Raw genomic sequence first — 57,671 nt, 5'->3', positions numbered from 1 at the left:
GCTCTATGGTCTGCTTCTTTTAGCATAATATCTATTTTGAGGTCATCTTTGATTAATATTTCCTGTTTTTCGTAACCGAGCATGGCAAAGACCAGCCATTGGTACTTGGATGCTTTGATGGTATAGTTTCCTTTGTTGTCGGTTGCTGTTCCGAGTCCGGGTTGGTCTTTTATGGTTACCGTAACGCCGCTAAGCGGTTCCTTCGCCTTGTTGCTGACAGTTCCGGTGATGGTGACCGGAATGCGCGAGCCGTTTTGCGCATGGTTGAGCTTAACGGCGATCAGAGCCAGTAGGAGCAGTAGAATTCTTTTTTTCATCGGTTTATTATTGGTCAATACGCCTTTCTGACGCTATCTTTAGATTATAGCGTACGGAATGGATCTGTTTGTATGCTTTTAAATTTCTTTATTCGATCGATATGGTGCGGATACGTTTATTATTGCGCTCGGCAATGTAAAATATCTTACGTTCTTCATCGTAGGCGATTCCTGTGGGATCGGCAAACCGGGCTTCCTTGCGCGGGTCGCCATCAATATAGCCGCTTTTACTACCATCGGGGGTGGGGCTACCCTTGCCTGCGAAAGTGCTGACCACACCTGTAGGGGCTAACGTGCGGATACTTTGATTGTACTGGTCGCAGAAGTAAAAATCATATTCATCGGCCTGTCCTGTATAGTCGGGATTCTTTACAAATACACCTTGATAGGCACGCTCGATACGGGCGGAGGTGCCAATGGCATCCACATCGCCTTTGGCGGTAGGACTACCGGCAAAGATAATAGGAGGTTGTAATTCTCGGGTCGTCCAGTCGTACACGCTTTTATAGATACAGCCGTAGGAAACGATGTATGCGTAGTTGCCTGTTGGATGAAAAAAGATCAGGGAACTGTTATTGGTATTTCCGCCTATTTTAAAGAGTTCCTTGGGAGCGAGTTCATTCAGAAAGGAATCAAACACTGCCTTTTTGATAGCGATACCGGCATATCCATTGTAGAACATGTTATTGTGAATGGGGTGTGGGGCACAGGAATAGGCGGCAGGATCATAGAGATAAGGATGTACGCGGCGGTAGTTTTCGGAGCGGAGGGAATAGGCAATGGCGACCTTGGTTCTGGCCGTCAGATTTTGGTTGTCGTCGGTGAGGAATAGGGTATCTGTATTTGCACTTAATGTGGTGGTCTGCATTTTTGTGAAGCCGGCCTGTCCATTGGTAATCAGTGTAGAGACTGTTTTCGTTTGTAGGTCTACGCGCCGGACGGCTCTGTCCAATTCGGTTACGAAGAGCGCATTGCTTTCGGGCTCGTAGGTGATATAGGCTGGATAGGCAAATCTAGCTTCTTCAAAATTACCATCTATAATGGATGAATTCCCGTTTTCATCCACATTGCCGACAAGGGTGCCGACAGCGGTACTTTTAGCATACTGGAATTCATCTGGGAAAATGTGTTCAACTGCTTCTCCTGCGCTTCGGGTGATAACCACTTTTACTTTTCCGGAGCTGGTGTACCGCGGGATCATGCAATAAATCTGGCTGCCATTTGACCCAACAACTTTGAGTTCCTGCTCACCAATAAAGACTTTAATTTTGTTGACATCGCTGCCGAAATTACTTCCTTCAATATACAGCCTTGTGCGGACGGCTCCTTTTTTTGGGGCGAAATCGGTAAAAACGGCCTTGCCTGAGATGCCCTTGTCTGGATCTTCACTGGCGCCTTCTTTTTCCTTGCAGGAATTAAAAAGGAGGCCGAAAATCACAGCTAAGCTGAGGTGCATAAAATGCTTTTTATACTTTTTCATCATTCATTCGGTTAAATTCTGCCGATTTTCAAACTACGTGAAGTATGCGTTTGATTTTCTTATGATTCGCGTTTGTGGACAGCGAGAATTAAGAGTAATCGTGAATTTGGTTTATAAATTGGTTTATCTAATACTGCTAATTTCGGGGAATGCGCAATATCAATCCATTCAATCTTTTGTTGATTTGTCTCAGATCGCGCGTGCAGGTAACCTGTTAGGATACTGGTATATGCATTTTTTGCAGCTGTTTTTTAATTTTTCTTTGTGTACAGGAGTGTAATAATGGCATTATTTCTGTTGCGTAAATTTGTTTAGAATTCCCATATATTTATTGATACACGAACATTAAATTTTTGTTTATGCCTTTTGATGAGCACCTTTTGCTTTCGGTACTGGAGCAGTCTCCGCTAGCTACGGCTATCTATGATAGTGCGGACTTAAATATTGCCTTTGCCAATCAGGCGATGCTGAATACCTGGCATGCAGACAGCTCGATTATAGGACGTACTTTAAGCGCTTGCTTTCCCAGTTTTGAAAAAGAAGGATTTTCATCTATTTTAAAAAATGTATGGAAAACCGGAATTAGCTACCGGGCCAAGGATACACCTGCTGATATCGTATCGGGGAAAAATATTATCAGACGATACTTTGATTTCGAGTATAAAGCATTGCTGGACAAGAAGGGAAATACCTATGCTATTCTACATTCGTCGTGGGATGTTACCGAAAGAAAGCTAGCCTATGAGAAAGCGGAAAGCCAGAAGGAGCAAATCTCTTTCAATAGAAAATTGGATCTCCTGTCCAATACGCTTTCCCATGATTTAAAAAATCCATTGTCTATTTTGAAGATGGGAAATGATATGTTGCGTCAAAAGGATATCAGTTTACCGGAACATGTTCAGCAAAAGTGGTATGAAAATATGCGCGGTGCGATAGAGAATATTCAGTCTATCATTAACCAAACACTGCAGATCAATAAAATACGTGCTGTCAATCCTGTTAAAGAATGTATCGAGATGGATAAGAAACTTGTTGAATGGATTGCTGAAGCGAAGCTTATTTATCCGGCTTCCCAGCTGGCATTTAGGTTGGGGAATCTCCTTAAGCTGGAAGCAGATTGTGGTGTAGTGTATCAGATTTTTTTTAATTTGATTGTTAACGCTGTAAAATACGCCAAGCAGACAGAGCAGGATTATCTTGCTATCTATAGTGAAAATACGAGCAAAGGGACTGTCTATTATTTGGAAGATAATGGGATCGGTATTCCGGAAGAAGATTTGGAGCTTGTATTTAAAGCGCATGAGCGTGCGAGCAACACTGTTGAAGCGCAGGGATCGGGAATAGGACTTTCATTGGTAAAGGAGTTGATGGAACGTTTGGACGGTACTGTTAATCTTTCCAGTAAGCTAGGTAAGGGAACGGTTATTCGCTTGTTTTTTCCGCATCATTCATAGGAACTATGGTATACACAGGAACAACTATTTGATATAGTTTTTCGCGTTCATTCTTTAAAATAAAAACAGAGCTACCCATTTTTGGTAGCTCTGTTTTTGTAGTTTTTAATAGCTAAAAAAATTTAAATGCAAGTATATTTGGCAACTTTAGTTTGCCGTTAACGCGACAGCATTCAGTTGTCTTGATGTACCGTCAGGACCCACTGCAACAATATTATCGAATATTACACGTGTACCTGGTACAATTCCACTTAAGGCAGAAGACATGCTTGAACTCAACTGTCCTCCGGATGTCGATAATACGATGGCATCGGCCCGTGGCTTAGCAATGATCATCGTAAACTTGGTTACCCTGAAGGTGGCATCGAAGTCAAAGTTATCCAATTTTGCGAACAGTGCATTTTGCGCTTTAAGGGCCACGGTAGCCATGGAACCACCTGTTTTGCCAGCAAATTTGGCAATGGGGTCTGGAATGCGTTTTACACGAAATTCGGTCGAACTCAATGTCTGTGTTTTTCCGGGTGCTACTTCAGCAGAGACTGAAATATGTGCTGTGCCCGGAGAGCTTACCTTCACATTGTATTTGCCGCCACCAGCGTTAGAAATGCTGCCTCCGCTCATGCTGACACGGATTTTATCGGCTGGCGTTCCTGGGGCTGATACCGAAATGGGATTATTTACACCAATATAGAGTACATTCATCTTGTCGGGTGATACAACGGCCGATGGACGTGCTACTTGATAGGTCTGTACAGGGGTGCGATATTCTTTATATGATCCGTCGGTCTGTTTGACTTTGATCACGCCGGTCCAGGTATAGATTCCTTCACGGCTGGTATTGACTGCATATACCCCTTTTCCATCAACTACTTGAAGTGCTGATCCATTGACCGAGATTGCGGGTTGAGATTTGGAATCGGATGCTGTCAGAAATACTTCTGCTTTGTAGGGCTGGCCCTGTACTAAGTAGGATGTTGGGGCAACAGCAACTGCTGCAAATTTATCTAGATTGACCACCGCCTGATCCATTTTGCCCAAGATAAGTTTAACTACATCAGATTCTGCATTCTGCGCGTCTGTTTGTATTTTCGTTAAAATGGTCATCGCAGCGGTTAAAGGGGTGCCGCTACCGAAATTGATTTCCTCCCATGATTTTTTGCCATTGATGGCTTTTTCTGGATCTTTTGCCTCCAAGGAAAATGATACCATCTTTTGTTCTTCAGGTGTGAGCAGAGCGAGCAATTTTGCGCGAGTAGCATTGATTTTGTCTTTTAACACGGTGCCTTTTTTCTTATTGATCATAAGATTTGGCGAGATGTCTTGGTTTTCACGCTGGGCTAGATCGCCTTTTTCTTCGTCGTATCCACCGCCCTGTTTGACAAATTCTTCTTTTAAGGAGGCGATATACTGGTTGAGTTCGCCGATAATTGCCTGAACTTTTTTTGCCTTGTCATAGATGGGCTTCGCACGTGCGGGCTCTTCTTTCAGTTTGGTGTTTTCAAATGCATTGAACAGCTGCTGTACTGCTGTGCTGACATTCGATTTGGATGTTTCGAGACTGTTGTTTATATTTTTGAATGCATCCAAGATGGAATCCGGTACATTGAGCGCCAATAAGGCGAGCAGGACCAGATAGAGGATGCCTATCATCCTTTGTCTTGGAGTTTCTCTTCCTAATGCCATTGTTTTTGATTTAAGTAATACAAGAATTAATTACACACGCGGCTGATTCATCGCGCTCAACATATTTCCATAGATGGCATTCAAGGCATTGAGGTTTTTCGCAAGTTTGCCTACTTCATCTTTAAATGCTTTGGAGTCATCCAGTGATTCATTGAAGTTTTGCATGGTAAAGCTTAGATTTTCATAAAACTTGTTCATCGATTGTAAATGGGATGCCGAATCGCGCAATTCGCGTTCGTACATCTCATTCAGCTGGCTTAGGTTTGTTGTCAAACTTTTTACCTGCTGGTGGTAGTTGGACGTATCGCCTGAAGTATTTGACATCGCGACGAGGTTTTCGGACGCTTTTTCGAAGGCGATGCTTAGGTTGTCAAACTTAGAAGTTGCTGTTCGTAGCTTATTGGTGAATTCTTCTGTTGCTAATGAGACATCAGAAAGCTTGTTTATGGCAGATACTTTTTCACTAAAGTCACGTAGGCCACGGCCTAGGTTTTCAATGCTTGCTGGTTCTATATTGGCATCGGCAAACATTTTATCTAAAGCAGCAGTTGCTGAGGCGCCGGCCGGCTGGGCAACAACAGTTGTTGCTCTTTGTGGCAGTTCACCATTAAATTTTTCGTCCAATTCTGGATAGACACGGGTCCAGTCGGGTTCGGGTGGTGGCGGATTGAACCCCATTAAAAAGAAAAGGAAAGCCTCTACGACCAAACCAATTCCGATCACATAATCGGCTGTGGCGCCACCGATATGCAGGATCTTAAACAGTACTCCAATGATGACGATACTTGCTCCCCAGGATATGGCCACATTTAGCCATCTTGAATTGTCTTTTTTCTTGCTCATTTTTTTATTAGTGTTTGGTTTAATTTTCTTGGAAAGTTTCTTGTGCTAACCTATTTCCATCATCAATAAACGGTAAATGTGTTTTCTGTAGTATATCGTCTTGCTGATGTACATATTTTGTTAGTTGCCTTGCAATAGGCTTTTTAGACTCAAAAAACATACCAAAAAGAGTTTCCGAACTGCAGCAAATTTAGACATAACGATGGTGTTCAAAACCGACAGGAGAAGTCTGAATTGATCTTTCTCAAATTAAAGCAAACGTTAGCCCTTCTTAACAGTTATTCTTTCATAAGAATAAAATATAAACACAAAGATAGTACAGCATGATGAACGAAACATTAATTCAACTTTCACAGCAATGGCCTGCCTGGCTCTGGAATATTGCATTAATTCTATTTTCATTTTTAATAGGTTTTTTGATTAAACTGATTTTTATACCGCTTTTGCGACGACAGGCCATTCAGCAGGAGTCTTACAGTGTGTTCCGTTCTTTTGTTAGACGATTTAACCGTGTGCTGAGTGTTTTTATACCTTTGATTTTATTTAACAGTTTGTTGCCTTTTGCTCAATTTAACGACCGGACGCTGCGTGTGGTAAGTAAAACAAACGAACTTTTGCTGGTGAGTTTCTTTGCACTAGTACTGATACAGGGGATTAAGGTTTTTGAAGACTATCTTTACCATCGTTTTGATATCAACAAAGAGAATAACCTGCGCGAAAGAAAGATCAGAACTCAGATTGTCTTTATCCGAAAAGTGGTTGTTACGCTGATTATTGTGATTTCTCTGGCGATTATTCTGCTAAGTTTTGATAGTATGCAAAAAATTGGTGCTGGTCTGTTGACGGGCGTGGGAGTGGGCGGTATCATCATTGGGTTTGCAGCACAGAAATCTCTAGGGAATCTACTGGCAGGCTTTCAGATTGCTTTTACACAGCCCATTCGCATGGATGACGTACTGGTTGTTGAAGGTGAGTGGGGCCGTGTGGAGGAAATTAACCTCACTTATGTGGTTGTTAATATCTGGGACAAGCGCCGCTTGGTATTGCCGATTACTTATTTTATTGAAAAGCCTTTTCAGAATTGGACGCGGACTACTTCTGAGATATTGGGGACTGTATTTATCTATACAGATTTTACGGTACCTGTACAGCTATTACGTGAGAAACTCACAAGTCTACTTAGCGGCCACCCGCTTTGGGATGGTCAGGTCAATGTACTACAGGTGACCGACTTCAAAGAGCGTACCATGGAAATCCGGTGTCTGATGAGCTGCCGCAATTCGGGCCAGGCTTTTGACCTACGCTGTTACATCCGGGAAGAAATGATTGCGTATATCCATACGAACTTCCCTCATACGTTAGCCAAAACGCGGGTGGATTATCAGGAGGGTTTGCACAAAGATTCCTAATTTCTGCGGAGCAGTCGAAGATGATGGTCTCTTGAAAAAATATGCATAATTTGTTTAAGTTTGTTTAAAATGTTAGTGCTAGCGATATGCTGATTTTCTATATTGTAGTCTCGAGTATATTGATTATACTGAGTGTATTGCCCTTTATCCAAAGCCAACACTGGATCTTTCGGGTAGCTGAGTTTGTGAAGTTGCAGCTGTTGGTCTTTCAGGTGCCCGCCCTTGCGTTGGGCTTTTATTTGGTAGGCGATGATCCTTGGATTTGGTGGCTTCAGGGTATACAGATCACTTTGGTTGTATACCATAGCTATATATTGATACGCTATACCAAATTTTGGCGGAGGGAAACGTATCAAAAGGGCGAGGATGCATCGGATAGCATTAAGGTGATCTCTTGTAATGTATTGCAATTCAATACAGCGTATAATCGCTTTATCGAGCTGATTCAGAAGGAGAGGCCACATATTTTTTTGACCATGGAAAGTGATGCTGGATGGGAAAGAGCCCTGCGTGTGTTGGAAAAGGATTACCCTAATTATGAGAAGGTAACATTAGACAATACCTATGGCATGCATTTTTATACTAATCTGAAAATCAATAAAAGTCAGGTACATTATTTTGTAGCTGATGATATTCCTAGTATTGAGGCCGAACTGGAAACTCCTGATGGGTATCGGTTTGTTTTTTTTGCTGTTCATCCACCGCCACCAAGTCCTACAGAAGAAGAAAATAGCAAAGAGCGTGATGGCGATCTGCTCAGTGTGGCGAAACGGGTAAGAGATTATAAAATGCCGGTGGTTGTGACCGGAGATTTTAACAATGTAGCCTGGGCTAAAACTTCACTGTTATTTAAGAAAACCAGCAAATTGATTGACGCACGTATTGGTAGGGGCATTCTATCTACTTTCCATGCCAATTATTGGTTTTTCAGAGTGCCATTGGATCTTTTATTTCACAGTCCAACGGTATTTATCGATAAACTGTTTATTTATCCGTCTGTAGGCTCGGATCATTTTCCAATGGGCTGTTCATTCTTTATCGACCGCTATTCTGAGGAACAAGCTGAGGCGATCGAGCATCTGGAAGCTGGGGATATGGCCGATGTTAAAGAAATGATTGCTGCTGGAAAAGAGGAGGAGAGCGATAATCGAGTTCCTGATGAGGGATAATGAAGTTGCATTTGGAACGGGTTTCTTTTAATGAAAAAAAGGATGGAAGTTGCCGGAAAATGTTTAATTTAACGGTAATAATCAAAATAACCGAATCCAATTTATGGAAAGAGAACATTCTCCCCCTTCGACTTTAGGTTATTTGACTTCAGAGCAGCTGTTGTCGAAAACAATCGATTTTTTGCGTTTTCCGTTGATTGTTGGGGTTGTCTTTATTCATACAGATTTTTCAAACATTATCATTCAAGGCTCGAAGCAGGTTGATTTGCGTCAATTTGCTGTTTTTGCGCAGGTTTTTCTTCTCTTTTCGAAGCTCGTGTTTGAGGTGTGTGTACCTCTTTTCTTTTTTATCTCCGGTTTTCTTTTTTTTTATGGTACAGCGTCTTTCACGTTTTCGGTTTATTTTAATAAGTTACGGAGGCGGGTACATAGTTTGCTGATTCCATATATTTTTTGGAATTTGGCGGTACTACTTTTTTTCTTTTTGGCACAGACTTTTTTTGGAGGCCTTTTGTCGGGTGTCAATAAACCTATAATCCATTATAATTTGACCGATTGGCTTTGGTCTTTGTGGGACACGTCACATGTGCATGTGAAGGCAGCAAAAAATTTACCTATCAATTCGCCTTTTTGGTTTATCCGTGACCTTATGGTGGTTTTACTGCTATCTCCGATCATTTACTTTTTAATTAGGAAAGTGGGTGTATTTGCCGTACTGATACTTGGGGTAGTCTGGCTTTTCAAACCCTATTTTTATCTGCCTGGATGGAGTACTGTATCCTTTTTTTTCTTTTCGGCAGGGGCTTATTTTAGTTTACATAATAAGAACTTTGTGCTCGTTATGCAGTCATTTTTACCCTGGTCTGTTTTATGTTATGTGCTGCTGATCATAGCAGCATTTTATGGTTTTGGAAAAGGTGGGTGGAGTTATCTGTATTGTGCCAATGTATTATTGGGATTGCTATCTGCGGTTGCAGTGACAGGCTACTTTATTGAAAAGGGTAGCTGGCGGCCAAATCACTTTTTGGTTAGTGCGAGTTTTTTCATATTTGCTTACCACCGTTTGCCGCTGGTCTTTATTATCAAATTTTTGTTTATTCAGGTTAGACCGCAAACGGATGTCGCTCTGCTGTTTTTGTATTTCGTTTGTCCAGTCTGTGTTATTCTTTTGGGCTTATTATTTTTTTGGGTTATAAGCATGCTATTTCCCCGCTTTACTGCTGTTATCTGTGGAGGTAGATTATGAGAAAAAAACTAAGAAAACGGATCGTATTAGCCATCGCAGCTACTATTTTGGTAGGTATTGGACTTTTTTATAGATTTTATTATCTGCAAAGTTCACCATTATTGCGGTCAGAATTTGTCTTTACTGATTTGATCCGGTTGAAAAGTACAGCAGTAAAGAACCAGGGTGCCTCCAATACCTGTTGGTCTTATACTGGGAATTCCTTTCTTGAATCAGAAATGATCCGAATGGGTAAAAACCCTGTGGCGATTTCGCCGCTATTTACGGTCCGGATGGCTTATCTGGAACGTGCGCGGAATTATCTTCGCCTGCATGGTGGATTAAAATTAAACGAGGGCGGGCAGCTTCATGATGTGATGGATATGTTGCGTTTACATGGGGCGATGCCGACAGCTGCCTATACTGGTATTAAAGCGGGGAAAAGCCCGGGGGATTTTAAGCGCATGCGCGCTGTTTTGAATAGCACACTATCTGGGATGGTAAAGACAAGGATATTGAAAAGCAGTTGGGAGCGAGAAATTGATGCTGTGATGGACGACCATCTGGGGAAGTTGCCTGTTCATTTTGACTATCAGGGTAAAGAGTTTACAGCGCGTAGTTTTGCTGATCAGGTTATTGGGATTGATCCAGATCAATATATCCATATTGCTTCCGTTATGACCGCACCTTACTACAAATCTTTTGTGTTTTTGATTCCCGACAATTGGTCTTTCAGTCAATTTTACAATATGCCTATGGAAGATCTATCCACTGTCGTTGATGGGGCTTTAAAAAAAGGTTTTACGGTAGCGTGTACGATCGACATCTCGGAGCCAGGTTTTTCTTGGCCTTATGGCATCGCTTATGTCCCCCAGAAATCAGTGTCAATGATGACAGCGGAAGAAAAGAGGTATCAATTTGTGCGGCCTCAACCTGAACGCAAAGTCGACGCTATGATACGTCAAAGAGCATTTGACGCGTGGGAAACAACAGATGATCATGCACTACATATTATAGGCTTAGCAAAAGATCAACATGGGAGAGCATACTATGTCGCTAAGAATTCTTGGGGCAGGGGCAATGCCTTCCGGGGGATTGTTTACCTCACGAAAGAATATTTTCGCTATAAAAGCACAGCCTTAATGGTTCATCGAGATGCCCTTGATGCGTCTCTGAAAAGCAAATTTTACAATTAGCTGCTTGGATGTCTTTGTTGCAACCTGCTTCGATCTTGATACATGTTTTCTAGGTAAGTTCCTAGGGAGCGGGTGCGTTCGGTATCCACATTGCTAATATACCGTTGAAACATTTGTTCGGTACTATGTCCTGTGGCATCCATCAGCAATGCTGTCGGAATTTTACCATAAAAGTTTGTGGCAAAGCTTCTTCTTCCGATGTGGCTGGTAATTGCATCACATTTTGGGATGAGTTGTTCTGACGCCCGGAATCCTTTGCGCTTCCTTACCTTGACGAGTGTTGTAATGCCTGCAAGGCGTGTCACCTCTTTGATTTGCTCATTATATTTTTGGGCGGTCATTTTGTGAGGGAAACTATGCCCATTATTTGACATAATGATTAATGCAGTAGGGTGAAGTGGGAGTAAGATGTTTTTCTGTGTTTTCTGCTGGGTAAAGGATAAGCAGGGTTTGCCATCAAGAATTTCCATCATATCGAGATTGAAATTCATAAAATCAGAGACACGTTGTCCTGTGTAACAGCTGATTATCAGCCAATCTTTAGCGGCCTTTAGATGGACGGGTACGTCCACATTTTTTATTGTGCTAATTTCGTCTTCATTGAGGCTGATAGCACGGTTTATTTTTCTGACTTTGGGTAGTTCCAATTCGTAAACAAATGTTCTGACGCCTCGTTTCTCCAAAAAATTAAGCACTGTTCGCACAAAATGTATCGTGCGGTGGATGGTGCTTATACTATAGTTTTCAGCTTCACCATATGCAATAAATTGTTGTACAAATAAGCTATTCACTTGCTCTAACATAAGATGTTTCTGCTGAAATCCTTCAAATCGTTTCAATAAACGGAAGAAGACCAGATAGCGTTTGTGTGTGGTTGGGGTAATCAGGTGTATTCGGCTTTTAATAAAATTGTCGACACTTTGCAAGAGCCCTCCTGCTGGCAGTGAGGGTTCGTGGTCTATACAGCATTTTTTGACGAAACGGTTGACTGCCCGTAGGGAAAATTCTTTTTTATTGGACTTTAATTCAGAAAGATACATTGCTATTGAAATCTTTAGTTCGTCCAGCTTTGTATTGAGCTTTTTGAGACTTTTTAAATAAATATTACTGGGTCTTTGTTTTTCTTGATCCCATTGAGACGGCTTAATTTTTAAAGGAGTTTTAATAAGGATTTGCTGTTGTTGCTCGTCAACGAATGCAAGGTAGATGAAAGATATTGAAGTAGGATTCAATAAGATAAAATTAAAAATCATGAGGTAAACTTTTTGCTATTGTCTGAGCATAAAGATACTAGATTATACAGATTAGTCTAATTCAGACTACAATTCTATCTATTCAAATATAACTATTTTTTTTTAACTAATTACAAGATATGCCTTTAAAATAACCATTTGGTCATTGAATGTTTTTAATTGTATAAAATACACGTTGAAAATCAAAAAGTTTTCCACGTATCTTATTTGTAATCAGATTGTAATGTTTTTTTTCTAGTCTGAATTAGACTAATAATTTACAATTAAAATAGCTCATATAAGCTTGTTGAATAAATTAATAGACCGAAATATGAACAGTAAACCGAGATATGTCGCGCCGAAAATTGAGATGCTTTTAATTGTACAGGAAAGTTTTGACAAGACGATAAACATGTATTTCAATAGTAGAGCAAAGTACAGCCAAAGTATAGATTATAAGGCGTCAAATTTATAAAGTAACAATTACCTCCATGGACAAGAAACTAAAACTTGCATTTGTAGATGATAATGTGTTGCACCTAAAAGTAATTGAACATTTGGCCAGGGAAATGGGAAATTATGAGATGTTATATTCTTGTCACAATGGGAAGGAGCTGGTTCATTTCCTTGATAAGAGTATCGATCACCCAGATGTATGCATTCTGGATTTGCATATGCCGGAGATGGATGGTATGGAAACGGCTCGTTTATTACGACGTCGATATCCGATGATTCGTTTATTTGGCTATTCTGCTAGCGAAAGTGCAGATGAAAAAAAGAGATTTCTGGATAGTGGCGTCAAGCTTGTCTTTTCAAAACAATCTCCCCGAAAAATGTTAACATCCATCTATCATTATACCATGCTCTGTGAAAATCTGGATATTATTGATTTTGAGAAAAATTTATTTAGGAAATGGAATTTTGTAAGCCAATTATAGGAAAAGAAGAGCGACAGTTTGATGTGCTTCATCTCGCTGAGTATCGTGGTGAGCAAACTAAAAGGCTACACAATGCGTCGGTATTTTCAATCATTCGAACCTGTTTGCCTGTCCGTATAAAAATTGGTCCCATGTTATATGATTTTGATGCAAACGAACTCATATTTATCGGACCACAATACGAAGTTGAGCTTGCTGAAGCTAATGCTGCTGACGGATATTTGCTGTGGTTCACCGCAGATTTTTACGAAAGGTCCAAAGCTGATACAGAAATACTACATTCGGGATTATTTTTTGGAAATTATCCTTTTCTGTCTATGCGTGAATGCAGATCGGATCTGGTTTTTAAGCGACTCATCGTGGAGCGTTTGAAGGAATGTGCTGCGGATTGTGGAGTGGATATGATGATTGCGCATCACTGCTTTGAATCGTTGTTACTGGATGGGTATCAAAAAATGTTAACGTTGAATACATCGACGTCATCTGTAGAAACTCCTTCCATTCAGTTATTTAACAGATTTTCGATTCTGCTGCATAAGCACTACCGCGAATATACCAGTGTACAATATTATGCAGACCGTCTACATCTTTCGCCACGGAAGTTGACGGAACTGTGTTTGTCAGTTACCGGCAAATCGGCTAAATGTGTGATATCTACTGTGGTGACTCAGCAGGCATTGCGCTATATACAGCATACTGATCTATCGATATCTCAGATTTCTTATGAAATGGGTTTCTCGGATGAGTCGAATTTTCGCAATTTTTTTAAAAGACAGACAGGGAACAATCCGCTTTCCTTTCGTCAGATTTAATTAGGGGAATCTATTCTTGCTTTTTCGACTCTTTTTTAAAGTAGAGGTAAGGACGTTTACTGGCGGGCATTCTTTGAGTTACTTTCGGTAAAGCCTTTTTGTCGAGCAGCCCACTGCCTAAATGTTTCAAAAGTAAGGCGTACAATCTGTCAGTCGTGAAGGTCATCTGATAATCTTTTCTGAAATCAATGATCATTGCATCAATTGTCTTTGGGCTATCAAAATAGTCTGATTCGTGGACGATCTTGGCAATTAAATCACGCTGCTTGCGATGGTATTCGCTTCGATTAACCCTTTCATCCATCGGTAATTTTAAGTGTTTTAATTCTGTACTCGCTGTGTAAGCCTGTTTAAGTCGCTTTAAATGGGACAGGTTTTCTTCTTCGATTTTTAAAGATAAAGCTGGATCAAAAAAGTCTGTAAGGCTAATAGCAAATGGCGTGCAGATTTTTGAAAGACTGTCTACGGATAGCGAGCTCGTTTTGCGGTAAGCACTCCTAATCGTGGATGTGGAAACGTTTGCAAAGCTTGCTAGGCTTTCTATCGTCAATCCAGTTAAATCAATAATTTCAAGTATTCTTTTTGAAATTAATTCTGCTAATTGCTGATCTGATATTTTTCCCATACTTAATCTTTTCTCTGCAATTTTATCTCAAGAGCGTATTATAATACTATTTAGTCAATAAGTTCAATAGGTACACTAGGGTCTAATGTGGCATGTTTTGAAAACTAATGGACAAAGCTAGTTGAATTAAATGAATAACAGCGTGTAAAAATTGGGGATTATCGTGTGTAAATTCCCTATTGTGAAAAGATTCTGGGTATTATAACCATCATTAGCTCTGATTTTGTTATTTCTACAGATTTTTAAAATCTCTTTGGAGGAAAATTTTATATCGATTATTAATATATAATTATTTTCAAAATAGCTATATTTGATTTGTCCATATTATTGAACTTAGTCTATTGTGTTTGAAAAAGCGCTCAAAATTCTATTGCTGTTAAGCACTTATTTTGCTATGCCTGTGTTTAATATGGCATGGGCATCGGGCTATCATGAAATTGAAATTATTTCAGGAGTCGATCCCTTTCACCGTAATATCGAGTCCGCGAGTCGCGATAAGCAGGGGTTTATCTGGTTTGTTGCCGGAAGTGTTCTTTATCGATATGATGGTGTTGCAATAAAGCCTTTCCATGAACTTTATATAGGGCCGTTAGCTTTTACAGAGGTGAACAAACTTACCGCTGATAATCGTGGGAGGCTGTGGTTGGAGACGCGGGATGGTCTGTTTATCTTTGATACCCAGCAATGGCAATTTATCAGGCAAAATGCGTTTTCAAAAGGATTGTGCGGGGAGCATGTTATCGCCATTTTTAACAAGGGTAATACTCTTTATGTGGCCACCCGATCGGGGGTTGTCTGGCAGATTATCGGTTTTAAGAAACGGAAAGTTCTAGAATTTAAACCTGCATTATCGGAGTTGCGGCGGCCGGTGGGGCACTGTATGCTCGCCGATGAAAATAGGCTTTGGTTTGCTTACAACAGCTCACTTTATTGTGTAGACTTAAAAAAGGGTGAAACGCAGCGTTTTCAAATGCCTAAAACGGTATATCAGGGCTTAGATGATATTTTTTTATTGCAAAATGGGCTGTTGTTGCGGAATTATGGTTTAGGTTACATGACTTTTGACGGGCAGCATTTTGCTAAAACTCATCTGAAAGGGCTCCATACAGGCGACATGCGCGATTGGGCGCACTGGTCGTTTGCAGATGGGGAAAAGATTATATTCGTTTTTGGTGACGGCCGTTATTTTGAGTTTAAAAACAACCAAGAAATGACTGCTTTGCGTCAAGATCGGCACGCTATCCGTAAGGATCTGTTTAAGTCTAAACTCAATCAGCTTGATTTCCATGATCATGAGGGCCTTTGTGCTACGGAGCATGGCTTGTATAGCCTGACAAGAATTGCTTTCGACCTGAACTATTGGAACACTGGTACGGCTAGATCAATTGTCAAACAGCAGCATGTGTATTATGTGGGTGGCTATGGGCCGTTGAAATATTTTACACTGAATGACTTCGCTATTCATGAATCGGCTCCGTTGAATAATTATTATGCTTTCCTGCCTTTGAGCCGCGATACGACGCTAGTAGGACTGGAGGGTAATTTTCTTGGTTTGTTGGTGCACGGAAAATTTAGCTCTTTATATTATAAAAAAGCCAAGGGCGTTATCGAGGACTTGTCCACCATGGTGTACAGCCTCTGTCAATATCGGGATGGCAACTATCTGGTGGGGACATCCTGTGGGATTTGGGTTTATGATCGGGATACGGGAATTGTGAGTCCGTTAAGGGATAAAATGGGAAAGCTGGTCGGCATGGGTGAGCGGATCAATTCCATTCAGCTACGGGGACAAATCATCTCCTTCACTACTGAAAATGGTTATTTTGAATATTTAGCGGGTGGACTACGTAAAATCTATCCGAATAAGCGTGAGAAAATCCAGGTATATAGCCATTCCTTTCGGCACAACAAGGTCTATCTGGCAACGAAAGGAAAAGGGCTTGTAGCGATTGATGCTATTACGGGTCAGGTTGACAACTACAACATGCGTATTGGTCTGGCACATAATGTGGTCTATAATATGGCTTGGGTAGATGACTTACTATTTTTGGGAACATTCAGGGGCTTGTCGGTTTGGGACGGTAAAAATTTTTATAATGCTTATGCCATGCACGGTCTTCCATTTGAGGAGTTCAATCAGCCTTCCATATTAGAAGATAGACCGAATGGACAGTTGTTTATCGGTGGGGTATTGGGATGCATTTCCATTAGACCTCAGCAATTTTTGTATAGTTTGAAGCAGCAAACTGTACCGCAACCGGTATTGGGTACAATTTCTATGGGTAGTGGCTCGAGCAATATCATTCGTTCATATACTCCAAATGCTGGTCAGGATACTGTGCTGTTAGACAAGCAAATTGAATTTGTCAACCTCCGGATAGCCAAAATAGATGCTTATAAGCAAAATTACAAAATTTACTTTCGCCTTCGCCCCCTCATAAAATCCTATCAGGAATTGTCGGCATCGGGGGAAATCAGTCTTTCCGATCTGAAAACAGGGGAGTATGAACTTGACGTAAAGACGGTAAGTGACAATGGGCTCAGTGTGAAAAGCAAACGATGGCTTTTTTATAAAAAGCCGAATTTTTATGAGACACAGCTTTTCTATGTGCTGATTACTTTGGGGCTTGGAGTCCTACTTTATATTCTTGCCATTATGCGATCATCCCAACTCAAGAGAGACAAAAAGCTACGGCTGGAACTTGCACGCGATTTGCATGATGAGGTTGGAGGCTTGCTTACTGGAATCGCTATGCAGACAGATCTGATGACGATGGATCAGCAGATTGGAGGTCGACATCGGTCTTTGGAAAAAATTGCAGTTTATAGCCGGGAAGCGGTTCAGACGATGGACGATGTAATCTGGGCGATAGACTCACGCAATAATAGCGCAGGAAGTTTAGAAGACCGGATGAGGTTTTTGGTCTCGCAGATTTTACCCATGCAAGATGTGGATGTACAATTTGATATCAACTTGCACAGTGCTGGACAACTGCCCCAATATGTTCGGCAGAATGTATACCTTATATTTAAAGAGGCTTTACATAATATATCTAAGCACAGTCCCGAGGGGAAAGTGGATGTATTTTTAAAAATTGATGCTCATCAGCTGATTTTAAGACTTTCCAATACCCTGCAATTTACGGGGGGAGCTGCATCGGATACGAGGTACCCTCGGCGTGGTCAGGGGATATCCAACATGAAACGCCGGTCTGAGGCTATAGGTGCTAAATTAGATGTGGAAAGGAGCGGCAGCTATTATCATCTGCAATTAGTTGCGAAGCTGAATGTGAAAAAACTTTTTTTTAACCTATTTAATTGATATGATGCAGCATAATCCTCAATTCTGGATAAGTTTAGGCTTTGCTATGCTTGGGGGATTGTTTTGTGCATCAGGCCTATTATTCCGTCTTTTTCGCTTCATCAAATACCGGGAGGTGGGGGAGTTGCTGCTCTGCGTGGGTGTGATGGCCTTGATCTGGCATGTGTTGATTTATTGCATGATCTATACCGGAGAAATTCAATATTATCCGCGAATTTATAACAAAGGTATTCCTTTTTACTACTTGGTGGGGCCTTGTTTTTATTTCTATGTTTGGCTCAAATTTACGACGAACGCAACTTTGCCGAAATTTTGGATCCTGCATTTATTGCCATTTTTCTTTGGATTGGTTGATATCATCCCTTATGCACTAGCACCTGTAGCGGAACAGAAGCAACTGCTCAAGATGCTTGTGGAGGATATCCCTTTGGGTTTTAAGCACCACTATGGTTTTGTAGATCAGCAATTACATTATATGTTACGATTTGCACTCGCGATAGCCTATGCTATCGGGCAATGGCGGATGTACTATATTTCTGATGCCGCTTCTAAAGCAGTAAAAAGAGAAGTGCTGATTTTTAATTGTGTATACAGTACCTATCTTTTGCTTCAATGTAGTATGGTATTGGCTATTATTTTTAACAGCAGTCAGGAAGCCTATATTCTTAAGAGCCTGGATAAGCTGGTGTGGGTAAGCTTTTGCTTTCTATTGTTTAGTCTGTGGTTTGTAGTGGATGGCATAAAAAAAAAGTAACTTATTCAACTCATATATACTGATATTATTCTTATGCCGAACACAAAATTTAGATTAGCTATCATTGAAGACCGTATGCCGGTACTTGAATCATTACGTTCTTATTTTGATGATAATAATACGCAATTTGATCTATTGATTGCTGCCCGTGAATTTGATGAGCTGGTGTATGCCGCCTGGAGTCCTGAATGTTTGGATGTGTTGCTTTGTGATATTGGATTACCGAATAAAAGTGGTATCGAAGTGACTTGGTATATAAAGCGTAAGTTTCCGCATATACAGGTGGTCATGTTTACTGTGTTTGATGATAAGGAACATATCTTTCAGGCACTTTGTGCGGGTGCGTCCGGTTATCTGCTTAAAAGTACGCCTTTACCTGAGATGGAACAATTGTTGGTGGAAGTGATGAAAGGAGGCTCTGTGATGAGTCCGCAGGTGGCTCGGCTTGTAATTTCCCATTTTAACCCTGCACTCGACCATAAAATTGATTATCGGCATCGGGAACAGCTTACTCCGCGTGAGATCGAAATTGTTTCTCTGTTGCAACAAGGATATACCTATAAAAAAGTTGCTGAAACTGCGTTCATAAGCGTGGATACGGTAAAATTTCACATTAGAAATATCTATGGAAAATTACAAGTCAACAGTAGGTCCGAGCTTATGCTGAAATATAATAAGCCAATTTGACGGTTATTTTTTTCTGAAAAACCACCCGAATGGGTAGGTAAATACTTTGCTTGTATTTTTAAGTTTGTGATGCCATTTTAAAGCAACTTAATCTATTTAATTAAAAGTATGCAAATTCATGATGTCAAACCTAAGCAAACCAGGGTGTTTTCGGTATTGCATGCAGATAGCGATCTGCTTATGCGAAAAATAATTTCCAATGTTTTTTCTAACGAAGCATTTCAGCTGGATTCTGCTGCGAATGGAAAGGAAGCATTCGCTCTTTTGGAAGCGCGGGATTATCAGTATGATATTATCATTACCGAAATGCATATGCAATATGCAAACGGGTATGAGATTATCAATAAGGTGATGAAAGAATCTCCTCGGACGCGGACAATTATCACATCGAACATGAGCTACCTTCATATCCGTGAAGGGCTGGAGATTGTGCGGGAAGACTGTTTTAAAAAGCCACTCGTGGTGGGCAAACTACTCGAGCGGGTGAAGCATATCATGGGGGGAGATCCGGAGGTCATTCCTGCACCTGAGATGTGCTACAAATCGACCGAGGTGAATCAAATAAGGTTGGAAACTTGTGATGAAGCGCAAGAACTAATGGATGTGCCCGTATCAGGAAATGTACAAGATATAGTAAATGTGCAAGAGTTAGCTCCTGTATTGGAGCTTCTGGCAGAGCAGGATTTCGTTCATGTACAGGAGCGGTTGGATGCGCAAGAAGCTGTCATGAGTGAGCTTTTTGTGGCTGAATTTGTGGCGAAGGAAGAAACTTTAGCTATAGATGTCGCTACAGAGCCGCATGTTCTGCTTGCTTTTGAGCCGAAAGCACAGGTGACTTCAGGTAGAAGATGGTGGTAAAATAACGCTTATATACGAAAAATTATATGTATACAATACAGTCTTTCTCAAGCCTGATGCAGGCGACCAATTCACCATTGGTAAATACGGCCAACTCGCTATTGACGGGATTAAAAATAAGGATGGGCGAGCAATGGTATATATGTGGTAAATTGGCCCTAAACGAAGGGAACAGCCCAAGGAGGCCATTAAATGCATCTCCGGACTCATTGGAATGCCAATTGCTTTTTAAAGCAGCAATTTTGTCGAGCGGTGTGAGTGCCAACACCCCGCTGATGGTTACCGTAGGCCTGCCCAATAGTACCTACCGCCTGTATCGGGAAACTGCAGAACAAACGCTTCGTGGAAAGCATATCATCCAGTCGGATCCTGGAGTGTATGGTGAGGAGGGATCTGGCACGTTGCCGATAGATGTTACACAGGTGGATGTATTGCCTGAGATTGTGAGCTGTATGGTAGCCCTGCGCAGAGGTGAAAGCTGTGAAAGGGGTGCTTTTTTTATTTTTAGCTTTGGCTTTGGGACATTGGAAACAGGGTTGAGTACAGATGAGGGCGTGGTGGAAAATGCTATGGGAAGTGCTCCGGGGATGCATTATGCTGTTAATATACTACGCGAACAACTTCAGCAGACTCATGATTTATCCTTCCAGAGCATGCAGCAACTTGATGAGGCTTTTCGAAATGGCTATCTCTATATCAACCGCAGAAAGTATGATTTGCAAGAATTGCGTAAAAAAGCTATACAGACGTATTATGCTGAAATTGTTTCACCCGCTTTAGGAGAGGTGGTCAATGATAGAAACCTCGCTAAATCAAATCGCATATTTTTATGTGGGGGCGGTGCCCACTATGGCGATCTGATCGACTGCATTTTGGAAGAGTTTGGCGATATTGCAGGGGTTAAAATTGTCGAGCATCCAGAGTCGCTGGCTGTCAAGGGTTATCTGCTGAACTCCATGCGTTACATTCAGGATCAGTCCAAACTGCCGATGGGTATTGATATTGGGAATATCCAAACACGTGTAGCCCTAGCTGAAAACTAAGGTATGACGGTAGACCAAACATTTATTGCAGTAATTCAGGGGATTGTGGTCACTTCCTTTATTGGAACTTTTGTTGCTTATGCAGTGATTATGATTCTTCGTTTTCGAACAGCAAAAGCACAGCGTCGTCAGGATAAGCTGGACCAGCTGATTGAAGATCGTATCTTGCCGCAGTTTATCCAGGAAATGGGCACAGAAAGTGTACAGGTGTCCATTGACCAGTCCGTTTTGGATGAGCTTGCGCTGATGGACAAAGGGAACCGTCAAACCCTAATTGATACCTTGATCCGGCTTCGATGGCATGTGGCCGGAACAAATGCGCTGATGCTGCATCGCATTTATGTTTTACTTGGGCTGAATCTGGATTCGCTCCAAAAGATGAAATCGCGGAAATGGTACCGCAATGTTCAGGGGTTACACGAACTGACGCTTATGGACTATGCGATTTCGGACATTGATATTCTCCGATTCAATCTGAGTGAAGTGTCTGAGCTGCGTTCTGCAGCCCGAAGCGCATTTATGCGTTTTAGTAAAAATGAACCTTTTCGCTTTTTTGATGAAGTTCGGGATCCATTGAGTATCTGGGAATTGATTGGATTTTTTCGGATTCTCGAACAATCCCGCGATACGGTAAAATCAAACTTTGCAAATTGGATCCGTTATTCGCGCAATAAAACGGTTGTTATTTGTTGTATGAAGCTTGCGGCACACGAGCAGAGTGTGGAGGCTATCGATAGTATTGAAGGTTTGCTGAATGTGAACGATCATAGCTTGCGCTCGCATGCCATCAATGCGCTGGGACATTTAAGAGCTGTGCATACACAAGAAATACTGATAAAAATGTATCCTAATCAGCCGGTAGACTGCCAGTGCGAAATCCTGTTTTCACTTGGCATGTTCCGGACGCCACGAGCGATGGAATTTCTGACGGAACAATTTCAGTCGGCCTTTGATTTTGAAATCGAAAATCATGTTGCGGCAATACTCGCCCGGTTAGTTCGCAACAATCAATTGGTATGGAATCCGCTCAATTTGCCTTCCCGCAAACAGCGTATTCTAAACTATTATCTGCACGAACAATAACTTATACGATATGATCCAAGACATAATTGACGTTTTCCAACTTTTTATATTTTCCTACAGTAGCCTGACCATGGTGATCTACGTCATCATGGCGGTGCTATCGTATAAGGGAATTATGCTGTATAGGCGTAAAAATAGAGAGCATTATACGCAAAATGTGATTTCGAGTCCACTCTCGCCCGGGATTTCGGTCATTGCCCCGGCTTACAACGAGGGTTTGACGATCATAGATAATGTTTATGCGTTAATGCATCTGAATTATCCTTTGTACGAAGTCATTATTGTTAATGACGGTAGCACGGATGATACCTTGGAGAAGTTGGTGGCGCATTTTGAACTTAGGGAGGTAGATCTGCCCTACAATGAAAAGATCAAGACGAAAACTGTGAAGCGTTTTTTTCGCTCTACTGAGCGCGCTTATGAAAAGCTGCTAGTCATTGATAAGGCGAATGGAAAAGGCAAAGCAGACGCTTCGAATGCAGGTATCAATGCCTCAAAATTTGATTATTTTCTCTGTACAGATGTGGATTGCATTCTGCATGAAGATACTCTTTCCAGGCTTATGCGCCCCATTTTAGACGAAAAGAGCCGGAGCCGCTTAAAAGACATTCAGGTAATTCCCGATACGGGGTATATCCATGTGGAGAACAATCAACGCCGTGTCATTGCAGTGGGTGCACCCTTGCGAATGATCAATTCTTCTGAAGTGGATAATGGTGTGATCACCCGTTTTAAACCGCCCCATAAGGTGCTCCCACGTTTTCAGGAGCTGGAATACATTCGGGCTTACCTGCTTTCTAAAATGGCTTGGAGTTCAATTAATTGTGTTCCAAATGTTTCGGGGGGACTTGGTCTTTTTGATAAACATATTGCGGTTAAGGTTGGTGGGTATGATCCACGTTCATTTGCGGAAGACATTGATATGGTGACCCGCATGAGTGTTTATATGATACAGAATAATCACAAATATGCAATTCGCTATATTCCGGTCTCACTTTGTTGGACTGAAGGTCCCCAAACCTTACCGGTTTTTAGCCGGCAACGTGTACGCTGGGCACGGGGACTGATCCAGATCATGCTGCTTCATCGGCATGTTTTGTTTAATTTTAAATTTAAAAGGCTCGGTCTTATCGTCTTTCCTTACAACTTTTTATTTGAATTTTTGGCGCCTATATTCGAAGTATTGGGATTATTGTTTTACATCTATCTTATTGTTATCGGTGCGATTAATTGGGAAAATACATTTACATTACTGGCTTTTCTTTATATGTTTTCTGTACTGGTAAGTTCGATTGCTGTGCTGTGGGATCAATTAATTGAAAGGCATTATCGGAATACAGGTGAGGTGATTGGACTTTGCCTCACGGCATTTGCCGAGCCGTTTATTTATCATCCGCTCATCGTTTTTTTTAGTATCAAAGGCTATATTCAGTCGATGTTCCGACAAAAGCTGGTATGGGGGAATATGCAGCGTAAAGGTTTTGCAAACCAAAAATCGACCGTCAAAAATCAAGTTTAAGCTACCATGAATTTCCGTTATCCTATTTTTATTCTTTTGCTACTGTCGACTCAGTTGTTGCGAGCACAGACCTGGAATTCTGTACGTGCCGAAAAATTGTACCAACAGGCTGTTATAGAAATTAAATCTTCCCAACAGCATAAGGCATTAAAGTCACTGGAAGATGCAATAAAGCTAAATCCGGCGCATATTGATGCGCAGGTTCAACTTGCTCGTATTTATATGGCCCAGAAACGCTATGATCAGTCCATTCGTACGGCACAGCTGGTACTGCGCGCGTCGCCTGGATATGAAGATGTATATTATTATATCATTGGTTCTTATTTATCGAAAAATAGACCTGGGGAAGCCTTGCGGTACGTCGAAATGGGATTGTCGCGTTTTGCTGCCAACAAAGATTTCGGAATCAAAAAGCTCAATATATTGGATATGCTCAAGCTCTATCAGGATGGAGACTCTTGGGCGGAGGTGCTTATGCGGCGGTTTCCGACTGATCGGAACGTAAGGCTCGCCATGGCAGGGCATTATGAAGCAAAAGCGGACTGGTATAAAGGGAATAGAATGGATAATCTGGCCAATTCTTATTATGAAAAGGCGCTCGAGCTTGCACCAAAGAATACTGATCTCATTGAAAAAATGAACAACCTTGTATCTCAGGGTGGCGACTACGACGCTCGTATTGCCAGGGTAAATGCGCTATTGAACAGCGACAGTAAATCGTACAATGCGCTATTTCAAAAGCTCAGCCTATTACAGGAATCACATCGTTATGCTGAGGCTTTAGATGTGCTTCGCGTGATCTTACGCTATTATCCTAAAGATAAAAAAGCCCTTGACCTCAACAATAGTTTACGAAAAGAAGCCGCTGGTTATTATCAGAATACGGATACTTATGCGCTTTACCAGTCGATTTTGGATCAGAATCCGGGAGATCGCGAAGCCTTGGAAAAGGTAGTTGGCATTGCTGCTTCTCGTGGGGAGACGACGCAGGCGCTGTATTGGGTAGACCGTGCCTTACAACGAAATATAGGTGATCGTGTACTGCTACGTCGAAAAATGGATTTCGAATATCAGTTGCACCGTTATCAAGCCGCGGCAGATATTGCTGTTAAGCTTTATGGAAACAATAGCGATAAAGCTTTCCGGTCGGAAGCCATACAGATGATCAACGCCTGTGGTCATTATTACCTGCAACAGCAACAAGCGGATAGCGCCATGGTTTACTATGATCGTACGCTTGGGCTGGAACCTAAGAATATGGCTGCTCTGCAAGGACGTATTTCGGCGCTCCTTGTTCAAAATAATATGGCGGAGGCCTTGCGGGAGCTGGACCAAGCGATCAGTTATTATCCCAACGATATCGATTTGCAGTTGAAAAAGGCCGGTTTTCTGGCGCAGTCCGGTAAAATACAACAAGCTGTGGCTTTAAGTGAAAAATTGTACGTCCGATATCCCGAGAATTCGAAACTTAAATCACTTTACCTGGAACAACAGTTGGCCGCAGCCAATGCCTGTATACTCGTTGAGGAGTACGGTGAAGCGGAAACGCATCTTCGCCAACTGCTGGGTGAAGATCCTGATAATAAAGAAGCCCTACACTACCTGTCTAATATTCTTGACCTTAGACGACGCTATCCGGAAGCTTTGCTCGTTGTCCAGCGGTCCCTGCAAAGTTATCCGGGTGACCGTGACTTTCTTCAGAAGAAAGCTTCTATACTCTACAACAGTGCACAGTATATGGCAGCTGCTGAGGTTGCCACCATGCTTCGGACAGAATATCCCTACAATCAAAAATATCGTGGTATGGTACAGGACGCCTGGATGGCGGCTGGATTGGTTTTTCAAAAAAAGGCATTGGTCGATAGCGCGATTTTCTGTTACAACCGCGTGCTGGAGGGGAACCGGACAGATTCGCTCGCCCACATGAATAAAATAGGTCTGTTGATGGGAAAAGGAGATTTTGCGTATGCCCTGCGTTGTGTGGATACGGCGTTACAGCGTTTTGAATATGCCGAACCTTTTCTACTAAAAAAGGTAATTGTACTTGATAGTTTAGGGCGATTTGCTGAGGCTGCTCAGTATGCCGACACCCTTTCCAAGCGCTTCGATCAGCGAAAACATAGGGAATATGCTGCTTTTTTGCGCAGTAAGACTATGCAGCACGCTTTTGGACTTTCTTTGCTGAACAGCTCCTTTTCGGGTGTTGATGATAATCCGGCGCCTCCTGCTTACCGTATTGCAACTTTATATTACACCCGTCGTTTGTCGCCAAAAATAAGTTATGGTGCACAGCTATTATTCACAGGAAGGCAATCGGGTACGGGAATTATGGGCGAGGGAGACCTGACATATACGGCGAGTAAATTGCTTTACTGGAAGGCTTCGATCGGTATTTCCAACAATGTGTTGCTTCCTAAATATAGGTTAGCCTACTCGCTTTACCGGCAGTTGGGAAAAGGTTTTGAAGGGGAGATTGGTACTCGTTTTCTCGAAGTTGTGGAGGTCAAAGCTTTATCCCTTGTGGCGGGTGTGAGTAAAAGTTTTGCCCCTTTTCTGCTAAATGCAAGAATATTTGCCATCAAGGAAGAGAAGGATTTTTACCTAGCTTTTCAGGCTGGCGCAAAATATGAGCTTACTGAGGCTGATTTATTACAGGCAAATTTTGGAATGGGAACGTCGCCTGATGACAGAAGCAGGCTTATTCTATTACCTGAATTGGGTGGTGTTATGAGCCGAAGTTTAGGGGCAGGGTATAGGCGTACGATAAACTATCGCACTTCCTTAGGTCTCAATGGTACTTATACGAGTCAAAAAATTGGTACGGCAACATTCCGTAATCAATATGATCTACTGTTGGCTTTACAGGTGAAATTTTAACTCTAGCCGATAATTGAACAATGAATGGTACAATTTTAATTTTAGGTGCCGAAGGGTACTTGGGTTGGCCGTTGGCCATGAAAGTTGCCCTGCATCATCCTGACCAAAAAATTATATTGCTAGATAATGGCTGGCGCAAAAGCACGGTTGCCCATCTGGGATTTGGTCCTTGGCTGCAGATTGGAGACCTTTCCAGTCGTATTGAAGCATTTGGCCGAAAGTACGGTTTAGGGAACATGTGCGGTGTGCATATTGATGTTTGTACGGATGAATTGACGGATCTGATTCGTCGCGAAAGACCGCATACGATCTATCACTTGGCTCAACAGTGTTCGGCCAGTTACTCGATGTTGGGGTTACAACAAGCGCTTTACACGATACGAAACAATGAAGAAGGTAATATGCGTCTGCTTTGGGCAGTACGTGAATATGTTCCGGAAGCGCATATCATTAAGCTTGGGTCTTTTGGCGAATATGCTAAGGGTGGGTTACCAATAGCTGAGGGGTACTTTAAGCCGGGTTATAAAGGACAGCTTGCTTCCACGCCATTGCCTTACCCCAGAGCGGCCAATGATATTTATCATGTTTCGAAAATCAATGATTCAAATTATGTGGCAATGGCTGCACGTACCTGGGGGCTTCGTATCACCGAGGTAATGCAAGCAACAGTTTTTGGTCTGTTAACGGCAGAAATGGATGCTTCGCCAGATCTATTTACTCGTTTTGATTATGATCCGATATTTGGGACTGTAGCCAACCGTTTTATCGCGCAGGCAGCTTCTGGGGCTCCGATGACAGTATACGGAAGTGGAAAGCAACGTACAGGGCTGATGGCTCTGACCGATGCGGTTAACTCGCTGGCCCGATTTGTGAAAGATATTCCATCGCTGGGCGAGCACCGTGTGGTGAATCATGTTACAGAAACGCACTATTCCATTCTTGAACTTGCCCAGGATATTGGTGACATCGCTGGGGCTATGGGTTTGGATCCTGCGATTTCTTTTGTAGCTGATCTTCGGGGAGAAAGTGCTGTTAAAAAGGCTGTATATACGATTGAAACAAGCTTGCAGGGAAGTAGTTTATATCATAGCAATTTTCCTACGGTAATTGAACAATCCATCTGTCTTTTGCAACAGTATAATAATAGGCTTCAATCGCATCATTTTACACCGCATAGATCCTGGAACGAACATGTTTATGGGCGAAATTGTTGTTCCGAAACGCAAGGTCTGGCAAAAAAAATAGCGGATGAAGCGTATTGGGATCAGATCAGAGTGAATATATTTCCTTCGACCAAGGTAAATCTGAATCCGGGCTGCCTGGCTACCTTGCCTCAGGATCAGCTCGAAACGATTAGTTATCAGGTCAATGGTAGTCCACTCGCTTTATATGCTTTGGGAAGGGAAGCTTTTGATTCCATACAAGATGAATGTGCGCAATTGTTTCCATCTGATGGATATCGCTGTAATGTGACTTCTAGCACATCTCAGATGATGAATTTATTGGCATTGGCGCTTTTACGAAGACTTCGAGTGGATGGGAAGGGAAGTTTTCAGGTACTGACGAGTGAGCATGAACATCCGGGGGGGATTGGCCCCTTTGAACAATTGCCAGAATATCAGCTCACTTATGTATCTGATGTTATCCTTAATGATGCTGCGGAATTTGAGCGATTTTTGCACGAGATGAAACCAGATGTCGTTTTCTTGTCGCATGTCTATTATCCTACAGGACAACTGATGCAGGATAAGCAGCGTCTGAGCAGTATAAAAAGGGTTGTCCCGAATGCAATTCTAATTCTTGATATTGCTCAGTCATTGGGTATTCAGCAACTTCCTTTTGGGGATGCTGATGTGTTGATCGGAAGTACACATAAATGGCTACACGGTCCTTTGGGAGGAGGCTTAGCTTGGTTCAAAGAGGAATTTGCACGTTGGCTGGGCGCTTTATACTGGAATAAGCAGCATCTTTTTGAACATCCGCAAACACATGGCTTCAGTATTCCAGGGGGGCAGGATTTCTTATTGTATGAAAGGTTGAGGAAAAGTCTAAAGCGTTATGGGGAAATTGGACCAAAAGCTATTTTCGATCGTAGTACCTATCTGGCGACTTATTTTAAAAGTGAGCTTGACAGTATTCTGAACGATGCAGACATTACGCATTGTTTTAAGGGTGATGATGTATCTCCGGTCGTATGTCTGTTTTTGTCCGCTTATGATCCTTATCCGCTATACGAATTTTTGAGAAAGAAAGAAATCCATATAAAATGCATTAAGCATTGTATTATAGAGGGGCAATCTGGGCATTTGCTCCGGTTTGGAATACCTTATTATGAAAACTTGCGCCGGCTGCGCATGGTGCTTGATACGATAGCTTCTTTTGTGCACTGTGTTGTTATGGACAAGCGGGCGGAAGATTTTGTTGTTTAGTTTAATGACAAATGATGAAAGATACGAATTATAGACTGAGCTTGTTCATTGTTGTTGCTGTGTTTTTAATCAGCAGCTGTATGGCACAGCAACTGGACATTGTACGGGATAGGAAAGCTGAAACTGAAATTGTTATTTCTGAGCATCCCTCAGTTTTGGAGCGTAAAGCTGCGCAGGTACTACAGGATTATGTCAAACGAATTACTGGCGCAGAGTTAGCGATATTGTCGAGCCCTTCTGGGACGAAAAAACACGTAGTATATATAGGGAATACTTTTTATCAGGAGGCGATGGGAAAGAAGGTTGTGCTTGGTCGGGAAGGTTTTGAAATTATTGTTCGGGAAGGTCAGATTTACCTAACAGGAGGTTCAGGGAAAGGTTTACTTTATGGTGTATATGAGCTTATTGAAAAACAGTTTGGTGCACGGAAATATGATCAAGGGCCAGCTTGGGTTCCTAAGCGGTCGAACCTGTCGCTTCCTCTGAATTTCCATTTTTGCTATGAGCCGCCACTACGTTATCGGGAATCCTATTATCCGGCTTCCGCCGACAGTGAATATCTAGATTGGCATCATTTGCATCGATTTGAAGATTTGTGGGGCCTTTGGGGGCATTCTTTTTTTAAAATTATACCACCAGAGAAGTATTTTCGTCAACACCCTGAATTTTTCGCTTTCACAAATGGAAAGCGTAGCGCAACGCAACTCTGCCTGACAAATCAAGGAGTGCAGAAAATTGCACTAGACTATTTTCGGCGTGCAATTGCTGATCATCCTGATGCGGTCTATTGGTCTATTGCACCAATGGATGGTAGGGGAGGCTGTACCTGTGATCGCTGTAGGAAAGTCGATCAGGAAGAGGGAGGCCCCCAAGGCACGCTGATCCGATTTGTGAATGGCGTGGCAGCCCAATTTCCGGACAAATATTTTACAACGTTAGCCTATGGCTATACTGCGGAAGCTCCCAAAATCACAAGGCCATCTTCCAATGTTTATGTGATGTTGAGTACGATAGACGCAACTCGGGAGCGGGGGTTGGGGGATAATCCAACAGCTGCATCTTTTCGGAGGCAGCTCAACGACTGGTCAAAAATTTCTTCCAATATTTTTGTGTGGGATTATACTACACAATTTACAGCATATTTAAGTCCTTTTCCGATGTACGATCATTATCAGGGCAATATTGCCTTTATGCATCAGCATGGGGTGAAAGGTGTTTTTGAGCACGGATCAGGACATACGCTGGGTGATATGTCTGCATATGCGAGTTATGTGCAGGCTAAGAGTCTGTGGAATCCTGAGGTGGATCCGATTGAGGTTGAAAATGATTTTCTGGAGGGGTATTATGGTCTAGCTGCAAAAAGTATTAAAAAGTATCTCAATCAGCTATTGAATGCACGAAATACGAGTCGCTCCACTCTCGATATATACGGTAACCCGATTCTTTCTCGCCGTGGATATCTAGGGCCGGAAAAGATGACAATGTATAAAGATCTTGTGGATGACGGGCGGAAAGCGGTAACTGGAGATCCGAAATTGTTAAGCCGTGTCAATTTGATTGCCTTAGGTCTGGAGTATGCATCGTTGGAGCAGGCAAAGGCGTATGGAGAGCATCCACTCGGCTTTTTAAGCAAGAAAGATGCTAATCAGTGGATGGTTAATCCCAATTGGATGAAACGGATTGATCTGTTTTTGGACAGTGCACTTCGCGGTGGAGCTATCGAGTTGGCTGAAGTTAACGGCAGCCTCGAGCAATATCGGAAGCAATGGTTAACACTATTAAATAAACCCTATCTGCCTTCCTTGCTGCAGGGTGTACATCCCTTTTTCAAACCGCTATTTTTGCAGGATTTCCCCGCTAACGGAAAAACAACATTGAATGATGGACTATCTGGTACGATCGATTACAGTTACAATTGGCTCTTGTTTGATGGCAAGGAGGTGGAGATTACTTTTCCCTTCTCGCGGGAAACACAGCCCGCGCAAGTTCATCTTAATTTTCTGTTGGATCCAGCACATTATCTTTTTCTGCCGGATGAAGTAAAGGTGGAGAGTTCAAACGATAATGTATCTTATGGGCGCATCGGAACGCATAAGATCGATTCCAGTTTAATCCGGGAAGGTCCAAAGTGTTACCCCGTTTCATTTGGATTGAAAACGCAACCTGCACGTTTTTTAAAGGTAAAACTTTCTTTTTCACAAGAATTTCCAGCTTGGTTTGAAGGTTCTCGGCATCGTAAGCCGCTTTTTGCTATAGATGAAATTCGTGCGAGCGATTAGATGTAGCTGGGCTAAAAATTTATTTAACCACTAAGCTAACCTAAGAAAAGCTATGATGTCATTAGGGAAAAGTTTTCTGCCGGGGTATTTTGTGTTTAGAATTTGATCAGTCGGATGTATGTAAAGGCAGGTGCTGTACAGGCGGGTGAAAAATAAATGGGGCGAACGCCTTCGCCCCATTCTATCCATTAATATTATCAAGTCGAACGCAAAAAAAATGACTTGATGGTGTAAATTTAAAAAAATATTGCGGAATTGCTCCTGTTAAAAAATGCTAAAATCATGTAATAATTTTCCGGGTAGTCTAAAGACTACATTTTCAAAAAAAAAGACGGCTAGAATTTCTAGCCGTCTACATTTGGTCGCCGAAGCTCCAAAAATTATCCTGTGCTTATTTTTTAGTTTACACGTACGCAGCGAACATTCTTAAATGATGTACTCAATACATTTGCTCCTAATGCACTCACACCATTGAGAAGTTGTCCTGTATTGTTTGCCATATGGAACCGAGTACCTAATGAAAGAGGAACTAGGCTTAATCCCCGGCCGGCATTACCATAATATCCCCAGGTACCCGCGCCTACTAAGCCGACGATATTTGTACCTTGTTCATTTGTCCAAAGTGTAGTCGCTCTGCCGTAACTACTGAGTAAGGGGAGATTTAAGTTTGCCACTTGGAAGTTTGCAATGTCAACACTAAGATCATTCAAACCAACATTTGCTAGCCCTCCGTTTCCAAGTAGGGGCAAGATATTGACATTTGAAATCTCACCATTGTAGTAGAAGCGCAATCTATTAGAAGCGCTATTTACGTCGCCAAAGGCATTAGATCCTGAAGTAGGAGCTCCATTTGCACCAGATGCTAATGTGTATTGACCGTAATTGTATGGACTAGATGGTGTTAAAGATGAATTCGGCGCTGCAGTATTTACCAGCAAAGATGTTGTATTCGTCAATAAATTTGTAATGATGTTTAAAAGTCCAGTTGTTCCTGTTGCATCAACCACCTGGCCCAGGCCTCCTAATGCACCCGTGAGTTGATTTACTTCAATATCCCCGCGAACCATATTGGTAAAGTCTGCTTTAGCCGGTTGTTTCCATAGACCTGCGGGATATACCAAGGCGCAAGGATCACCATTATTGGTGGTGGTCGTCGCAAATTGTCCGGGAACAATACTTCCAAAAGCGAAATATCCATTAGCCCTAGCCGTCAATTGATTATTTGCATAGAATGCGTAGTTGCGACCATTGCCATTGTTGCCTCTGTAAAACAGGTTAGACCGAGCCCATTTTACAGTGCGGCCCCCGTAATTTGTGACTAATGGAGATTCCACCACGTTCAACAACAAGCGATGACTGTTTCCTAGTTGCGGTGTTACCGAAAAGGGGAAGTTAGAAGCGGTAGCAAAATAGGTGCGAGCTAGGCTTCCGTCGACATGGCTAATATTTAAATTTTGGACTTGTACATTAATTGCATTTTGAGCAGCAGTAGATACTGTATACACGTAAGCAATTTTTGCATCATTAAATGCCGGATCGATGTTTGTAAAGTTGGCGTAAGTTAACGTTGGGGTGAAGCTCGCGCCTGCTGTGATAGTTCCATCAAGCAATGCAATGCTACCTGTGGCTAAGTTTAATCCGGTAACATTAACTGTAGGATTACCTGTGATATTACCAAAAACCCCTTTGGTGTTCAATTCAATTCCAATGCGTGAAAACTTATGGCTGAATTGGATATTGATGTTTGAATTTGTCGCCAGATTTACTGTTCCGGAAGCATAAAGCACATCTTTATTTTGTGCAAGGGCAATCGATCCATTTGTTGGTGTAAGTGCAGGTTGATCGTTATCTGAAGTGTTGTAAGAAAGGGCTATCCATGTGTAAGATGTGGCGGGATTAAGCCCTTCGATAGTACCTGCTGTACCTGCTACCAGCTGTTTGGCGGTAACCAGTGTTGTTCCCGAATAGATATAGACAACATATTTTGTACCTGATACCATATTTTCAGTAACGCCAGGGGCGACATCCGCGGCTAATCCGCCAGATCGCTTTACCGCTATCGCATCGTTGGTAATGGTTGGTAAATTGTTGTCAGTGGAAACAACCATGTCTACATCGGAAAATGAATGGATTTTGCTCGTCGTTGTGCTCGGTTTCGCCGAGCCAACTTTCACTGTGCCATCATTTCCGCTGGTTTTGATGCCTCCCACCGCGACAGTGAGGACATTTGTTTTGTTGTCGACATTTTCAGTCTTGTTGTCCTTGGAGCAACTCGTGATTAATGTACCGGGGATTGCTAGCATTGCCATCGCAACAACCCAGTGAGCTCTTTTAGTCAGATGAAATCTCATTTTAGTGCTTTTTCGTGTTGTTAAGTAATGTGATGATCATACGTTAAGCACCCTCTCCGGTAGTAGTACCGTCTGGACCTGCTCCCCAACCGTCGGTTTGTGGTGTTGAACCTGGTTGTGCCTGAGAACCTGCAGCAATGCCTTGCTCAAGTTCAACTACGTGCTCTTTAATGGACGGAGCTACGTACATTTTTTTTGCGTTCTTATTCATGATGATATTATTTGGATATTCCGCACTATTACTAGTGCGGGTTTAAATTTAATGGACAATTTAACCCTGATATCTTCAGAAATGCCTAGGATCTAACGGCTTGCCTTTGCGTATAGGCAATTATATTGCTATTGTAGCCTGGGTATTTCTAGTTATTTTTCTGTTTTTTTGGTTTCTAATTTAATTGTTAATACTTTAATTGCTTATATGTTAGTTGTACTTTTTTGAATCGAATTGTAATATTACGACTTAATATCAACTTGTGCAAAAAAAAATTGTAAACTTTTTATAAATCTCTGTTGATTGTACAATAAAACAACTTTCTTCATCGTTATGTATGTATCTGTTATTTATGATAAATTATTATTTTAAGGCAATATGTCTTCATTTTTAAACAGATATGGCCAGCTTTCTTTATGCTAACTTTCCATTGAACAACTTGTTTTATATTTTGTTTGGTGCTTTATTGATTTATTTTCACCTATTTTTTTTCTGTAATTAATTTGTTTTAACATTAATGCTGTTTTAAATGCTTTGAGTCTTTTTTTTCTGTAATTGTAGGCATATATTTCTCGTGTTGATATTTTTAGTGTGTTTTTTATTTTTTCTTGACAAGTATAAATACGCGTTTTCAGCACTTAACTTAACTGGGTGGGTTTTTTATTATGTAATAATTGTTATTTAGTTGTTCTTTTATAAAATAATATAATTTTTGATTTAAATTTGAATAGTCTATATTCTCTTCTGTGCTGTTTCATTTTAGGAAAAATTGTATTGACAACCAATCTGTTTTTCTTTTTTGCTTATTATTATGCGTGTTAGAACAATAGTCGTTCTGTGCCATTATACTTTTTGAAATTCACCTTAGATTCGCTGATTTTTGGAGGTTTCGTTACTTTTTTGTTCATTTTACAAGTGTTTATCTTTTAAATTATCATGCATATAGGTCTCTATATCCTGGCTAATACAAGTCGTGCAAAATAAGGATGGGGGCGGTGATAGGTTTGCTTGATAGATTAGTTGGTTAGGAAACAATTTGCGGATATATCTGCATGTCAAAACCAATTTTAACCATTACTTGTTTCTTGCTGTAGCTACACCTTTTGTAGTTTTCTAAATGTAGTTAGTGATTGCCTGCTTAGGAAGATGTTTCAGGGGGATGTTATATAGCAAATGTACTTGAAATGCGTTTCATGATTTGAAAATGCATTTTTTTGTGTTCGGGATTTATTTGCTAAATTGCTCCCTATTTCAGCATTACGAAATGGTTGTCAGGCCTTATATGCAGTAAATAATAATTATGGAATTTGGAGTTCAGCGGGTCATTGGTGTAGCGCAGGAGCCTTCGGAGGTAACGGATGCAACAGCAAAAGAAAATTATGTGGTTCTTTTTGTATCAAAGGGCGGTTGTAGTATGCGGATTAATAAACAGATTACGGAAATTGAAGAATACTGTTTGGTTTTGATTCCGAGGGGAATAAAAATTGAAGCTAACCCAGATGAGTCGCGACCTTTTCTAATTATTTATTTTTCGGAAAGCTTTTTTGCCCGTACAGCGGTTGATACTGCGTTTCTGCGGAACTTCAAATCGTTTAATACAAACGAATATAACTACCATGTGCTGCGTGTGCCTATGGAATATGCGACCTACTATGAATTTGTGGGTATGCAACTTAAGCTATCCAAGCAGAATTATAATCAGGTGATATATCGCGATTTGGCTCACAATATTGTTAAGCAAATTGTACTCTTGGCGGCAATATATGCTGAAGACAGACAGTCGGATGAACTGGTGGGACAGAGTGAAGATATTAAGCTCGTAAGGCGTTTTCAGGAGTTGGTGGAGCAGTATGTAAAAAAAGAAAAACGTGTAGCTTTCTATGCTGAAGAGCTAAATATCGCAACTAAAAAATTAACTAACTTAACGAAAGAGTTGCTGGGGGCTACGCCAAAAGAACTGATTACCGAAGAGTTGCTTCGAGTGAGTAAAAAGCTGATTACCGAATCATCACTCAGTATTAAGCAGATTGCTTGGGAACTCGGTTATGCAGACGTTAATAACTTTAGTACATTCTTTTTGAAAGAAACGGCCTTGACGCCAACTGAGTACCGTAAACGTTGGCATGGATAATATTCCTAACTTATTATCTTTCTGTTGCTATAACCTAATTTTGTAGTTTGTTATGCGACAGTGTAGTTGAACCGCTACAAGATTTGCAATTTATACTGGAGTTGCGCATTTTGTCATCTACTCACTAAAATTAGTTATATCTTTGCTTCAAGCAGTTCGGCATTAATAGTATTGTATATAAGCCAAATATTAAAGTCCTGTTTCGGTCAACCGATAGAGCTGTTTGATATTGATCTATTATTATTTAATTATGTATAACATAAAAAGCTTTAATCTCTTCTTGGTGGGTCTTGCAGGGATTACGCTCTTCGGGGCAAGTTGTTCAAAAGTGAAAGATTTGTACAACGACACTGCTGCGGCCTCCGATTCTTCATCCTTATTTCCTGGTGGCGTTAAGGTGCCAACTGATTTTATGTGGAATTCGACACGTGCTGTGGATGTGCGCGTTGCTGTTGACGATAAATTCAGCGGTAAATACTTTTATCGGGTGGAATTTTTTGATAATGATCCGACGTTGGGTAGTGGGGCGAATCTGCTGGCTGCGGGTCAGGCGAAATTAGGGCAGGATTTTGTTGGTAAGCTCATGATTCCGACGATTGCGAAATATATCTATTTGAGAGAGACATCTCCATTAGGTATTGCTGCGATCAGTATGATTGAGGTTGGACAGCAAAATGCGATCAATGTGGGTGGAGTCAGCGCGGGTTCGTCTAGTAAAGCGAGTGTTTTGCGTGGTGCTACGACAAATACTACATTGGTAAGTGGCGGATTAAGAGCGGCAGCGGTGGAAGCTACACCGGTTGTAGTTCCTTCGGATGCAATCGCGCTATCGGGTAATTCGACAATTTCTGTCGAGTCCAATAAATCGTATGTTGTTAAATCTGGTGTGACTTTTACAGGTAGAATCGATGCGAACAATGGTACGAGCAATGTGAAAATTTACGTGCAGGGATCATGGAAAAATACAAGCTTTGAGTTGAACCTTGGAGGTAATAATGGGCTCTACATTACGCAGGCGGGTTCCATTGACCTAGTTAACGTAACGCAGAATACGGTGGGAGGCTTTGTCAATTATGGCTCGGCTTCACTTTCCAAAATGGAGACAAAGAATAATACGCTGTATGTCAATTATGGTACGCTTACTGCGGATAAAGCAGATATCACCAATGGTAATTTCACAAACTATGGGGTGGCTACAATCCAAAATCTGAGCAGTACCACAAACGGTACAGTGGTGCGTAATGAGGGAACACTTACTGTACAGAACGCTACCTTGACAAATGCAACTCTGGAGGCTGTTTGTCATACAGTAATCAATTCATTGACGACTAATGGTGCGACAATTTCGGTGGCTCAAGGCGCTTTATTAAGTTTAGACAAATTAGATGCCGGTGGTACAAAAATCAATTTGGCTGCAGCTTCTATTTTGGATGTGAAAACTTTGGCTAAATTTAACAGCCAGGCGAGCACCATGACTGGGCCAACTTCGGGTCAGGCATTGGCCCGTCTTAAAAAGGTTGATGTAAGCAACCAGTGGATGGCCATTACGTATGGTGGTAACCTAGAGGTAGCTTGCTCAGATCATACAGCGAATGCACAATGGAGCACATATTATGTGATCAATAGTCCAGCTAAATTAGTTCCTTACGATAAGTCTACCGTAGTAATTGCAGGGACTTCTTGTAACGCAGGTGGTAATAATTCAACTGGCGGCAATCCGACAGACCAAACAGTTACTGAGGTTAATTTGGGTACTTATTCTTATGTGTTCGAAGATAAATGGCCCGCTAAAGGCGATTATGATATGAATGATTGCGTATTGGATATGAATATCACCAAATTTCAAAATACGGCAAATAAGGTGACAAAAGTGGCCTTAAAAGCGAAATTACGTTCGATAGGTGCGTCAATCCGTTTTTCCACTGCTGTGCAGTTGGATGGTATCGCAACAGGAAATGTAAAAAAGGTTACGTATTCCCGTACAGATTTGGTAGGGAATGCCTTACCTCTTGGAGCAAACGGAACGGAATCCGGCCAAACGTATGCTGTCCTTCCATTATGGGATGATGCGCATAAGGCTTTTGGAGTGTCAGATACACGCTTTATATCGACTCAATCGGGTCAATATGCGCCGGTGGAGGTCATCGTAACGGTTGAGTTCAATACGCCGATAGATAACTTTACTTATGGGACATTAAATACCTTCATTGTAAACTTCAATCAAAACCTTGCTGGCCGAAATGAGGTGCACTTGGTTGGTTATAAAGCAACAGACAAAATCAATAAAAGTTTGGTCTTGAAGGAGACAGGTAGCCTGTTGTCCGCTACAGATCCATTTAAAACCAAATCGAATGAACCATTTGGTTTGTTGGTGCCAGTCTCTTTTGTATACCCATCCGAAGGACAAGCGATTACCGTTGCTTATCCGCTCTTTGAGTCTTGGGCAACAAGTAGTGGTATTCAAAATACAGATTGGTATCTACATAAAAAATAATAAAAACACTAACTTCTGCATGTACCAGAGCATCCTTTTAAAAAGGTAAATGCTTTGGTATTTGTAGTATGTTTATGGTATGCAGTTCCAAAGCAAAGCTATTAAATCATAAAGATTGATGAAAAAGAAGATTCTAATAATTGATGACAAACCAGCAATTGGTCAATTGATTACACTTTACTTAAATGCAGATTATGAATTTCGTTTCTTTAGCAATGCGATGGATGCCTACAATTGGCTTAAGGAAGGGAATGTCGTTGACTTAATTTTATCAGATTATACCATGCCAGAAATGAATGGATATGATTTGCTACTTATGATCAAGCAAAATGAATTTCTGAAGACTATTCCGGTGATCTTTTTGTCAGGCGAGGATAATTCCAATACCCGTATCAGTTTGCTTGAAGCTGGGGCTGATGACTTTATCTTAAAACCGTTCAATCCGCTTGAATTAAAGCTTCGGATTAAAAAAGCATTAAAATAATGCCTCAATATAGCGATTATATATACTTTGGTGATAATCTCGAAACTTTTGATTATTTTCATCAACAAGTCCAAGAAATATTGGGCGTTGACTTGAAGTTTTTTGATTCATTCGAAGCCATGGATATGTATTTTCAAGAACATGAAGGGCAGTTTTTTTCAGTGGTCTTCTATGAAAAAAGCAAAAGCTTAAATAAAGATCTATCGAGGTTGACAAAGCTTGTTGAGCATGGAAAAGATACATTACTGATCTTGATTGGAAATGATCTTTCCCGTTTTGAGAAACAATCTTATTTTGATGCTGGTATCACAAATACCATTAGTCCACGTGCACATGCGGATGTTTTTGAATCGGTTAGAAAATATATTAAACTTTATTTCGAAGCGACAGCACAGACTGAAAAATTTGAACCCACTCATACATCTTTTCCTCAATTAGGAATTCCTTTAGGAAAAAGATTATTTGATATAGCAGTTTCTTCACTTTTAATCCTACTACTTTCACCGATATTGGTAATTGTTTATCTAGCTGTTAAGATGGAAAGTAAAGGTTCGGCAGTCTATAAGTCGAAACGCATAGGATCCGGTTATTACATGTTTGATTTTTATAAATTCAGATCCATGTACCCCGATGCTGACAAACGTTTAAAAGAGTATATGGCCCTTAATCAATATTCGGATGTATCATTAAGTATTAATCATAGCCCTTCGGCCACTATGATAAGCGATGGTGATGCACAGCTTTTTACAGCAGATGAGTTAAGAGATGTTTTGATTGATGATGAAACTGTCGTAAAAGGCTCAGATGGCACAGGAAGGCAAAAAAAAGCAGCTTTCTTTAAGCTTGAAAAAGATCCACGTGTGACTAGGGTAGGGCGCATTATCCGTAAATATAGCATTGATGAACTGCCCCAGTTGTTTAATGTACTTAAAGGAGATATGTCTATTGTAGGAAATAGGCCTTTGCCACTCTATGAAGCAGAGATGCTGACGACAGACGATAGTGTGGAGCGATTTATGGCACCAGCCGGAATAACTGGTTTATGGCAGGTGGAGAAGCGTGGCGATAATGGAAGTATGTCTGATCAGGAAAGAATAAAACTGGATATTGACTATGCGCAGCAATATTCAGTGTGGATGGATTTGAAGATATTATATAAAACGTTTTCCGCATTTATTCAAAAGGCGGATGTTTAATAACATAAATATTTATTTTGATGAACTTATTGCTTAAAAAGGCTTTCTTACTGTTAAATTTGCTAACAGTATGCCTATTGCTAAAAGCACAATCTGTAATGGATCCAACAGACATGGTCGATTTTACAAAGCTGAAATTGCCGCCATTGGAAACACTCTATCAAAATGCCAAACAAAGTCCCGGGGTGGAGATGTATGAGGCGAAAATGGAGGCCCAGGCGAATCAGTTAATAACCGAAAAGAGAAGTTGGTTAAAATATTTCAGGGTTGGTGGATCTTGGCAGTATGGTAATATCGCAATTAATTCTGCATTCACAAATGAGTATACCCCATTGTTCTATCAGTCCTCCGGTGTAACACAAAGTTCATATTATGGAACTGCAGGGGTCAATATTCCTTTGGATGACCTGTTCGATCGAGGTAATAAAATCAAACGGCAGAAGATGGAACAGCGATTTACACAGTTGGAATTGGATAAATGGCTCGATGAGCAAAGAATTCGCATCGTCAATTCTTATACTAAAGTAAAAACAGCTCTATCTACTCTCAAGAAAAAAATAGAAGATTACAATATTGCTCTAGCGAATTATAAGATGACTGAAAATGAATTCAAATCGGGCAATGCAAATATTAGCGATCTGAATACGGCTAAGAAGCTGGAGACAGAAGCGTACGAAATCCTAAAAACCAACGAATCTATTATTACGAATGAAATTCTTACTTTAGAAATCCTGAGTAAGACAAAAATTATAAGCCAATAGCATCATGAATATTTTTCATTATATTTTTCGGGCCATTTTCAGAATTAAGTGGTGGCTATTGATTTTGCCGCTGGGTTTTTCCTTATTAGCGATTTATCTGACCCGTCAAATGGACAGGCAATATAAAACCGACATTACGATCTATACAGGTGTTATTTCGAGTTACGGAAGTGATCCTGGTGAATCTAATGCATCACAAGACTGGAATGTCTTAAACAATTCGATTCAGAATATTATCAATACCATCAACTCGAAAGAAACGATCAAAAGGCTTTCCATGCAGCTATATGCTCGCCTAATGATTCATGGCGATCCCACTAAAGATAATGTATATATTACCGCAAAACATTACAAAGAACTTGTTGCAATTACGCCGAAAGATGTACAAAAGCTGATTGATAAGCGTTCAGAAGAGAATACGGTAAAAAATCTGGAAAAATATGAGAAAGCAGACCGCAACAATTTTGTCTATGGTCTTTTCAACTGGAATCATCCTTATTTTAGCTATAACGCTCTTCGCGAAAATATTAAAATCAATAGGGTCGACAATAGCGATATTTTACAGATAAACTATCAGGCAAATGATCCGGGGGTTGCTTTTCAGACACTGGAGATTTTGAGTAAAGTTTTTGCGGTAGAATATACCAACTTGCAATTTGGTAGCACCAATAATGTCATCCGGTATTTTGAAGCGGAGCTTGAACGTATAGGCCGCGAACTCCGTGGACAGGAAGACTCGCTTACCATGTATAACGTTGAAAACCGCGTGATCAATTATGACAAACAAACGGAAGCAATTGCTTTGTTGGATAAAGAGTATGAACTACGACATCAGGATGTACTGTTTGTTTATAACAGTTCACAGGCGGCGATAAAACAACTTGAATCAGGGATGGATGCTAATATGCGTGCGATCAAAAATAATACAGAGTTTTTGGCGCGTATGAACCAGATTGCAGATATCAACTATAATATTTCAAAGATACGGACGTTAAGTGTAGATTCGCTTAAGCAAAAACAGGGTGGAGCTGATTTAGATGTACTGTCCAACGAATTGGATCAAAAGGAAAAGGGCTTCCGTTCGTTTATGGATCAATACACCTCGGAAAAATATACTAAAAATGGCTATCCGAATTCAAATTATGTGAAGCAATGGGTAGAAGAACTTTTACGTTTTAAACGCTCGGAGGCGGAACTCAATGTCGCACGTGATTTTAAACAAGAGCTAGATCACAAGTACACGCAATATTCGCCGATTGGCTCTGTCTTAAAGCGTAAGGAAAGAGGTATATCTTTTACAGAACAATCTTATCTGTCGATCTTATCCAGTTTGAATGCGGCTCGTCTAAGATTAAAGAGTCTCGAGATGAATTCGGCTACGCTTAAAGTAATCAATCCAGCGAGCTTTCCGTTAAATGCTCTCCCTCATAGCAGAAAACTTATTGTTTTTGCTGTCTTTTTTGGAACCGTAGCATTTATACTCGGGATATTGCTTATTATCGAATTATTTGACCGCACTTTAAGGGATAAAACGCGAACTGAACGGATTACGAAAGGAAAAGTTATAGCAGCACTGCCTAAGCTTGGAAAAGACGGTAGTAAACAAAATAAAATTGAAGAAAGAGCAGTCCATGTTTTGGCTAATAGATTATATGGTTTTTACAACAATTCGAATCCTATAAACTTTATCAATATCGTCAAGTTCTCTTCTACACTAGATTTGGGCACACTGACAGATATTTTAAAAACCTACTGGCAGGGATTGGGTATTAATGTTCTAGCATATAAAGAAGGAACTGATTTTAGTGCCGAATCGAGGGAATATTTAGTGGATGATGCATGGGAGGAAAAATTGGGCAATTATGATATTTCATTAGTCAAGCACGGCTCTATGGCATTACGTCCTATTCCTTCTATCTTTTTAGAACGGGGCATGGCGACATTATTGGTATTGCGAGCTGACTCGGTATGGAAAACTGAAGATGAGTTGATGTTTGCAGATCTATTGCAACGTTCGTCCGGTAAACCAATTGTTATCTGTTTAATGAATGCTGAAAAATATGTTGTAGAAGAATTTACAGGCATGTTGCCTCCGTTTACCTTTTTGAGACGCCTGGAATATCAATTGGGTAATTTTGGTCTGACATCGCTGGGAAAGTAGTGGGATATGATGCAGTATGATCATACAAAATCGATGATAACCAGTCGGCATTTGCTCCTGCCGTTCCTCATACTCGGGGGATTGGCAGGAACTTGCATTTTTATTTTTGCCGGTGTGTCATTGGCTATGGTGTTTTATATGTTGCCTATATTTCTATTGGGCATTATGGTGTTGCTGTCTTCGCCAATAAGTTGTTTCTTTCTATTGTATATTGCATCCTACCTGGTGATGGGTTTTGGACGCTATATCACATTTCCACTTCCGGTAGGTGTCATACTTGATCTTTTGATCTTATTTAATTTTCTCTCACTAGCTTTGCATTTTATTAGGGGAAATTCCTTAGGCAAGGTTTACTTTAATTCTTTTCTCCTGATCTCGATCTTTTGGATGCTTTATTGCATGTTGGAGATTATAAATCCAATGTCCACTTTTGCGAACTGGATTACGACAGTCCGTAGCATTGGGATGCATATTGTCTTATTTCAATTATTGGTCTTTATTAGTTTGGATAACATTTCCAAATTGCGTTTATTTTTTAGAGTTTGGGGCATACTTGTTCTTTTGGGAGCTTTAAAGGCGATAGGCCAAAAGTATATCGGTTTAGACCGATTCGAGTCTGCTTGGCTATATACATTCGGCGCTCATACGCATGTTATTTATAGTGGGATCCGTTATTTTTCATTCTTCAGTGATGCAGCAAACTTTGGCTGTCATATGGGCTTGGCTGTGGTTGTTTTTACGATCTTAGCTATTTATGAAAGGCAGGCAAAAAGACGTTTTCTTTATATTGTTGTTGCCGCTTTTGCGACTTACGGCATGATGATATCGGGGACAAGGGCCGCTATTGCCGTGCCTTTTGTTGGCTTCGCTTTCTTCATTGTCCTTGTAAAGGAGTGGAAGTGGATAATCTTTGGTCTTTCTTTATTAATAATGGCTTTTGCTTTCTTTAATTTAACGACCATTGGCAATAGCAGTTCCGATATCCGTCGTATGCGGACGGCTTTCTCTTTTTCAAAGGATGCTTCTTTTAATGTTCGCTTGGAGAACCAGAAAAAAATGCGAACTTTTATGGGAGACCATCCTTTTGGTATAGGATTGGGCGGGTCTAAACATGCGAACGAAGGAGATGCAATACATGGTATCGCAACAGATTCTTCCTTCGTTTTTATATGGGTAGAAACGGGGATCTTCGGTCTTATTTGCTATATTATTTTATGTCTCACGATATTGGGATATGGCACATATTACGTGCTATTTCGACTGAAAGATAGGCGGATCAAGTCTATTGCAATGGCTTCTACAGCCGGACTTGCAGGAATTATGGTCGCGGGGTATGCGAATGAAGTGCTCCATCAAATGCCTACTGGGCAGACCGTATACATTCTAATGGGGGTTATTATGCTTTCGCCTTATTTGGACAAAAAACTGAGCGATGACATTAGAACCGTATAAAATATCTTTCATAACGGTCAATTATAATGGATTGGCTGATACGATTTCTCTGCTGGAAAGTATTGTGAATGCGAGATTATCTTTTGCATATGAGGTTATTGTCATTGATAATGGTTCGTTAAAAGACGAATATTGCCTGCTAAAAAATCAATTTCCTTTTATAAAGGGCTATTATACTAGCATGAACCTGGGATTTGCAGGAGGAAATAACTTGGGGCTGGAAATAGCTACTGGCGAATTTATTTATTTCTTAAATAATGATACACTGCTTCCAGAAAACGCCGATAGCGAAATTTTGGGCATGTTAGAAGTATTTGCGCTAGATTCACAAGTAGGTGGAATTTCACCTAAGATAATGTATTATCAACCCAAGGGAATGATCCAATTTGCCGGGTGTTCACCGCTGACATCAATTACCCTACGTAATAAACAGATCGGTTATCGGGAAATAGATAGAGGCCAACATGATACAAGCATTGAGATCCCCTATTTACATGGTGCAGCTATGTTGGTACCCAATAGGATTATCAAGGAAATTGGTGTGATGTCGGAGCTTTTCTTTCTTTACTATGAAGAGTTGGACTGGAGCTGTCGGATCAATAAGAAGTATAAAATAGTGTATTTTGCAGCTGCCCATATTTATCATAAAGAAAGCGCCTCCACGGGCCAGGACTCCCCATTAAAAACATTTTATCTGACACGTAACCGCTTGTTATTTGCCTATCGAAATAGGTCGGGGATAAACCGGATTTTGGCTATTTTTTATCTTATTGGGATAGCGAACAGTACAAGATTGATTAGATTTGTTTTTTCGGGTATGTGGAGGCATGTTGGTGCAGTATGTTCAGGGACATGGTCTGGGATTAAATTATTTTCTAAAGGGAGTCTATGCTGATGGGAACGGTTTTGTTTATTATTGAAACATTGATTTTTATTCCTTTCCTGGTATGGATCATGTATTTCTTTGTTTTTTCAGTCGGTTATCGCATTCCTAAGAAATTATTCTTTGAACGATCGAATATTCAACATCGATTTCTTGTCATATTTCCTGCATATAAAGAGGATGCAGTAATCGTTGATAGCATACGCTCGTTTTTAAAACAAGACTATCCAAAAGAGCTTTTCGAAATTATCGTTGTTTCTGATAGTATGAAGAGAGAAACCAATCAAGAGCTTGAAGATTTGGGCGTTCGAATACTAATTCCTACGTATGAAAAGAGATCTAAAGCCGCTGCTCTAAATCTGACAATGAACGTTATCAAAGAAGAAGATTTTGATGGCGTGGTTATATTGGATGCTGATAATTTAGTTTCTCCAAATTATCTAGCACTTGTCAACGACTGCTTTGCATCTGGCGCGGTTGCCATCCAAACACATCGCATAGCAAAAAATAGCAATACCGATACCGCATATCTCGATGGGATCAGTGAGGAAATAAATAATTCAATTTTTAGGCAGGGGCATGTGAACCTGGGGTTACCCGCCGCATTGACGGGCTCGGGCATGTTGTTTGAAATTAAGTGGTTTAAAAATACGATGGTTAAAATAAGCTCAATGGGTGAGGATAAAGAGCTGGAGTATTATTTGCTTTTAGATAAGATATTTACGGTTTATCTGGAGGATGTGTATGTACTAGACGAGAAAGTACAGAACCGTCGCGATCTATCCAATCAGCGAAAAAGATGGATTGCTGCTCAAATTGACACTTTTTTGATTACTTTGAAGCGATTTCGTACAATAATTATTACCCGTAACTGGCCTATGCTCGACAAATTGATACAATGGTCGATTCCACCCCGAATTATTTTGCTCGGAATGGTTCCTATTTTGGGCTGTATCGTCTATTTGGTAGCTCCAGCATTGGCCTATAAATGGCTTATACTCTATGGCTTGTTTATCGTGTCACTTGGTCTGGCTATACCAAATAAATTTTATACGCGGAGGACTTTGCTCTGCTTTTTAAAATTACCATTTATTTTTATGGCAATCTTACGTAGCTTTATGGGAATCAAATCGGCACGTAATACTTTTGTGCATACACCGCATGGCGAAAAAAAAGAAGACTATAATCATTGAGGCGCAGCGAATCTTCCGCCTCAATAAACACGGAATGGATTTTGTTGCTTTGGAAGTAATCCGTGCTCTTCAAAAACTGGATACCTTTAATCATTATATTATCGCCGTCGGACCAGGTGAAGATCACTGTTTGGAGGGGTCGGCAAATTTTGAGATTAGAGTTTTAGAGAGCTCCAATTATTTTATTTGGGAGCAAATCCTTTTACCTAAGCTTATTAAAAATAGCGATGCTGATCTCTTGCACTGTACCTCAAATACTGCGCCTATAGGGCTATCTATTCCACTGGTGCTTACTTTGCATGATATCATCTTTATGGAGAAAAAGATTGGCAGCAATTCGTCCATGTACCAAAATTTGGGACGTATCTATAGACGTTGGGTGGTGCCGCGTGTATTGAAAAGTGTGCATACGGTCATTACTGTCTCTAACTTTGAAAAAAGAAATATCGAAGCGGCCTTTCCGTATCTACAGAAAAATATCATCACAGTCTATAATGGTGTAAGTTCAAGATTTAAACCGATGGATATACCTTCGGAAAGCACATTTTTAAAGCTTGAGAAGGGGGCGTTTTGGCTTCTTTTAGGCAATACCGATCCCAAAAAAAATCTGAGGAATACCTTGATGGCTTATGCTTTTTATTTGGAGAGAAGCAATTACAAGAAAAGGTTGCTCCTGGCCGATTTAGATCATATATATTTGGAAAAATTATTGAAAGAACTTGATCTGTTGATAATAAAAGATTTTATTGTGGTCGAAGAATATATTGCGCATGATCAATTGGTCGAAGTTTACAATAGTGCTTTTGCTTTTTTGTATCCTTCTATTCGGGAAAGTTTTGGGCTTCCCTTGCTTGAAGCTATGGCCTGTGGTACGCCTGTGGTTACTTCCAATACCTCCGCTATTCCTGAGGTTGCCGACGACAATGTCGTATATATCGATCCGACTGATATTAAATCTATTTCTGAAGGTATGTTAAAATTGGAGAATGATCCGCATTTATATTACGAGATTTCCATAAAGGGGCTTGCACGAAGCAAAGCTTTCAATTGGGAACATACAGGAAAACAGACATTAGCTATTTATGAAAGCGTATATTTATAATCATAGCGCACTTAAGCGTTTATTGCACTGGCTTATTATGAGTCCTGTGCGTACACGTCCGCGATGGTATATCCGTCTGCTGCAATGTTTTTATGTAAAGCGTGGTCGGGGTTCTGTGATTTATGGAAGTGTTCGTCGGGATTTGGTTCCCTTTCGTAAGTGTACGATAGGATCCCGATCCGTGATCGAGTCATTCGCTGTGCTCAATAATGCTGTCGGCGACTTGTTTATCGGCAACAATAGCCGAATAGGAATTTCGAATACGATCATTGGGCCAGTGACGATTGGTAATAAAGTGAATATCGGTCAAAATGTACTTATTTCAGGATTAAACCACAGGTATGAAGATGTAACCAAAGCTATTGCAGATCAAGGAGTCAGTACCGCTCCAGTGACGATTGCTGACGACGTCTGGATCGGTGGAAATGTGGTTATTCTAGCAGGTATTAGCATAGGTGAACATGCTGTAATAGGTGCGGGCTCCGTGGTTACAAAAGATGTTCCGCCATATAGTGTTGTCGTTGGAAACCCGGCAAAAAATGTTAAAAATTACGATTTTAATCTTAATGTCTGGATCAAACCATGAATGAAAGACCGTTGATTAGCATTATAATGCCTGTTTATAATACAGCTATGTATGTTGATCAGGCTATACAGAGTATTATTCATCAGGAATATGCTGATGTTGAACTTATACTAATCAACGATGGTTCGACCGATCAAAGTCTCTCCATACTGGAAAAATGGAGTTCATGTGATAACCGTGTCAAATTATTTTCCCAGGAAAATCAAGGTCTATCTGCAGCCAGAAATAGAGGCCATTCTCTTGCGAACGGCCAGTATATTTATTTTATGGATAGCGATGACCTGCTGCGTGCAGATACACTATCCATGTGTTTGGATTATTGTGAAAAGAAAGACCTCGATTTTGTTTATTTCGATGCTTCGGTTTTTGCGGATAATTCGGATAGCTCAATACTAAAGGATTTTAATTATTCCCGACAAAAAATGCCGGCTTATACTGTTTTTAGTGGGCCGGACGCATTGCAACAGCAACTGAACTCAGACGACTTCTTCTCTTCAGCTTGTATGTATTTAATTCGTAAAGACATACTTGATCGTAACGGATTTGGATTTGAACCCGGCATTGTGCATGAGGATGAGTTATTTACAGTCTTATTGTATCTAGCGGCAGCTCGAGTTGCTTATATCCCAGAGCAATTTTTTCAGAGGCGTGTCAGGCCGGATTCCATTATGACAAGCCGATTAAAACTTTTTAATATAACATGTTACTTCACAGTTGCCCTGCGTTTGAGGGAGTATGGACGAAAGCATTCGGATAGCAGACAAATTATTGAGTTGTATCTGCATCGTATGTTGGACGCAGCGGTATGGAAAGCACATGTGCTGTCGATCGCTGACCGCTGGAAAGTATTTCTCTCGGTTTTAACGCATTGGCGAAGATATGTTTCATTTAAAACTATGGGAGTTCTACTGTTTAAGAAAGGCTTTTTGCATGGATAACATAAAAAAGGAAATCGTTTCTGGGGTATTTTTCACGGCATTGGCCAAGTACTCGAATTTGGTGATTTCGCTGGTCGTCACGGCGGTTTTAGCACGATTGCTCGCACCAGATCAGTTTGGCGTAGTGGCCATAGCCACGGTGGCCATTGCTTTCCTAAATTTAATAGCTGATTTCGGACTGTCTCCTGCAGTTATACAGCACAAAGAACTGGATCGAAAGGCATTAGGCTATTTATTTTCCCTTTCTGTATATATTGCTATCACTTTGTCAGTACTATTCTTTTTGTGTGCTGAAATTATCGAAAAATGGTATGCACAGCCTCAATTGAAACCAATATGCCAATTACTGGCGTTAAGTCTATTTTTTTCGGGAATTACCGTAGTTCCAAATGCCTTATTTTTTCGCGATAGGTTATTTAAATCGATCGCTTTACGAAGTTTGATTGTACAAATTATCGGCGGAGGATTATCTATAATTGCTGCCTTAAAAGGAATGGGGGTGTACGCGCTTATTTTAAACCCGATATTTTCATCACTATTGATTTTTATTATTTCATACCTGAAGTATCCATTAAAATTTAGCTCACGTTTTTCATTTCAACCTCTTCGGCCTTTATTTTCTTATTCTATTTTTCAGTTTTTATTTAATATTATCAACTATTTCAGCCGAAATTCGGATACCCTATTAATTGGTAAGTATCTGGGCATGGTACCGCTGGGGTTTTATGACAAATCTTATCGACTAATGTCATTGCCACTCCAAAACATTACGCAGGTGATTACACCAGTGATCCATCCGATATTAAGTCAGAAAGGAAAGGATATTGGATATCTTTATGAAGCAAATCTAAAATTAACCAGCCTATTGTCGCTTATCGGATTTCCATTATCAGTTTTCTTGTTTTATTCAGCTGAAGAACTCATTTTATTATTTTTTGGACCGCAGTGGGGATTAGCAGTTCCTTCCTTTAAAATATTGAGTCTAACAGTAGGTGTCCAATTGATCCTCTCGTCATCGGGGTCCATTTTCCAAACGGCAGGAGATACTAAAAGTCTATTTATATGCGGTTTGTTTTCGGCCGTATTAAATGTTGCTGGAATACTATTTGGTGTATTTTACGCGAAAAATATTGACACAGTGGCCTTGTGCTTATTGGTTACATTTAGTGTCAATTTTGTGCAGGCCTACTGGTTAATGTATCGCGTGATATTCAGACGGAGTATGGTTGGCTTTTTCAATAGCCTTTGGCGACCCATCTTTTTTGCACTCGTACTTGGGCTCATTTTTCATTTTGTTGTAGGTTACCATTTGCCCGATAATTTGGTTTTTCGATTAGTGTTCAAAACTGCTATCTATCTTTTTTCTATGATCTTAATCATTTGGTTAGGAGGGTATCGCAATCTGCTGTTGGCATTTTTACGTAAGTCATCAATTCAGTAAGATTAAATTATCTTATCAAACTTTTTCATTAAAGCATTTTGATCATTTTTTCTTGTATTCATAATCTTTTTGTATTTTCCAGTCTAGCAGCAAAAGTATTTAACAACAATCTAACGTGAAGGTCCCAGTGAAAGATAAATCGTATAAGGTACTTTTTTTAGTATTCCATGGTTTTAGTGAACATAATGGTATTAGTAAAAAAATATGGGGTCAAATTAATGGCTTGAAATCTGCTGATGTGGATGTTCAGCTGTGTTATTACAGCGTAGAAAGGGATGGTTCACGTGTATGGAAGATTGAAGATGATATTCTTGTGGATTTTGGTAAAGGTCCAATAGCAAAAATACGTAAACGTATAGATTATCGGGCAATTTCTGAATATGTACAGCAAAATAAGTTCGCGTTGATTTATATCCGATCCGACCATAATGCAAATCCTTTCACATTAAGCATGGTGAAGATGATGCGGCTGTCGGGCGCAAAAGTGTTAATGGAGATTCCGACTTATCCTTATGACCAGGAATATGTAACCTTGCGCATGCGCCTCGAATTGGCAATCGATCGTCTTTATCGTAAAAAGCTTGCAAAGCAATTGGACGCTTTGGTGACTTTTTCTGATGCCCGAACAATTTTTGGGCAGCGAGCGATACGTATCTCCAATGGGATAGACTTCAGTGCCATTCCAGTTCGTAAACCACAGGAAGGAGTAGAAAAACGAATTATCCATTTGCTTGGTGTTGCGGAAATACATTATTGGCACGGATTTGATCGACTGGTTCGCGGACTTGGTATTTATAAACAAAGTCACCCTGATTGCCAAGTCATTTTTCACTTGGTTGGCCGATTCAGCGGCGAACGTGAACGTTCATCTATTTTGGAGCCGATAACGCAATTCAATCTTCAGCAAGAGGTAGTCTTACATGGCCCGCTTTGGGGTGACGAATTGGATGCCATGTTTAATCTGGCAGACTTTGCAATCGGTAGTTTAGGCCGTCATCGCAGTGGTATACAGGTCATAAAAACCTTAAAAAATAGAGAATATGCAGCGCGTGGAATTCCCTTTATCTATTCGGAAACTGATGCTGATTTTGACGGCCGACCGTATGTGATTAAAGCGGGTCCTGATGAGTCCGCTATTAATATCACTAAAATACTGGAATTTTTAAAAAAGGAAAAATTTGACCCAGCCTGTATTCGCAATAGTATTTTGGACTTATCATGGGCCGAACAGATGAATAAAGTGCTGCAAGCAATTTAATGTTTTAACAAAATAATTGACGCTAGGATGGCTAAATGGTATACACAATATGCGAAGGTCTATGACCAAGAAGTGGGGTCTGTAGATAATGATGTTATCGAGAAAGTTCGGGCACAGATCGAACTTTCTTCAAGTTTTGACCCGATTATAAGTATTGTGGTCATCGCCTATAATGAAGAAAAGAAGCTTTTGGCATGTCTCTGGTCTTTAGCAGAACAGCATTGTTATTTGCCCATGGAATTAATTGTCGTTAACAATAATTCGACGGATCAAACAGAATCAATTTTGAAACGACTTGGTGTGACTTATCACAATGAACTAAAGCAGGGTCCGGGCTTTGCTAGACAGTGTGGTCTTGATCAAGCACGGGGCAGATTTATACTTTGCGTAGATGGAGACACCATGTATCCCCCAAGTTATGCTGAAACGCATATGAAAGTATTAGATAGGCCAGGGATATCCGCCACATGTAGTTTGTGGAGTTTCTTGCCCCGAGCTGGGCAGTCGAGGACTTTGCTTTGGTTTTATGAAGCACTTCGGGATATTTACCTGAACCTGCAATTTATAAAAAGGCCTGAATTGTGCGTGCGGGGGATGGTCTTTTCCTTTAAGACCGAGCTGGGGCGAAAGGTTAATTTTAGGACAGATATAAAACGTGGCGAAGACGGGTCAATGGCTTTGGGACTTAAGGCCTATGGAAAGATTCATTTTATTCGAAGTCCAAAAGCGCGGGCGATGACGGGACAGAATACAATCGCTGCCGACGGATCTCTTGCAAATAGCTTTTTTGTCAGGTTGCGTAAAGCAATAACATCCATGGGTGGGCTATTTTCAGGGAAAAAGCATTACCAGGATGAAGATTCCAACAAGATTCAGTAAAAATAATTGTCTATTTTTGTCTAAAATCTATCAGGCCTATGATTCAATTTGTCTTCTGGACTTGTATATTCTTGGTGCTATATACCTATATCGGTTATGCTATCGTCATTTTTATACTAGCTAGGTTATTTCCATACCCCATTCAGAGAAAGGAGGGCGAGCAAAACAGCGAGGGAAAGCAGTTTCCTCCGTTGACGCTATTTATTACCGCTTATAATGAGGCGGAAATTATCCCTGAAAAAATGTCAAATTGCCTTGAACTTGATTACCCAGTAGACAAGTTACACATCCTATGGGTTATAGATGGAAGTACCGACCACAGTCGTGAGCTATTGAAACAGTATCCGATGGTAGAGATTGTCGGGTCACCCCTTAGGAAAGGCAAAACTGCTGCCGTTAATCATGGCATGGAATATGTGAAAACTCCAATTGTTGTGTTTAGCGATGCAAATTGTTTGCTGAATGCAGAGGCTTTGAAGATTATTGCCGACCAATTTAGTGATCCAACAATCGGTTGTGTCTCTGGCGAGAAAAGGGTGGCTTTTAGCAGTGATGATACTGTTTCTTCAAAAGGAGAGGGAGCTTATTGGAAATATGAATCGCTGCTAAAAAGGCTAGACTTTGAGTTCTATTCTGCTGTAGGAGCTGCGGGAGAACTATTTGCAGTGCGTAAAGAATTATTCGATTCAATGGAAGAAGATACCTTGTTGGATGATTTTATGCTATCGATGCGTATTGCACAAAAAGGGCATCGGATTGCCTATACATCGAATGCCTATGCTGTCGAGTACGGGTCGCTGAACATGGAAGAAGAAGGAAAGCGGAAAAGACGTATCGCTGCAGGTGGATGGCAGTCTATAGGAAGGTTACTTCCGTTATTAAATGTGTTTAAATTTGGGAAGCTGAGTTTTCAATATATTTCACATCGTGTGCTGCGGTGGTCTGTCACACCTTTTGCCCTTTTTGCGCTCTTCCCCCTGTCGGCCATTCTTGGATACCGAAGTTCATCATCTTTCAATGTGTTTTACGTCATTTTTGCGCTTCAGTCTCTCTGCTATCTTTGTGCGGCTTTGGGATATGCGCGGCGAAATAATCCCAATAGTTCGAAATTATTTTATATCCCGTACTACTTTTTGTTTATGAACATCAATGTGATGCGTGGAATTTACTATTTATTTAGCAGGCGCTTTGTTGGCGGGTGGGAGAAATCTCAAAGAAAATAAACCTATGAATGTTATGGAGAAAAAAATATTACATGATTTAAAGTTCTTGGAGAAGATACTGAATATAACTTGCGATACGTTATTGTTAATCAACCGTGATAACATTTGCGTAGATGCAATAATGAAAACAAATAATCCAATTTTAAACCCCGACGTCGATGTAATTGGCAAGAATATTTTGTCCCTTTTGCCTCAACCGACATCGAGGCTCATTGAACAGGAATTTGCATTTTGTCGTCAAACAGGGGAAACCTCCAATCTAAATTACGATCTTCCAACAGATGAACAGATGTATTATTTCAAATTTCTGATTCACAAATTTGATGACGAACATTTAATTTGTCAGTATCGGGATATTACTCAAAGGAGTAATATGAAGTACCGTCTTAAATCGGCACTTACCGCACAGCTTGAGGTAGGAAAGGTCGCCATGATTGGCCATTGGACCTATGATATGCAACATCAGGAATTAACACACAATGGTTATTCTAATTTACTTAAAAGGAATCTGGAAACACCTGAGAAGATCACTTTGGCGGAGCTGCTCACTTCTGTCCATCCAGATGACAGAAAGGGAATGGAGGCATTTCTACATAATGATTCCATTGATTATAGTACATTTGAATACCGTATAAAGCAATCTGGTGCTCCCATAACCTATGTGCGGGCGACAAAATATGATAAACGCCTTGAAAACAATGTATATATAATAGAAGGTTTTTCGCAAAATGTAAGTGATTTTATTAAGAACAGAAATGAACTTGAAATGGTGCTTGCAGTTGTTGACAATGCACCGTATAGTATTTTTGCATGTCATAAAAATGGAAATATGGCTTTCGCAAATAAAGCATGCCGGCAGCAAAACGGTCTTAATGAACTGGAAGATATTACTGGCTTAAAAATCTTTGAATGTCTGCGTGAGTTCACAACACAAGAAGCTTGGGATTTATCGGTACAAAAAATCATTTCAGCTTCGGGTTATTATCAATACCGCTGTGATACGCTATATCCAGAACTTGATATTATCGGCTCAGAATGCAGTTCGCTGATGATCAAAAATGGCAATGGTGAAGATATTGTCTGGACCATCAAGCGCGATATCTCTGATCAGTTACGTTATGAAGAGCAACTCTTGCGTTCAAAAGAAGCAGCAGAGGAATCCGAACGGTTAAAGTCTGCCTTTATCTCCAATATGAATCATGAAATCCGTACGCCGCTTAGCGCAATCATGGGATTTGGAAGTATTATTGCAGATACGCCAGATCCTGAATTGCGAAAGGAATATGGTGAGCTCCTCAACGCTAATAGTAGCCAGTTGCTGCGATTGATAACCGACGTACTTGAAATGTCACAAATGGATGCAGGTAGAGTTAGGCTAAGGAATTCGGATGTGTCTCTTAAAGGAATATTGAATGAATTATCATTGAGTTTTCTGCCCAATGATGAGCAGCCTGCTATAATTTTTGACATTCCTGAAAGGGAGGTCGTGGCGAGACTGGATCGTGGTCGGGTCATTCAGGTCCTGGTCAATCTTATTAATAACAGCTTAAAATTTACACCGCCAGAAGGTGCTGTCCATGTTGGTTATACGTTAAAAGATGATCATATAGAATTCTATGTAAAGGATAATGGTATAGGAATAGCCAAGGAAAATCATGAGTTGATCTTCAATAGGTTTTATAAGATTAACTCGTTGGATAAGGGTACGGGTTTGGGTCTGGCGATTTGTAAGGGTATAGTTGAGCAAATGAATGGGCAGTTAAGTGTCGAGTCGGAGCTTGGAGAGGGAGCTACTTTTAGCATAAAATTTCCCCTATTTGAACAGGTTTAAATAACATATTATGGCGCAAGAGTTTGAATTTAGACCGTTTAGTATATCCGGCGCGTTAATTAGAATTGTAATTGTTATCGTGTCACTGCTTACCTCATTGTCCTTTTTAGCGTTGTTTATCTCGCCACAGACCACTGTTTTTTTTCAATGGATTGGTGTGTTATTGCCAGCACTTGTCTGTGGTAATTTGCTTTTCCTTATTATTGGCCTTTACAGGCGTGGTTGGTATAGTATTTGTCCGTTAATAGCACTATTGGCCAACTTTCATTATTTCGCAAAGATAATTCAAGTAAACTCAATGGAACAGAATGAAACGGCAGACATACGCTTAGCGTCGTATAATGTCCGTGAATTCAAAATGATTTATAATTTATCTTCCATGGAACAGATTGCTTCCTATATTGAATCACAGCAAGTAAATACGTTATGTCTGCAGGAGGTACCGGCCGAGTGTTCGGCGTCGGAATTGAAGGAGGTATTTGGCCAGTTTCCATATTTAATAATGACGGAAAGCAATTCAGGAAACAATCAGCTTGCTATCTTAAGCAAGTTTCCGTTGGAATCGGTTCAGACTGTATCATTTGAGGAACGTCCGAATTGTGCGATTTTCGCCGATCTTTCCTTTAAAGGTGAAAGGATCCGCATTGGAACTTGCCATTTGCAAACGACAAATTGGAACCAGGTGAAAGGAAATCTATTGGCTGCCGAAAATATAGGGGTAAAATGGTGGAGTGCGATTAAAACAATGTCTGGAAATTTCAGATTGAGGGGTGCTCAGGCAGATCTTTTACGGAGTTTAATCGATAAATCGCCTTTTCCTACACTTATTTGTGGAGACTTTAATAACAGTCCTAATTCATATAGTTATCATAAAATTAAAGGAAATCTAAAGGATGCGTTTTGCGAAGCGGGTAATGGATATGGCTATACCTATGCCTATTTAATGAAGCTCTTCCGGATTGATTTTGTCTTCTTTTCCGGCAATGAATTCCGGGCTATAAATTATAGTACTGGCAATGTTGATTATAGTGATCATCTTCCTGTACTGGTTGATTTAAAGGTAAATTGATATTGTATAATATTTTTGCTACACAAATTATTGCAGCAATTAATAACGTAATATTGGTTTATGAATGGTAAAAAATGATTGGATCCTTCTATATAATATCTAATTAAGTTATAATGATCTATGGAAATTGATTTTTCAACGTATAATATTCTCGTCGTAGAGGATTCTGAGCTAAATCTTTTTGTATTAAAAGAAATCTTAGAACGCGAACATTTCAACGTCTTCTCTGCCTCGGGTGCTAGAGGAGCATTCGAAAATTTGGAAAATAATCGAATCGACCTTATTTTAATGGATGTTGTCATGGGCGAAACAAATGGATTTGATCTGACAGCGGAGTTGAAATCCATGGAACAGTATAAACATATTCCAGTATTGTTTATCACGAACTTAAAATCTGCTGATGATGTTGTGCGTGGATTTGACAGCGGCGGTGTTGACTATGTTTCGAAGCCCTTTAATAAGAAGGAATTGCTTCAACGTATCAAACATCAGGTTAAGCTGATTGAATCGGGCAATACCATTTCCAAACAGACGGCACAGCTTCAGGAAGCAATATTAAATCGGGATAGAATGTATGCTATTCTGGCACATGATCTCCGAAGTCCAATATCTTCATTAAAAATGATTTTAAATATTTTGACCATGAGCCCCGAAAGCAGCAATACTGGGTATGCAGATATGGTCAATACGGGTAATGATATCGCTGAGCAACTTTTTAGTGTTTTGGATAATCTGCTCAAATGGACTAAAAATAGTTTGGGTGTGCTAAGTTACATGCCCCAGGAAATTGAGT

Annotated in this window: 44 protein-coding genes (2 of these 44 cut by a window edge); 36 read left to right on the top strand and 8 right to left on the bottom strand. The window is 40.6% G+C overall.

The features are described 5' to 3' along the window. On the bottom strand, window positions 1-317 hold the beginning of the coding sequence (locus B3E00_RS12560) for a SusC/RagA family TonB-linked outer membrane protein (protein WP_293938635.1). It extends 2,752 nt beyond the left edge of the window; 317 of the gene's 3,069 nt are visible here — the first part of the coding sequence; its start codon is at window positions 315-317; its stop codon lies off the left edge, out of view. An 88-nt stretch (window positions 318-405) separates the two neighbouring features. Next, window positions 406-1,800 carry an IPT/TIG domain-containing protein gene (locus B3E00_RS12555; RefSeq protein WP_293938634.1) on the bottom strand — a complete coding sequence of 465 codons (1,395 nt, stop codon included), beginning with the start codon at window positions 1,798-1,800 and terminating at the stop codon, window positions 406-408. 356 nt (window positions 1,801-2,156) lie between these two features. On the opposite strand from B3E00_RS12555, the gene B3E00_RS12550 reads away from it, so the two are divergent. Continuing rightward, window positions 2,157-3,251 (top strand): PAS domain-containing sensor histidine kinase, encoded by a 1,095-nt coding sequence (locus tag B3E00_RS12550; protein WP_293938632.1) that lies wholly within the window; start codon window positions 2,157-2,159, stop codon window positions 3,249-3,251. 147 nt (window positions 3,252-3,398) lie between these two features. Here B3E00_RS12550 and gldM read toward each other — a convergent pair whose 3' ends face one another. Further along, window positions 3,399-4,934: a gliding motility protein GldM gene (gene gldM, locus B3E00_RS12545; RefSeq protein ID WP_293887209.1), complete on the bottom strand. Its 1,536-nt coding sequence runs from the start codon at window positions 4,932-4,934 to the stop codon at window positions 3,399-3,401. A 30-nt stretch (window positions 4,935-4,964) separates the two neighbouring features. Further along, the gene (gldL, locus tag B3E00_RS12540; RefSeq protein WP_293887210.1) at window positions 4,965-5,777 is read right to left on the bottom strand and encodes a gliding motility protein GldL; all 813 of its coding nucleotides are present in this window, start codon (window positions 5,775-5,777) and stop codon (window positions 4,965-4,967) included. A gap of 323 nt (window positions 5,778-6,100) precedes the next feature. Between gldL and B3E00_RS12535 the strand changes: the two genes are divergently transcribed. The 4 genes from B3E00_RS12535 (at window position 6,101) to B3E00_RS12520 (ending at window position 10,776) form a co-directional block, all read left to right on the top strand. After that, window positions 6,101-7,186 carry a mechanosensitive ion channel family protein gene (locus B3E00_RS12535; RefSeq protein ID WP_293938630.1) on the top strand — a complete coding sequence of 362 codons (1,086 nt, stop codon included), beginning with the start codon at window positions 6,101-6,103 and terminating at the stop codon, window positions 7,184-7,186. A gap of 86 nt (window positions 7,187-7,272) precedes the next feature. Continuing rightward, the gene (locus B3E00_RS12530) at window positions 7,273-8,355 is read left to right on the top strand and encodes an endonuclease/exonuclease/phosphatase family protein (protein ID WP_293879753.1); all 1,083 of its coding nucleotides are present in this window, start codon (window positions 7,273-7,275) and stop codon (window positions 8,353-8,355) included. A gap of 103 nt (window positions 8,356-8,458) precedes the next feature. Beyond that, window positions 8,459-9,601, top strand: a complete 1,143-nt coding sequence (locus B3E00_RS12525; protein ID WP_293938629.1) for an acyltransferase family protein — start codon at window positions 8,459-8,461, stop codon at window positions 9,599-9,601. Continuing rightward, the gene (locus B3E00_RS12520) at window positions 9,598-10,776 is read left to right on the top strand and encodes an aminopeptidase (protein WP_209579371.1); all 1,179 of its coding nucleotides are present in this window, start codon (window positions 9,598-9,600) and stop codon (window positions 10,774-10,776) included. Before B3E00_RS12525 ends, B3E00_RS12520 begins: the two co-directional genes overlap by 4 nt. On the opposite strand, the gene B3E00_RS12515 is transcribed toward B3E00_RS12520, so the two are convergent. Then, entirely contained in the window at window positions 10,773-12,029 is a 1,257-nt protein-coding gene (locus tag B3E00_RS12515; RefSeq protein WP_293879748.1) for a tyrosine-type recombinase/integrase, read from the bottom strand. The genes B3E00_RS12520 and B3E00_RS12515 overlap by 4 nt on opposite strands. A gap of 470 nt (window positions 12,030-12,499) precedes the next feature. Here B3E00_RS12515 and B3E00_RS12510 point away from each other — a divergent pair, with 470 nt between their 5' ends. Both B3E00_RS12510 and B3E00_RS12505 read left to right on the top strand, forming a co-directional pair. Next, window positions 12,500-12,946 carry a response regulator gene (locus tag B3E00_RS12510; RefSeq protein WP_209579373.1) on the top strand — a complete coding sequence of 149 codons (447 nt, stop codon included), beginning with the start codon at window positions 12,500-12,502 and terminating at the stop codon, window positions 12,944-12,946. Next, window positions 12,922-13,758 carry a helix-turn-helix domain-containing protein gene (locus B3E00_RS12505; protein ID WP_209579374.1) on the top strand — a complete coding sequence of 279 codons (837 nt, stop codon included), beginning with the start codon at window positions 12,922-12,924 and terminating at the stop codon, window positions 13,756-13,758. Before B3E00_RS12510 ends, B3E00_RS12505 begins: the two co-directional genes overlap by 25 nt. A 10-nt stretch (window positions 13,759-13,768) precedes the next feature. Here the strand turns inward: B3E00_RS12505 and B3E00_RS12500 are convergent, their stop codons facing one another. Then, window positions 13,769-14,383, bottom strand: a complete 615-nt coding sequence (locus B3E00_RS12500; RefSeq protein WP_293879743.1) for a helix-turn-helix domain-containing protein — start codon at window positions 14,381-14,383, stop codon at window positions 13,769-13,771. A gap of 343 nt (window positions 14,384-14,726) precedes the next feature. Here B3E00_RS12500 and B3E00_RS12495 point away from each other — a divergent pair, with 343 nt between their 5' ends. The 10 genes from B3E00_RS12495 to B3E00_RS12450 all read left to right on the top strand — a co-directional run bounded on the left by B3E00_RS12495 (window position 14,727) and on the right by B3E00_RS12450 (window position 31,234). Next, on the top strand, window positions 14,727-17,705 hold the full coding sequence (locus tag B3E00_RS12495; protein ID WP_293879741.1) for a sensor histidine kinase: 2,979 nt from the start codon (window positions 14,727-14,729) through the stop codon (window positions 17,703-17,705). Between the two features lies 1 nt (window position 17,706). Next, a complete protein-coding gene (locus B3E00_RS12490) occupies window positions 17,707-18,459 on the top strand; it encodes a hypothetical protein (protein ID WP_293879739.1) in 753 nt (250 codons plus the stop codon). A 33-nt stretch (window positions 18,460-18,492) separates the two neighbouring features. After that, the gene (locus B3E00_RS12485) at window positions 18,493-19,146 is read left to right on the top strand and encodes a response regulator (RefSeq protein WP_209579378.1); all 654 of its coding nucleotides are present in this window, start codon (window positions 18,493-18,495) and stop codon (window positions 19,144-19,146) included. 108 nt (window positions 19,147-19,254) lie between these two features. Then, window positions 19,255-20,004 (top strand): response regulator, encoded by a 750-nt coding sequence (locus B3E00_RS12480; protein ID WP_293879735.1) that lies wholly within the window; start codon window positions 19,255-19,257, stop codon window positions 20,002-20,004. 26 nt (window positions 20,005-20,030) lie between these two features. Continuing rightward, entirely contained in the window at window positions 20,031-21,047 is a 1,017-nt protein-coding gene (locus tag B3E00_RS12475; protein ID WP_209579380.1) for a ParM/StbA family protein, read from the top strand. 3 nt (window positions 21,048-21,050) lie between these two features. Then, window positions 21,051-22,130, top strand: a complete 1,080-nt coding sequence (locus B3E00_RS12470; RefSeq protein WP_209579381.1) for a HEAT repeat domain-containing protein — start codon at window positions 21,051-21,053, stop codon at window positions 22,128-22,130. 10 nt (window positions 22,131-22,140) lie between these two features. Continuing rightward, entirely contained in the window at window positions 22,141-23,649 is a 1,509-nt protein-coding gene (locus tag B3E00_RS12465) for a glycosyltransferase family 2 protein (RefSeq protein ID WP_293879732.1), read from the top strand. 6 nt (window positions 23,650-23,655) lie between these two features. Continuing rightward, window positions 23,656-26,526, top strand: coding sequence for a tetratricopeptide repeat protein (locus B3E00_RS12460; RefSeq protein WP_293938627.1), 2,871 nt, complete (start codon window positions 23,656-23,658; stop codon window positions 26,524-26,526). Window positions 26,527-26,546: 20 nt separating this feature from the next. Next, window positions 26,547-28,955, top strand: a complete 2,409-nt coding sequence (locus B3E00_RS12455) for an aminotransferase class V-fold PLP-dependent enzyme (RefSeq protein WP_293879728.1) — start codon at window positions 26,547-26,549, stop codon at window positions 28,953-28,955. A gap of 80 nt (window positions 28,956-29,035) precedes the next feature. Further along, window positions 29,036-31,234, top strand: a complete 2,199-nt coding sequence (locus B3E00_RS12450; protein WP_293938625.1) for a DUF4838 domain-containing protein — start codon at window positions 29,036-29,038, stop codon at window positions 31,232-31,234. A gap of 398 nt (window positions 31,235-31,632) precedes the next feature. Here the strand turns inward: B3E00_RS12450 and B3E00_RS12445 are convergent, their stop codons facing one another. Together B3E00_RS12445 and B3E00_RS12440 are read right to left on the bottom strand one after the other, a co-directional pair. Further along, complete coding sequence (locus B3E00_RS12445; protein WP_209579386.1) at window positions 31,633-33,585, bottom strand: fimbrillin family protein; 1,953 nt, start codon at window positions 33,583-33,585, stop codon at window positions 31,633-31,635. A 43-nt stretch (window positions 33,586-33,628) separates the two neighbouring features. Beyond that, window positions 33,629-33,796 (bottom strand): hypothetical protein, encoded by a 168-nt coding sequence (locus B3E00_RS12440; RefSeq protein ID WP_209579387.1) that lies wholly within the window; start codon window positions 33,794-33,796, stop codon window positions 33,629-33,631. 1,300 nt (window positions 33,797-35,096) lie between these two features. Between B3E00_RS12440 and B3E00_RS12435 the strand changes: the two genes are divergently transcribed. The 19 genes from B3E00_RS12435 to B3E00_RS12345 all read left to right on the top strand — a co-directional run. Next, complete coding sequence (locus B3E00_RS12435) at window positions 35,097-35,927, top strand: helix-turn-helix domain-containing protein (protein ID WP_209579388.1); 831 nt, start codon at window positions 35,097-35,099, stop codon at window positions 35,925-35,927. Window positions 35,928-36,177: 250 nt separating this feature from the next. Continuing rightward, window positions 36,178-38,421: an LruC domain-containing protein gene (locus B3E00_RS12430; RefSeq protein ID WP_293938623.1), complete on the top strand. Its 2,244-nt coding sequence runs from the start codon at window positions 36,178-36,180 to the stop codon at window positions 38,419-38,421. 118 nt (window positions 38,422-38,539) lie between these two features. Next, window positions 38,540-38,905 carry a response regulator gene (locus B3E00_RS12425; RefSeq protein WP_293938621.1) on the top strand — a complete coding sequence of 122 codons (366 nt, stop codon included), beginning with the start codon at window positions 38,540-38,542 and terminating at the stop codon, window positions 38,903-38,905. Then, window positions 38,905-40,101 (top strand): sugar transferase, encoded by a 1,197-nt coding sequence (locus tag B3E00_RS12420; RefSeq protein WP_293938619.1) that lies wholly within the window; start codon window positions 38,905-38,907, stop codon window positions 40,099-40,101. Before B3E00_RS12425 ends, B3E00_RS12420 begins: the two co-directional genes overlap by 1 nt. 20 nt (window positions 40,102-40,121) lie before the next feature. After that, window positions 40,122-40,862, top strand: coding sequence for a TolC family protein (locus B3E00_RS12415; RefSeq protein ID WP_293879714.1), 741 nt, complete (start codon window positions 40,122-40,124; stop codon window positions 40,860-40,862). 4 nt (window positions 40,863-40,866) lie between these two features. Further along, complete coding sequence (locus B3E00_RS12410; RefSeq protein ID WP_293938617.1) at window positions 40,867-43,023, top strand: hypothetical protein; 2,157 nt, start codon at window positions 40,867-40,869, stop codon at window positions 43,021-43,023. 6 nt (window positions 43,024-43,029) lie between these two features. After that, complete coding sequence (locus B3E00_RS12405) at window positions 43,030-44,475, top strand: O-antigen ligase family protein (RefSeq protein ID WP_293938616.1); 1,446 nt, start codon at window positions 43,030-43,032, stop codon at window positions 44,473-44,475. Further along, window positions 44,456-45,370, top strand: coding sequence for a glycosyltransferase family 2 protein (locus B3E00_RS12400; protein ID WP_293938614.1), 915 nt, complete (start codon window positions 44,456-44,458; stop codon window positions 45,368-45,370). The genes B3E00_RS12405 and B3E00_RS12400 overlap by 20 nt, the downstream gene beginning before the upstream one ends. Next, complete coding sequence (locus tag B3E00_RS12395) at window positions 45,370-46,551, top strand: glycosyltransferase (protein ID WP_293938612.1); 1,182 nt, start codon at window positions 45,370-45,372, stop codon at window positions 46,549-46,551. The genes B3E00_RS12400 and B3E00_RS12395 overlap by 1 nt, the downstream gene beginning before the upstream one ends. Beyond that, on the top strand, window positions 46,520-47,653 hold the full coding sequence (locus B3E00_RS12390) for a glycosyltransferase family 4 protein (protein WP_293938610.1): 1,134 nt from the start codon (window positions 46,520-46,522) through the stop codon (window positions 47,651-47,653). The genes B3E00_RS12395 and B3E00_RS12390 overlap by 32 nt, the downstream gene beginning before the upstream one ends. Then, window positions 47,634-48,239 carry an acyltransferase gene (locus B3E00_RS12385; protein ID WP_293938608.1) on the top strand — a complete coding sequence of 202 codons (606 nt, stop codon included), beginning with the start codon at window positions 47,634-47,636 and terminating at the stop codon, window positions 48,237-48,239. Before B3E00_RS12390 ends, B3E00_RS12385 begins: the two co-directional genes overlap by 20 nt. Next, on the top strand, window positions 48,236-49,177 hold the full coding sequence (locus B3E00_RS12380) for a glycosyltransferase (RefSeq protein WP_293938606.1): 942 nt from the start codon (window positions 48,236-48,238) through the stop codon (window positions 49,175-49,177). Before B3E00_RS12385 ends, B3E00_RS12380 begins: the two co-directional genes overlap by 4 nt. Then, the gene (locus B3E00_RS12375) at window positions 49,170-50,618 is read left to right on the top strand and encodes a lipopolysaccharide biosynthesis protein (protein WP_293938605.1); all 1,449 of its coding nucleotides are present in this window, start codon (window positions 49,170-49,172) and stop codon (window positions 50,616-50,618) included. Before B3E00_RS12380 ends, B3E00_RS12375 begins: the two co-directional genes overlap by 8 nt. Before the next feature lie 115 nt (window positions 50,619-50,733). Continuing rightward, window positions 50,734-51,876 (top strand): hypothetical protein, encoded by a 1,143-nt coding sequence (locus B3E00_RS12370; protein ID WP_293938603.1) that lies wholly within the window; start codon window positions 50,734-50,736, stop codon window positions 51,874-51,876. Window positions 51,877-51,903: 27 nt separating this feature from the next. Then, window positions 51,904-52,755 carry a glycosyltransferase family 2 protein gene (locus tag B3E00_RS12365; protein WP_209579400.1) on the top strand — a complete coding sequence of 284 codons (852 nt, stop codon included), beginning with the start codon at window positions 51,904-51,906 and terminating at the stop codon, window positions 52,753-52,755. 38 nt (window positions 52,756-52,793) lie between these two features. Beyond that, on the top strand, window positions 52,794-53,978 hold the full coding sequence (locus B3E00_RS12360; protein WP_293938600.1) for a glycosyltransferase family 2 protein: 1,185 nt from the start codon (window positions 52,794-52,796) through the stop codon (window positions 53,976-53,978). 13 nt (window positions 53,979-53,991) lie between these two features. Next, the gene (locus B3E00_RS12355) at window positions 53,992-55,809 is read left to right on the top strand and encodes a PAS domain-containing sensor histidine kinase (RefSeq protein WP_209579402.1); all 1,818 of its coding nucleotides are present in this window, start codon (window positions 53,992-53,994) and stop codon (window positions 55,807-55,809) included. Window positions 55,810-55,819: 10 nt separating this feature from the next. Further along, window positions 55,820-56,878 carry an endonuclease/exonuclease/phosphatase family protein gene (locus B3E00_RS12350; RefSeq protein WP_293938598.1) on the top strand — a complete coding sequence of 353 codons (1,059 nt, stop codon included), beginning with the start codon at window positions 55,820-55,822 and terminating at the stop codon, window positions 56,876-56,878. 120 nt (window positions 56,879-56,998) lie between these two features. Beyond that, window positions 56,999-57,671, top strand: the 5' portion of a protein-coding gene (locus B3E00_RS12345) for a hybrid sensor histidine kinase/response regulator (protein ID WP_209579404.1). Its footprint extends 458 nt past the window's final position; only the first 673 of its 1,131 coding nucleotides appear in the window; the start codon lies at window positions 56,999-57,001; its stop codon lies beyond the right edge, outside the window.

This window comes from Sphingobacterium sp. UBA5996 (assembly GCF_002429765.1).
Lineage (GTDB): Bacteria > Bacteroidota > Bacteroidia > Sphingobacteriales > Sphingobacteriaceae > Sphingobacterium.
This window is presented reverse-complemented; position numbering and strand designations above follow the sequence as displayed.

What these genes read in the sequence shown, in the direction of transcription:
- B3E00_RS12555 (WP_293938634.1), bottom strand. Translation starts at nt 1,800, where the DNA reads ATGATGAAAAAGTATAAAAAGCATTTTATGCACCTCAGCTTAGCTGTG.
- B3E00_RS12550 (WP_293938632.1), top strand. Translation starts at nt 2,157, where the DNA reads ATGCCTTTTGATGAGCACCTTTTGCTTTCGGTACTGGAGCAGTCTCCG.
- gldM (WP_293887209.1), bottom strand. Translation starts at nt 4,934, where the DNA reads ATGGCATTAGGAAGAGAAACTCCAAGACAAAGGATGATAGGCATCCTC.
- gldL (WP_293887210.1), bottom strand. Translation starts at nt 5,777, where the DNA reads ATGAGCAAGAAAAAAGACAATTCAAGATGGCTAAATGTGGCCATATCC.
- B3E00_RS12535 (WP_293938630.1), top strand. Translation starts at nt 6,101, where the DNA reads ATGATGAACGAAACATTAATTCAACTTTCACAGCAATGGCCTGCCTGG.
- B3E00_RS12530 (WP_293879753.1), top strand. Translation starts at nt 7,273, where the DNA reads ATGCTGATTTTCTATATTGTAGTCTCGAGTATATTGATTATACTGAGT.
- B3E00_RS12525 (WP_293938629.1), top strand. Translation starts at nt 8,459, where the DNA reads ATGGAAAGAGAACATTCTCCCCCTTCGACTTTAGGTTATTTGACTTCA.
- B3E00_RS12520 (WP_209579371.1), top strand. Translation starts at nt 9,598, where the DNA reads ATGAGAAAAAAACTAAGAAAACGGATCGTATTAGCCATCGCAGCTACT.
- B3E00_RS12515 (WP_293879748.1), bottom strand. Translation starts at nt 12,029, where the DNA reads ATGATTTTTAATTTTATCTTATTGAATCCTACTTCAATATCTTTCATC.
- B3E00_RS12510 (WP_209579373.1), top strand. Translation starts at nt 12,500, where the DNA reads ATGGACAAGAAACTAAAACTTGCATTTGTAGATGATAATGTGTTGCAC.
- B3E00_RS12505 (WP_209579374.1), top strand. Translation starts at nt 12,922, where the DNA reads ATGGAATTTTGTAAGCCAATTATAGGAAAAGAAGAGCGACAGTTTGAT.
- B3E00_RS12500 (WP_293879743.1), bottom strand. Translation starts at nt 14,383, where the DNA reads ATGGGAAAAATATCAGATCAGCAATTAGCAGAATTAATTTCAAAAAGA.
- B3E00_RS12490 (WP_293879739.1), top strand. Translation starts at nt 17,707, where the DNA reads ATGATGCAGCATAATCCTCAATTCTGGATAAGTTTAGGCTTTGCTATG.
- B3E00_RS12485 (WP_209579378.1), top strand. Translation starts at nt 18,493, where the DNA reads ATGCCGAACACAAAATTTAGATTAGCTATCATTGAAGACCGTATGCCG.
- B3E00_RS12480 (WP_293879735.1), top strand. Translation starts at nt 19,255, where the DNA reads ATGCAAATTCATGATGTCAAACCTAAGCAAACCAGGGTGTTTTCGGTA.
- B3E00_RS12475 (WP_209579380.1), top strand. Translation starts at nt 20,031, where the DNA reads ATGTATACAATACAGTCTTTCTCAAGCCTGATGCAGGCGACCAATTCA.
- B3E00_RS12470 (WP_209579381.1), top strand. Translation starts at nt 21,051, where the DNA reads ATGACGGTAGACCAAACATTTATTGCAGTAATTCAGGGGATTGTGGTC.
- B3E00_RS12465 (WP_293879732.1), top strand. Translation starts at nt 22,141, where the DNA reads ATGATCCAAGACATAATTGACGTTTTCCAACTTTTTATATTTTCCTAC.
- B3E00_RS12460 (WP_293938627.1), top strand. Translation starts at nt 23,656, where the DNA reads ATGAATTTCCGTTATCCTATTTTTATTCTTTTGCTACTGTCGACTCAG.
- B3E00_RS12455 (WP_293879728.1), top strand. Translation starts at nt 26,547, where the DNA reads ATGAATGGTACAATTTTAATTTTAGGTGCCGAAGGGTACTTGGGTTGG.
- B3E00_RS12450 (WP_293938625.1), top strand. Translation starts at nt 29,036, where the DNA reads ATGGCACAGCAACTGGACATTGTACGGGATAGGAAAGCTGAAACTGAA.
- B3E00_RS12445 (WP_209579386.1), bottom strand. Translation starts at nt 33,585, where the DNA reads ATGAGATTTCATCTGACTAAAAGAGCTCACTGGGTTGTTGCGATGGCA.
- B3E00_RS12440 (WP_209579387.1), bottom strand. Translation starts at nt 33,796, where the DNA reads ATGAATAAGAACGCAAAAAAAATGTACGTAGCTCCGTCCATTAAAGAG.
- B3E00_RS12435 (WP_209579388.1), top strand. Translation starts at nt 35,097, where the DNA reads ATGGAATTTGGAGTTCAGCGGGTCATTGGTGTAGCGCAGGAGCCTTCG.
- B3E00_RS12430 (WP_293938623.1), top strand. Translation starts at nt 36,178, where the DNA reads ATGTATAACATAAAAAGCTTTAATCTCTTCTTGGTGGGTCTTGCAGGG.
- B3E00_RS12425 (WP_293938621.1), top strand. Translation starts at nt 38,540, where the DNA reads ATGAAAAAGAAGATTCTAATAATTGATGACAAACCAGCAATTGGTCAA.
- B3E00_RS12420 (WP_293938619.1), top strand. Translation starts at nt 38,905, where the DNA reads ATGCCTCAATATAGCGATTATATATACTTTGGTGATAATCTCGAAACT.
- B3E00_RS12415 (WP_293879714.1), top strand. Translation starts at nt 40,122, where the DNA reads ATGAACTTATTGCTTAAAAAGGCTTTCTTACTGTTAAATTTGCTAACA.
- B3E00_RS12410 (WP_293938617.1), top strand. Translation starts at nt 40,867, where the DNA reads ATGAATATTTTTCATTATATTTTTCGGGCCATTTTCAGAATTAAGTGG.
- B3E00_RS12405 (WP_293938616.1), top strand. Translation starts at nt 43,030, where the DNA reads ATGATGCAGTATGATCATACAAAATCGATGATAACCAGTCGGCATTTG.
- B3E00_RS12400 (WP_293938614.1), top strand. Translation starts at nt 44,456, where the DNA reads ATGACATTAGAACCGTATAAAATATCTTTCATAACGGTCAATTATAAT.
- B3E00_RS12395 (WP_293938612.1), top strand. Translation starts at nt 45,370, where the DNA reads ATGGGAACGGTTTTGTTTATTATTGAAACATTGATTTTTATTCCTTTC.
- B3E00_RS12390 (WP_293938610.1), top strand. Translation starts at nt 46,520, where the DNA reads ATGGCGAAAAAAAAGAAGACTATAATCATTGAGGCGCAGCGAATCTTC.
- B3E00_RS12385 (WP_293938608.1), top strand. Translation starts at nt 47,634, where the DNA reads ATGAAAGCGTATATTTATAATCATAGCGCACTTAAGCGTTTATTGCAC.
- B3E00_RS12380 (WP_293938606.1), top strand. Translation starts at nt 48,236, where the DNA reads ATGAATGAAAGACCGTTGATTAGCATTATAATGCCTGTTTATAATACA.
- B3E00_RS12375 (WP_293938605.1), top strand. Translation starts at nt 49,170, where the DNA reads ATGGATAACATAAAAAAGGAAATCGTTTCTGGGGTATTTTTCACGGCA.
- B3E00_RS12365 (WP_209579400.1), top strand. Translation starts at nt 51,904, where the DNA reads ATGGCTAAATGGTATACACAATATGCGAAGGTCTATGACCAAGAAGTG.
- B3E00_RS12360 (WP_293938600.1), top strand. Translation starts at nt 52,794, where the DNA reads ATGATTCAATTTGTCTTCTGGACTTGTATATTCTTGGTGCTATATACC.
- B3E00_RS12355 (WP_209579402.1), top strand. Translation starts at nt 53,992, where the DNA reads ATGGAGAAAAAAATATTACATGATTTAAAGTTCTTGGAGAAGATACTG.
- B3E00_RS12350 (WP_293938598.1), top strand. Translation starts at nt 55,820, where the DNA reads ATGGCGCAAGAGTTTGAATTTAGACCGTTTAGTATATCCGGCGCGTTA.